Annotated in this window: 49 protein-coding genes; 21 read left to right on the plus strand and 28 right to left on the minus strand. The window is 70.2% G+C overall.

What is annotated here, in order from left to right:
* Window positions 1–575 precede the first annotated feature (575 nt).
* Window positions 576–1,637 carry a C40 family peptidase gene (locus AC061S_RS28960; protein ID WP_478688834.1) on the plus strand — a complete coding sequence of 354 codons (1,062 nt, stop codon included), beginning with the start codon at window positions 576–578 and terminating at the stop codon, window positions 1,635–1,637.
* 319 nt (window positions 1,638–1,956) lie between these two features.
* Here AC061S_RS28960 and AC061S_RS28965 read toward each other — a convergent pair whose 3' ends face one another.
* Genes AC061S_RS28965 through AC061S_RS28975 form a run of 3 tightly spaced genes read right to left on the minus strand, consistent with a single transcriptional unit; the run spans window position 1,957 to window position 5,216 of the window.
* Complete coding sequence (locus AC061S_RS28965) at window positions 1,957–3,096, minus strand: hypothetical protein (RefSeq protein WP_478688835.1); 1,140 nt, start codon at window positions 3,094–3,096, stop codon at window positions 1,957–1,959.
* A gap of 18 nt (window positions 3,097–3,114) precedes the next feature.
* Window positions 3,115–4,878, minus strand: coding sequence for a relaxase/mobilization nuclease domain-containing protein (locus AC061S_RS28970; RefSeq protein ID WP_478688836.1), 1,764 nt, complete (start codon window positions 4,876–4,878; stop codon window positions 3,115–3,117).
* Window positions 4,875–5,216: a hypothetical protein gene (locus AC061S_RS28975; RefSeq protein WP_478688837.1), complete on the minus strand. Its 342-nt coding sequence runs from the start codon at window positions 5,214–5,216 to the stop codon at window positions 4,875–4,877. The genes AC061S_RS28970 and AC061S_RS28975 overlap by 4 nt, the downstream gene beginning before the upstream one ends.
* A gap of 337 nt (window positions 5,217–5,553) precedes the next feature.
* Here AC061S_RS28975 and AC061S_RS28980 point away from each other — a divergent pair, with 337 nt between their 5' ends.
* A complete protein-coding gene (locus AC061S_RS28980; protein ID WP_478688838.1) occupies window positions 5,554–5,919 on the plus strand; it encodes a hypothetical protein in 366 nt (121 codons plus the stop codon).
* Window positions 5,920–5,992: 73 nt separating this feature from the next.
* Here the strand turns inward: AC061S_RS28980 and AC061S_RS28985 are convergent, their stop codons facing one another.
* The 18 genes from AC061S_RS28985 to AC061S_RS29070 form a co-directional block, all read right to left on the minus strand.
* Window positions 5,993–7,711, minus strand: coding sequence for a DNA cytosine methyltransferase (locus AC061S_RS28985; RefSeq protein ID WP_478688839.1), 1,719 nt, complete (start codon window positions 7,709–7,711; stop codon window positions 5,993–5,995).
* A gap of 491 nt (window positions 7,712–8,202) precedes the next feature.
* Window positions 8,203–9,933 (minus strand): DUF6248 family natural product biosynthesis protein, encoded by a 1,731-nt coding sequence (locus AC061S_RS28990; RefSeq protein ID WP_478688840.1) that lies wholly within the window; start codon window positions 9,931–9,933, stop codon window positions 8,203–8,205.
* 175 nt (window positions 9,934–10,108) lie between these two features.
* On the minus strand, window positions 10,109–10,723 hold the full coding sequence (locus AC061S_RS28995; protein WP_478688841.1) for a hypothetical protein: 615 nt from the start codon (window positions 10,721–10,723) through the stop codon (window positions 10,109–10,111).
* A gap of 155 nt (window positions 10,724–10,878) precedes the next feature.
* On the minus strand, window positions 10,879–11,751 hold the full coding sequence (locus tag AC061S_RS29000; RefSeq protein WP_478688842.1) for a phosphoadenosine phosphosulfate reductase domain-containing protein: 873 nt from the start codon (window positions 11,749–11,751) through the stop codon (window positions 10,879–10,881).
* A 95-nt stretch (window positions 11,752–11,846) separates the two neighbouring features.
* Window positions 11,847–12,080 (minus strand): hypothetical protein, encoded by a 234-nt coding sequence (locus AC061S_RS29005; protein WP_478688843.1) that lies wholly within the window; start codon window positions 12,078–12,080, stop codon window positions 11,847–11,849.
* 93 nt (window positions 12,081–12,173) lie between these two features.
* Window positions 12,174–12,578: a hypothetical protein gene (locus tag AC061S_RS29010; RefSeq protein WP_478688844.1), complete on the minus strand. Its 405-nt coding sequence runs from the start codon at window positions 12,576–12,578 to the stop codon at window positions 12,174–12,176.
* Between the two features lie 92 nt (window positions 12,579–12,670).
* Window positions 12,671–13,447: a hypothetical protein gene (locus AC061S_RS29015; RefSeq protein ID WP_478688845.1), complete on the minus strand. Its 777-nt coding sequence runs from the start codon at window positions 13,445–13,447 to the stop codon at window positions 12,671–12,673.
* 173 nt (window positions 13,448–13,620) lie between these two features.
* On the minus strand, window positions 13,621–14,124 hold the full coding sequence (locus AC061S_RS29020) for a hypothetical protein (RefSeq protein ID WP_478688846.1): 504 nt from the start codon (window positions 14,122–14,124) through the stop codon (window positions 13,621–13,623).
* 134 nt (window positions 14,125–14,258) lie between these two features.
* Window positions 14,259–15,215, minus strand: coding sequence for a hypothetical protein (locus tag AC061S_RS29025; RefSeq protein ID WP_478688847.1), 957 nt, complete (start codon window positions 15,213–15,215; stop codon window positions 14,259–14,261).
* Between the two features lie 78 nt (window positions 15,216–15,293).
* Complete coding sequence (locus tag AC061S_RS29030) at window positions 15,294–15,857, minus strand: hypothetical protein (protein ID WP_478688848.1); 564 nt, start codon at window positions 15,855–15,857, stop codon at window positions 15,294–15,296.
* A gap of 90 nt (window positions 15,858–15,947) precedes the next feature.
* Entirely contained in the window at window positions 15,948–16,268 is a 321-nt protein-coding gene (locus tag AC061S_RS29035) for a hypothetical protein (RefSeq protein ID WP_478688849.1), read from the minus strand.
* 939 nt (window positions 16,269–17,207) lie between these two features.
* A complete protein-coding gene (locus tag AC061S_RS29040) occupies window positions 17,208–17,810 on the minus strand; it encodes a hypothetical protein (RefSeq protein ID WP_478688850.1) in 603 nt (200 codons plus the stop codon).
* A gap of 205 nt (window positions 17,811–18,015) precedes the next feature.
* Window positions 18,016–18,312, minus strand: coding sequence for a hypothetical protein (locus tag AC061S_RS29045; protein ID WP_478688851.1), 297 nt, complete (start codon window positions 18,310–18,312; stop codon window positions 18,016–18,018).
* Complete coding sequence (locus AC061S_RS29050; protein ID WP_422525893.1) at window positions 18,305–18,598, minus strand: hypothetical protein; 294 nt, start codon at window positions 18,596–18,598, stop codon at window positions 18,305–18,307. The genes AC061S_RS29045 and AC061S_RS29050 overlap by 8 nt, the downstream gene beginning before the upstream one ends.
* Window positions 18,595–19,122, minus strand: coding sequence for a hypothetical protein (locus AC061S_RS29055; RefSeq protein ID WP_478688852.1), 528 nt, complete (start codon window positions 19,120–19,122; stop codon window positions 18,595–18,597). Before AC061S_RS29055 ends, AC061S_RS29050 begins: the two co-directional genes overlap by 4 nt.
* A gap of 20 nt (window positions 19,123–19,142) precedes the next feature.
* The gene (locus tag AC061S_RS29060) at window positions 19,143–20,591 is read right to left on the minus strand and encodes a replicative DNA helicase (RefSeq protein WP_478688853.1); all 1,449 of its coding nucleotides are present in this window, start codon (window positions 20,589–20,591) and stop codon (window positions 19,143–19,145) included.
* Window positions 20,592–20,676: 85 nt separating this feature from the next.
* Window positions 20,677–21,918 (minus strand): hypothetical protein, encoded by a 1,242-nt coding sequence (locus AC061S_RS29065; protein WP_478688854.1) that lies wholly within the window; start codon window positions 21,916–21,918, stop codon window positions 20,677–20,679.
* Between the two features lie 741 nt (window positions 21,919–22,659).
* The gene (locus AC061S_RS29070) at window positions 22,660–23,475 is read right to left on the minus strand and encodes a GntR family transcriptional regulator (protein ID WP_478688855.1); all 816 of its coding nucleotides are present in this window, start codon (window positions 23,473–23,475) and stop codon (window positions 22,660–22,662) included.
* A 530-nt stretch (window positions 23,476–24,005) separates the two neighbouring features.
* Here AC061S_RS29070 and AC061S_RS29075 point away from each other — a divergent pair.
* The 13 genes from AC061S_RS29075 to AC061S_RS29135 all read left to right on the plus strand — a co-directional run bounded on the left by AC061S_RS29075 (window position 24,006) and on the right by AC061S_RS29135 (window position 34,412).
* Window positions 24,006–24,392, plus strand: coding sequence for a hypothetical protein (locus tag AC061S_RS29075; protein ID WP_478688856.1), 387 nt, complete (start codon window positions 24,006–24,008; stop codon window positions 24,390–24,392).
* A 100-nt stretch (window positions 24,393–24,492) separates the two neighbouring features.
* Window positions 24,493–24,903, plus strand: a complete 411-nt coding sequence (locus tag AC061S_RS29080) for a hypothetical protein (protein ID WP_478688857.1) — start codon at window positions 24,493–24,495, stop codon at window positions 24,901–24,903.
* A 62-nt stretch (window positions 24,904–24,965) separates the two neighbouring features.
* Entirely contained in the window at window positions 24,966–26,840 is a 1,875-nt protein-coding gene (locus AC061S_RS29085; protein WP_478688858.1) for a hypothetical protein, read from the plus strand.
* 55 nt (window positions 26,841–26,895) lie between these two features.
* Window positions 26,896–27,354: a hypothetical protein gene (locus tag AC061S_RS29090; protein WP_478688859.1), complete on the plus strand. Its 459-nt coding sequence runs from the start codon at window positions 26,896–26,898 to the stop codon at window positions 27,352–27,354.
* 4 nt (window positions 27,355–27,358) lie between these two features.
* The gene (locus AC061S_RS29095) at window positions 27,359–27,580 is read left to right on the plus strand and encodes a hypothetical protein (RefSeq protein ID WP_478688860.1); all 222 of its coding nucleotides are present in this window, start codon (window positions 27,359–27,361) and stop codon (window positions 27,578–27,580) included.
* 480 nt (window positions 27,581–28,060) lie between these two features.
* Complete coding sequence (locus AC061S_RS29100) at window positions 28,061–30,166, plus strand: hypothetical protein (protein ID WP_478688861.1); 2,106 nt, start codon at window positions 28,061–28,063, stop codon at window positions 30,164–30,166.
* Between the two features lie 2 nt (window positions 30,167–30,168).
* Window positions 30,169–30,573, plus strand: a complete 405-nt coding sequence (locus AC061S_RS29105) for a hypothetical protein (protein WP_478688862.1) — start codon at window positions 30,169–30,171, stop codon at window positions 30,571–30,573.
* Window positions 30,574–30,639: 66 nt separating this feature from the next.
* Window positions 30,640–31,470, plus strand: coding sequence for a hypothetical protein (locus AC061S_RS29110; protein WP_478688863.1), 831 nt, complete (start codon window positions 30,640–30,642; stop codon window positions 31,468–31,470).
* Window positions 31,470–32,864 (plus strand): ATP-binding protein, encoded by a 1,395-nt coding sequence (locus AC061S_RS29115; protein WP_478688864.1) that lies wholly within the window; start codon window positions 31,470–31,472, stop codon window positions 32,862–32,864. The genes AC061S_RS29110 and AC061S_RS29115 overlap by 1 nt, the downstream gene beginning before the upstream one ends.
* An 80-nt stretch (window positions 32,865–32,944) precedes the next feature.
* A complete protein-coding gene (locus AC061S_RS29120) occupies window positions 32,945–33,445 on the plus strand; it encodes a hypothetical protein (RefSeq protein WP_478688865.1) in 501 nt (166 codons plus the stop codon).
* A 21-nt stretch (window positions 33,446–33,466) separates the two neighbouring features.
* Entirely contained in the window at window positions 33,467–33,610 is a 144-nt protein-coding gene (locus AC061S_RS29125; protein ID WP_478688866.1) for a hypothetical protein, read from the plus strand.
* A complete protein-coding gene (locus AC061S_RS29130; RefSeq protein WP_478688867.1) occupies window positions 33,607–33,957 on the plus strand; it encodes a hypothetical protein in 351 nt (116 codons plus the stop codon). Before AC061S_RS29125 ends, AC061S_RS29130 begins: the two co-directional genes overlap by 4 nt.
* Window positions 33,954–34,412, plus strand: coding sequence for a Pycsar system effector family protein (locus AC061S_RS29135; protein ID WP_478688868.1), 459 nt, complete (start codon window positions 33,954–33,956; stop codon window positions 34,410–34,412). The genes AC061S_RS29130 and AC061S_RS29135 overlap by 4 nt, the downstream gene beginning before the upstream one ends.
* A 69-nt stretch (window positions 34,413–34,481) precedes the next feature.
* Here the strand turns inward: AC061S_RS29135 and AC061S_RS29140 are convergent, their stop codons facing one another.
* The 3 genes from AC061S_RS29140 to AC061S_RS29150 all read right to left on the minus strand — a co-directional run bounded on the left by AC061S_RS29140 (window position 34,482) and on the right by AC061S_RS29150 (window position 37,003).
* On the minus strand, window positions 34,482–35,357 hold the full coding sequence (locus AC061S_RS29140; RefSeq protein ID WP_478688869.1) for a hypothetical protein: 876 nt from the start codon (window positions 35,355–35,357) through the stop codon (window positions 34,482–34,484).
* Complete coding sequence (locus tag AC061S_RS29145; RefSeq protein ID WP_478688870.1) at window positions 35,357–36,139, minus strand: ParA family protein; 783 nt, start codon at window positions 36,137–36,139, stop codon at window positions 35,357–35,359. Before AC061S_RS29145 ends, AC061S_RS29140 begins: the two co-directional genes overlap by 1 nt.
* A gap of 150 nt (window positions 36,140–36,289) precedes the next feature.
* Window positions 36,290–37,003, minus strand: a complete 714-nt coding sequence (locus tag AC061S_RS29150; protein WP_478688871.1) for a hypothetical protein — start codon at window positions 37,001–37,003, stop codon at window positions 36,290–36,292.
* 230 nt (window positions 37,004–37,233) lie between these two features.
* On the opposite strand from AC061S_RS29150, the gene AC061S_RS29155 reads away from it, so the two are divergent.
* The 3 genes from AC061S_RS29155 (at window position 37,234) to AC061S_RS29165 (ending at window position 52,315) form a co-directional block, all read left to right on the plus strand.
* Window positions 37,234–37,650, plus strand: coding sequence for a DUF6292 family protein (locus AC061S_RS29155; RefSeq protein ID WP_478688872.1), 417 nt, complete (start codon window positions 37,234–37,236; stop codon window positions 37,648–37,650).
* A gap of 78 nt (window positions 37,651–37,728) precedes the next feature.
* On the plus strand, window positions 37,729–51,903 hold the full coding sequence (locus tag AC061S_RS29160; protein ID WP_478688873.1) for a hypothetical protein: 14,175 nt from the start codon (window positions 37,729–37,731) through the stop codon (window positions 51,901–51,903).
* 163 nt (window positions 51,904–52,066) lie between these two features.
* Window positions 52,067–52,315, plus strand: a complete 249-nt coding sequence (locus AC061S_RS29165) for a hypothetical protein (protein ID WP_478688874.1) — start codon at window positions 52,067–52,069, stop codon at window positions 52,313–52,315.
* Window positions 52,316–52,412: 97 nt separating this feature from the next.
* On the opposite strand, the gene AC061S_RS29170 is transcribed toward AC061S_RS29165, so the two are convergent.
* On the minus strand, window positions 52,413–52,589 hold the full coding sequence (locus AC061S_RS29170) for a hypothetical protein (protein WP_478688875.1): 177 nt from the start codon (window positions 52,587–52,589) through the stop codon (window positions 52,413–52,415).
* Window positions 52,590–52,962: 373 nt separating this feature from the next.
* On the opposite strand from AC061S_RS29170, the gene AC061S_RS29175 reads away from it, so the two are divergent.
* Complete coding sequence (locus AC061S_RS29175) at window positions 52,963–53,868, plus strand: IclR family transcriptional regulator (RefSeq protein ID WP_478688876.1); 906 nt, start codon at window positions 52,963–52,965, stop codon at window positions 53,866–53,868.
* An 87-nt stretch (window positions 53,869–53,955) separates the two neighbouring features.
* Here the strand turns inward: AC061S_RS29175 and AC061S_RS29180 are convergent, their stop codons facing one another.
* Both AC061S_RS29180 and mihF read right to left on the minus strand, forming a co-directional pair.
* Window positions 53,956–54,795: a hypothetical protein gene (locus tag AC061S_RS29180; RefSeq protein WP_478688877.1), complete on the minus strand. Its 840-nt coding sequence runs from the start codon at window positions 54,793–54,795 to the stop codon at window positions 53,956–53,958.
* A 156-nt stretch (window positions 54,796–54,951) separates the two neighbouring features.
* Window positions 54,952–55,266, minus strand: a complete 315-nt coding sequence (mihF, locus tag AC061S_RS29185) for an integration host factor, actinobacterial type (protein ID WP_478688878.1) — start codon at window positions 55,264–55,266, stop codon at window positions 54,952–54,954.
* Between the two features lie 286 nt (window positions 55,267–55,552).
* Between mihF and AC061S_RS29190 the strand changes: the two genes are divergently transcribed.
* Window positions 55,553–56,440, plus strand: coding sequence for a plasmid pRiA4b ORF-3 family protein (locus tag AC061S_RS29190; RefSeq protein WP_478688879.1), 888 nt, complete (start codon window positions 55,553–55,555; stop codon window positions 56,438–56,440).
* An 85-nt stretch (window positions 56,441–56,525) separates the two neighbouring features.
* Entirely contained in the window at window positions 56,526–56,927 is a 402-nt protein-coding gene (locus tag AC061S_RS29195) for a hypothetical protein (protein ID WP_478688880.1), read from the plus strand.
* A gap of 161 nt (window positions 56,928–57,088) precedes the next feature.
* Here AC061S_RS29195 and AC061S_RS29200 read toward each other — a convergent pair whose 3' ends face one another.
* Window positions 57,089–57,613, minus strand: coding sequence for a hypothetical protein (locus AC061S_RS29200; RefSeq protein ID WP_478688881.1), 525 nt, complete (start codon window positions 57,611–57,613; stop codon window positions 57,089–57,091).
* Window positions 57,614–57,671 lie beyond the last annotated feature (58 nt).

Here is a 57,671-nt window from a genome sequence, read left to right on the forward strand (position 1 = left end):
TGCGCTCCTACCTCTCCACCGCCCGCAAACACGGCCTCAACCCCATGACCGTCCTCCGCGACCTCTTCGCCGGAAACGTCTGGCTGCCGCCTGCCGCTCACGCGTAATCAAGCACCTGAGTAGTCACGACAAAGGAACCAGCACCCGAATGCCAGTCGCGAAAAGGCGCCATCCGGATTGAGAAAACCGGCCAAGCAGGCATCAGCCCGGCCCGCACTCCCGGGCGGAGCCCGAAACCCTCAACCGCACCTTCGAGCCGCCATTTCCCGCGCTCGGACGTCATCCATTTCGCCACGCGAAATGAGTGGCGTGGCATTTCGCTGTGCGAACTCACCCGGTGTAAGCCGTTGCCCGAACCCGCATAGGGCCTGCCACGATCAAGCGCTCGCCCCCGGCTCCCGCGCCCACCAGCGCAACCCTGCCGGGAACACCACGGGCCACCGACTGAACCATCCGCCGGTATCGGGGACTGACGCCCATTCACCGGCGCCAACCGCGCACACGGGCGCGTGATCTAGTGCGGCAAGCCCGCAGCACAGGAACAACAGCGCGGCGACAAGCACGGGGGGAACGGCATGAAGTGGCTGATCGGAATCATCGTGGGGGCGTGCGCACTCCTGCTCGTGGTCGCCGGTCTCATCGTCGGCGTGCTCATCGACGGCGAAGCGAGCGCGGAAGAGATCACAGACGGCGGCGGCGGCCTCCAGGGCGTCCCCTCCGAGTTCAGACCGTGGCTGTTCAAAGCGGACGCCGCATGCGACCACCCCGAGCTGACCCCGGCGCTCATGGCCTCCCAGCTCTGGCACGAATCAAAGTTCAAGACCACCCCCGGCGAAGCGACCTCCGGCGCCGGCGCGAAGGGGCCCGCACAGTTCATCGACGGCACCTGGGCCACCTGGGGCCGCGACGCCGACGGCAACGGCAGAAACTCACCCTGGGACATAGGAGATGCCGTAGACGCCCAGGGCCGCTACATGTGCTCCCTGATCGGCTCCGCGAAGAGCTCCGGCTACGGCGAAGACCCCCGCGCACTCGCCCTCGCCGGCTACAACGCAGGCTGGGGGCGAGTCGAAGAATTCGGCGGCGTCCCCCCACGCAGCTTCGCCCAAGGCGAGACCTACAACTACGTGCAGAACATCCTCGCCGACATAGCCAAGTTCCAGGGCGGCGGCCACCTGGAGATCCCTGGCAACGGCGCGAACGCCGACGCCCTGCGCCGCGCAGCAGCCCGGATGGGCACCCCCTACTCCTGGGGCGGCGGTACACCAGCAGGCCCCTCCACCGGCTTCTGCGACGGCCTCAACGGCTATCTGAACGGGCAGTGCTCCGCGTCCAGCACCGTCGGCTTCGATTGCAGCTCGCTCGTCCAGTACGCCTACTGGCCCAGCAGCCACCTGCCGCGCACCGCGGCCCCCCAGTACGGCGCGACATCCCACCGCGCGGTCGCCCGCAACGAGCTCAAGCCCGGCGATCTCCTGTTCTGGAGCAAGAGCGGTGCCAGCGCGATCTACCACGTAGCGATCTACGCGGGCGACGGCAACGTCCTACACGCACCGCGCACAGGGAGGTTCGTCGAAGTCGCGCCCCTCACCTCCGCAATGCCGGAGTCGGACTACTTCGGCGCCACTCGCCCCTGACCCTTCTGTAGGTACTCGCCGCAGTCTGCGCTTTCTCACTGGCTTTGCGCCCGCTCTGCGCACCGCGCAACGTCAGCGAGAAAACCGCAGGTCGCGCGGTGATGCTCCGCTCAGTCAGGCCGTCCGCGTCACGGTCACCGAAGGAAGCGCAATGTCCGTGAGGCACAGCGCGCGCAACTCCGGTGAGACGGCAGGCGTTGCCGCTGGCCGGCAGCGCTTCAGACGCAAGATCGATCGAGTCCCTACACCTTCTCCGACCTCGGAAACGAGCGTGCCGCAGACCTTTCGGGTCTGGGGCACGCTCGTTTTCCAGCACCCTCTAGCGGGTCTTGCCCTGCTTCGCCGGACCGGTCTCCCGGTGTGCGGCCACCCCTCGCTCGGCAGGCGCCGCACTCTTGGAGGCGGCCGCCTTAGTAGGGCCCACCGTCGACGACTGCAAGCGAGCCGCGGCCGTGCTCACCCGATTCCGGGCATCCGTGCCGGCCGCACCCGCAGGACGCCGCAGACTCTCGCTCGTCGCGTGCAACAGCCGTGTGCCGAGCGTGCCCTGCCCCTTCTCCCAGGACGTGTTCTTCATCAGCCCCTCAAGGTGCTTCTCAACGGGCTGCTTCTCGCTCTCCATCTTGGCCATCCGCGCAGCCACCACCGGCCACTGCTTGGAGGCGACCATGAGGTCGACGTCGCGCCCACGGCCCGGCATCGCGTCGCGCACCTTCCGGATGAAGATCTCATTCTCCGCAGTCGAGATCGACAGCTGTCGAAGCGCATGCGCCCGGTCGGCCAGGTTGAGATCCGGCGGCAGGTCGAGCCCCTCCGTCAAGGGCCCCCACGACAGGATCGCGTCGCGGCTCGCGGTCGGCGTCTCCCCCGCGGCAAGCAGCTTCGCCATCGCCTGATCCACACCGAGGCCTTCGCCGTGAGCGGCGGCGAGAATGCCTCGCACGTCCACCTTCTTCGCGTCCAGCTCGCTGAGCGTCGCGGCCATGTCCGGCCATGCCGGAGAAGACAGGATCGCCTCCCGCACCATCCCCGCCGGAAGGGTTTCGCGCAGCATCTTCTCCCACCGCCCGGTGCCCTCCGCGGCGACCCGCGCCTCGTTCGCGGCGACCTGGTCCCGCACGCTCACCGCGATCTCACCGACACGGGGAAGGAACTTGTCGAGCTCCACCCCGGCCTTCTTGAGCGCCATCAGCTGCTGCGCCATCTGCGGCCAGTCCGCATCCTTCATCAGTGCCGCGGAGATGTCCGCGGGCAGCAGATCCTTCAGCTCCTCCTTCGCGTCGACGACCGCCTTCTCAGGAGGCAGGAGCTCGTCCTCCTCTCCCTTCTTTTTCTTCTGCTGATGCCGGCGGACCGCCTCCGCAATGGCCAGGACCAAGCGCACCGACATGACGGCGGTCTGCACCGCCTCGCCCGCAGCCTCCGGGAACGGATCCCCCTGTTGTGCTGGTGTCGACATCTGGCTGAACTCCCCTCGTTAACGGGCCCGCTTCGGACCCTTACGCTGCTCGTCCCCGGGCGGCCTGCGCCGGGGCGCCGGTGCTGCCTTACGCGCCGGCGGAGTCTTGCGCGGCGTACCTCCCGCGGCGGTCGACGACGGACTTCCCCCCGCCGCCTCCCCCATCCCACGCTGCTTCCGCCACCCGTACAGTCGCCATGTAAGCACCTCGGCCACCGACCCCGCTGAGGACAACTCCCTTCGAGCCGCAACCGACTTCAGTACGTCAACGGGATCTTCGCCTGCCTTCTCAACCTCCAGCAGCTGCGCGCGCAGCGCAGGCCACGCAACATCTGTCACGATCGCGCGCGCATGCTCGGGAACGGCCTCCTGCACGACACCGGCCATGGGCCGCTCACCGGGGGCGGCGGCCTTGCGCGGAGCCGATCCAGGCCGTGTGGCTGCCCGCTTGGTCCGGGGCTTGTACTCGCGTGCTGCGTTCGCGCCGGTAGTGACCTCCACCGCTTCGCGCAGCAGACGTCCGGCTCGCCCGGAAGCCTCTGCCTGGGCCCGGTGCTCCTGTGCCTGGTGCCACCGGCGCGAGGCCTCCACGGCCTGCACCAGCGCGAGCAGAAAGCCGAGGGCGGCCACCGTGCTGTTGCGGCCGACGGCGGCTGTCGACTGCGAGAGAACCTGCGCCGACTCCCGGTACAAGGTACGCGCCTGACCCTCCAGCGCACGGTCGCCGGGAGCCCGGGAAGCACGCTCGAATTCCGTGGCCGCCTTCCTCATCTGCGTGCGCACCAGCCGGGGTGAAATGATGGCGGCCACCACGATCAGGTCTCCAAGCGCAGCCACATCACCCGCCCCCTCCCGCAGCCCCTGCGCGCCGAGCTGGTCGGCCGCCTCACGCACCTTGATCTCCGCCACCCGCCACATCTCCGCCGGCGCAACCCGCTGGACCGGGACCGGTGCACTCCACCGCTCACGGACCCTCGGCAAGGACAGGTCCGGCGCGAGGCGCGCCCCGGAAAACCAGATCGGCTCCTGCTCGGGATTTCGGTCCCCCGGTAGCGCCACCGAGTAGCCGGTCAGCTTCCCGTCTGGCGCGATCCGCTGCTTCACGCGTAGCCCAGAAGAGGTCAGTCGTTCGAAGAAGTCAGCATCGCTGGTCGCTGCTGCTGCCACCTCGCGAACCGCACGCTGCAACGACACCCGCGGTGCCTCACTCAGCCCGCGCCGTTCAGCCTTCTCCAGCTCACCGCTATGCAGCCAGAGCGCCGCCGTCTTGTCTCCGCGCTTCACTCGGCGAAGCCCGAACTTCTCCTCGAAACCGCGGGCGGCCTCCTGCATCTTCACGATGTCCTGCGTCAGGTTCGGCTGCCTCCCGTCCTCTCGCACTATCGTCGCGAGCAGGTGGATGTGGTCGTCGGCGTGGCGGACGGCAACCCAACGGCATCCCTCGTCATCACCGTGCTCTGCGACTCCAGCAGCGTGCATCATCTCGATCGCCACCTCGGCCCATTCCTCGTCGGTGAGGATGCGGTCCTCTGGAGCGTTACGCACCGCCACGTGGTAGACGTGCAGCGGCGGCTTCTTCCCCTTCATCGCGAAGACCGGCGCGTCCAGAAGCAGCGCCAGATCCGAGAGCGTGATATCCGGGGAACGTGCCGGATCATGGATGTACGGGTCCCACGAAGCCACCATGTGCGGGTCGACGTGTTCGTCCCGCCGGCCCGGCCCGTACAGGTAGGCCAGCAGTCCGTACGTGTCGCTACCTTCGTCCAGCTTCCCCGGAATCACGCCCGTTCCGTCCGCTCACGCATCAGTTGGAGCGTCGCCTCGTCGACGTTGTGGATGGCTTTCATCAGCGCGGCGTAGACCGCCTCGAACTGAGCCTCGGGCACTTCTCCATCAGAGTTCTTGACCTTCGCGATCTGGTTGTGGTTGACGCCAACCCGCTTCAGTTGCTTTCGCGCTTCCATCAGCTCACGCACCACAGCCTTCGCATCGACCGATACAGGTACGACCTTCTCCTCGGCCACGGCCAGAGCGTTGCGCGCGACCCACGCCGCGATTGCCTCTCTGTCGCCTTCAGCAGCCGCCTTGACCAAGGTGAGCTCATGTTCGTTGTAAGACACCTTGATACGGGTCCCCCGCGCCCCACCGGCTTCTCTCTCCCTCCTCCGCACAGTCGATCCCTGACGACTCTCATCCGCTGCTGGCTCTGCCACGACAGCCCCCTTCCGGCCTCGCCCGGTCCGTGCTCGGACCCATGATCACCGACTACCCACACTAGCGGGGAGGTGATCGGCGAACCCGTTACTGGGCCCAGTAACAACTAACTTGCTACTGGTTTCTAGGGTGGTCCCGTCAGGTGCAGGTTTGTGGTTGATGGCGGCTCAAAAAGACGCGCGCGGCCGCAGGTTGCAGCCGGATTCTTCCCGCTCTGCGGGTCCGGGGCCGTACGATGCTCCCATGTCTGCACACGAGATTCTGCAACGTATGGAAAGGCTTCAGGCCGCGCGCGCTGAAGCCATCAAGCCCCTGGCCGCGATGCAGGACGAGCGCGCCGAGCTCCTGCGCCAGGTAGCCGCCATGGACGAGCCGTTCGGGAAGCTGTACGCCGCTGCCGAGGCTGCCAGCTGGTCGCCGGAGCAGCTCGCGGAGATCGGCATCGACGAGCCGGTCAAGCGTCCTCCGGTACGCTCCCGGCCGCGAAAGACGACCGCAAAGAAGGCGGACAGCAGCACCCCGGAGGTGTCGTCGCCGGCGGTGTCGGTCCCCGCTCAGGACAGCACCGGAGCTCCTGCTCCGGTAGACGCTGGCTCCCAGTCCAGCTGACATAGAAGAGCACGACGAAGGGCCCCGCCGAGCGGGGCCCTTCGTCGTGTGGGGGGTACCTCGTGACCGCCGGTCAGGCGACGCGGCCGGTGTGAGTGACTGCCCCGGGACTGCGGGGCGCGAACAGCTTGCGCAGGAGCTGCTTGTCGTCGGTCTCGGCGAACAAGGACATCTGCTCGGCCTGCCGGACCTGTGCCGCAGGGACTTCCGGGGCGGGCTTCCGCTCGTGCCTGTCCAGCCGGTAGAGCTTCGCCTGGTAGGCGGCCGTCGGCTCGTACCAGTCCTCGCCCTGGACGGCTGCGGAGAACGGAGCACCCGCGAACGGGGAGACCGCATCGGCGATCATCTGGGCGATGTTCCGGGTCCCCTTCGCACCCGCACGTGCCGGGATGTAGGTCCACGGGTAGTCGCGGCGGAAGCCCACGAGCGTCCCGAGATCCGGGAGAGAGATCGTGGCCGTCCCTTCGCCCTGGGGGACGCTCGCCGGGCGGAACTTGATCGCGTACCACGGTGCGGTGACGCACTGTCCGACTGTGTTGAGGCGGAAGGATCCGCCACCCATCGCCTTGCCGGTGGCGGGGTTCACCTTGCGCTTGCCGCGGGTGTCGGCCCACCAGTCCTCGGGGAGGTCCAGCGCGGTGGCGACGGTCACCTTCGGCAGGGCCGGGCGGCCCTGGTAGGGCTCGATCCGGCGGTCGAGTTCCGGCGTCCAGTCCGGCATCTTGCCCGTCTTCTTCAAGACGTGCGCCCACATCTCCCGGGCCGCGGAGTCGCCGTCCGCGTGCTCGGCGTAGCGGGGCTTGTCGTACCGGGTGGCCACCATCCAGGCACGCTCGCGGCGGGTGGCCGCACCGTAGTCGGCAGCGTCGGCGATCTGCCACGAGCACCACGCCCAGCCGAGTCCCTCGACGCTGACGAGCTCGGACTGGATCGCCTCGGCGAGGGCTGGAACCTGCTTGAGCAGGTTGGCGGACTGCTCCATGGTGATGGACACCAGGGGGGCCCCGATCTGCACCAGGCACATCGGCCAGATGAGCATCTCCGCCATGAGGGCGGTGCGCTCGTCGGAGACGGCCGAAGCGGCCCACGTCCGGAAGTCCGCGGGGGTCATGCAGGGGGGCAGGTGTCCACCGCCGCACTGCTCTCCCCATCCGTCGGCGTCGGGGTGGTCACCCATGTCGTCGTTGACGTCGCCGTAGTAGCCGTGCGGGCCGCCGTAAAGGGAGCACAGGTCGTCGACTTCAAGGAAGCCGAAGGCCTCGCTGGCCTGCCACATGATCGACTGGAGCTCGGAGATCTCGCTGGAGTTCCACCCGGCGTGCTTACCGGCGTCGCTCAGCGTCTGGCAGGGCGGGGAGCCGTGGAAGCGTCGGACGCAGCGCAGGGCGGGGTGGCGGGGGTCGAGTGTCCGGACGTCGGCCTCGACCACCCAGTGACCGGCCGCGCGGGCGGTCGCGGCAGCGTCCCGGTTCCACTCGACGAGGGCCCAGTCGCCGCCGTCGTCGACCAGTGCGCGACCGGCCGACATGCCTCCGGGGCCGCCGAAGATCTCGACGCCCGGCTCGGGCTGGCCCTCCTGCCAGTCCTTGGCCCAGTGCGGCGGCCAGGGCGCCGCGAAGGTGGTGCACTCCTGGCAGTCCGCGCACGCCGACCCTGCGGTGCAGACGGTGCAGTCGGCGCACGTCCAGCCGTCCCAGTCGAGCGTCGCGGGCCGGAAGCCGTTGGCGTACGGACGCCCTTCGGCGTCTGTCGCCGCGGCGGTGCTCCCGGTGCGCACGTGGGTGTCTGCCATGCCCTGCCCCTTGGTGGTTGAGGTTCTTCGGTGTGGCCCTGGGGCCGTGGTGTCGGGTTGGGATTCCCGCCCCGTTCCGACGTAACCAATTCTCTCAAATTCTAGGGTGGATATCAAGACTCTGCCCGTTGGTCAAGGGGGGTTTTGATGCACTGTCAGGCCGTCACGGACTGGCGGCTTGGACCACCGCGCGGCAGCGGCTGCCCCCCATCAGTCACGGCGCCAGGGTGCGCTCGCCTCACGCGCGGTCGGCGCGACGGCGGGGGTACGGTCCGCGCCCTACTCGGCGCCGACGGACGACCTCCGGCTGGCCACCCGGCACCCCTCCCCTCGCTGTTGGCCGCCTTTGGGATGCCCAGCGCGCCCGCAGCCGCCGTACCAGGTGGCCACGCGTGCCATGTGACGCTAGGCGCCCCACAGCGCGTCCGCAGGAAGGCATCCGGCCGCGGGCGGCGGGCCTGGAGACCCTCGCCGCCCGCCGCGCGTTCCGGTCAGAACAAGGCGTCCTGCTCCGGACGCACGTCGGCCGAACGCCGGGACGCCTTCGCCGGCGCGACGGGGGCCGGGGCGGCGGGGGCCGCGGCGGGCTTCGGTGTCGCCGCCGGTGCCGGAATCCTGTCGGGGGCAGGCCCGTCTTTCAAGCAGGGGCACCGGCACCACCAGACGCACGGCGCGCCATCAGGGCGCAGGATCAGCTGGGCAACGACTCGGCCCGTCGGGCCGTAGACCAGGTCGGTGTTGTCGTCGACATGGGGGCCGCCTTCCTGGCGGTGGACGCACAGGTCGCATCGGCTCGCGAGGCAGTTCCAGCAGACTCCGCGCTCGCACATCGACCACCGGTGAAAGCCGAACGGGTACTTGCTGTCGATGGTGTGGAAGTGACCGGGCCACGCGTGTTCTCGTACCCACTCGCCTTCGGCCTCCGGCATGGGCGACGGGTTGGGTACCGGGTCGACCAGCCCCATGATCAGGGCGCCCTGGAAGTTGAGCAGCGGGACGTCCTGAACGGTTTCACGCTCCTGCTGGGTGAGGGTGCGCCGGGGGCGGCGGATGACGGTTCGGTGCGGGTCCGGGCGCGGCTCGACGTCCGCGCGGGGGGCGAACAGGCGGCGCAGGAGTTCCTGCCCGGACGCACCCGCCGGCGCCTTGATGCTGGGGGTCCGGGCCGCGGTCGGCGCAGGCTCGGCGGCCGCCTCGACTACCGGTCGGGGTGCCTGTACTTCGGGGCAGTAGCCGCCCTCGTCTTCCCACTGGTCGGCCGCCTTGCGCTGTGCCTGGAGGTCCTGCTCGACGAGCGTGACGGGCCGCCGATAGTTGCGCCGTGCGCAGTACTCCAACTCGGGCAGGCGGCGCGCGGCGGCCTTCTTGTCGTCGCTGCGGTCGTACCGCTTGGCGACCTGGTCGTAGCGGACTTGGTAGGCGTCCTGCTCTGTTGCGTGCAGACCCTCGGGGTACATGCGCGCGAGTTCCAGGGCGATCCGGCCCATCGTGCTGACGGTGAGGACTCGGACGCCGTCGTCCTGGCGGGCGGCGAGGAGGAAGCGTGCCTCGTAGAGCGCGCGGGTGCGCTCGGCGCTGACCTTGCGGCCGCCGTCCCACTCGCCGTGGCGCGCGGCCTGGCGGGCCTGCTTGTTGCTCCAGTACAGGCGGCCGGTGTCGGCTGCTTCCAGGACGCGCACGTGACCCGCAGTCCAGCCGAGTTGGGGGATGGCACCTTCGGCGTAATAGCGGTTCATGGACACCTGGTTGCGGTTGTCCGCGTCCATGCCGGTCGCGGCGCGCTCCTCGGCCTCCCTCTGGGCTTCCTCGCGCAGGCGCTCGCTCTCGCGCCGGGCGCGCTGCTCGGCGGTCGTCGGCGGCTCCAGCTCGGTGCGCAGCGCGGCCGCGGTGATGTCGAGACCGGCGGCGCTCTGGGCTCGGACGGCGTGGTCGACGGTGCTCGTGGCGTAGTGGAGGAGGGTTTGTTCGGTGGAGGTGCTGGCGTCCCAGTCGGCGGCGTAGGTGGCGTGCCTTTCTGCGTCGACGGCGTGGTGGTGGGCGGCGAGCATGACCTCTTCGAGCCGGGCGGTGTTGCCGGAGCGGCTGCGGCATACGGCTTCGGTGGCGTGGTCCGCGGCGGCGACGGCGAGCTCGGCGGCGGCCTGGGCGATGCGCTGGTACTTCGCGGGCGGCGACGGGGGTTCGGGAGCGGTGGGGGTGGGCGCGCTCTGATTGTCGGTCATCGGTTTCCCTGCGGGTTTGAGGGGTTTCGGTGTGGCCTCCGGGCCTGGTTGCCGGGCCGGGATTCCCACCCATTCCGACGTAACCAATACTCTCAAGTTTTTAGTTGGCGGTCAAGGCGGACTGCGCAGATAGGTGCGCCTGCCGCCTCTCCCCGGCCGCCGCCGAGCGGTTGCCTCAGAGCGTCTTGCGGGCCTCGGTGACGATGCGCTTCCACGTGTGGACGGATGCGCCGTGCCGCGCGGCGAGGGCGGCGGCCACCTCTCCCGGCTTCGCGTCGGGCTCGGCCCGCAGCGCCAGGGCGGCCTGGCGCACGCGCGGGTCGGCCGCCTTGGCCGTGGGGCCGGACGGGCGGCCGCCGGCGGTCCCGAAGCCGGGGTTGCGGTCGGCGAACTCCCAGAGTTCGCGGCGGGTCCGCCACCGGCGGACCCGGGTCGGCAGCTGCTGCACGCGGCCGGGCGGCCAGCCGGGCGGGGGCTGCTTGTCGTACTGGGTAATCCGGCTGGGGTCGATGCCGAGGACGCGGGCCTGCTCGGCCGGCGTGAGTTCCTCGTCCGGGCTGCCGCTGCGGTCGACCTTCGACTCCGTGGTGGGCGCCTGCTGGCGCTGCTCCTCGAACCAGGCCGTCCACTCCTCCACGTCCCAGTGCATGACGCGGTCGATCGTGCGGGGCTGCGGGTGTCCGTTGGTCTCACGGTCGCGCCACAGGTCGGCGATGGTGGTCCGGCTGTAGCCGGAGACCTGGATCAGGTCCTCCCGGGTCGCCCACGGGCGGCCCTCGATGCTCTGCACGGCGGTGTTCTCCTGGTGGTGTCGGTACTGGATACGATGATGCCTGGTTCGGTTATGGGTTCGTTGAGGGCCTTCGGTGGCCGGACCGCACGGCCCGGCGGGATTCCCACGCTTATGCGCCCCGCCGGGCCGCTTCATGTCCGGCTCCGTACCGGTCAGCTGCGGGCGCGCTCGATGATCTCGCGCAGGCCGATGGACTTCTTGAACTGGTGGCCCATGGCGGCCTCGGCGTCGGCGTACTCGGCGAAGAGTTCCGGGTTGAGCTGAGCGGAGCGCACCAGGTCCTCGGTCGCGGCGAGCGGGCAGGCCCGGCAGCTCAGGCGGCGCATGCCCTGGTCGTAGGCCTCGTGGTGCGCGATGCCGTTCTCCTGGTGGAGCTCCCAGACCTGCTCGGTCGTGAGAGCGTGGACCGGCAGCCATGTGGTCACGATCCGCTTCGTGCCCTTGCCGCTCATGCGGTGGAGCTCGATCGCGGGCTTCTTGGCGCGGGCCGGGGATTCCTCGGCGCGCATGCCCATCGCGTACCCGGCCCGGACCGGGCGTCCCAGGTTCAGCTCGGCGCCGGTCTCGTCCACGAAGTCGCGGCCAGTCGCCGTCTTGGTGTCGGCCGTGCAGTAGCGAGCGAAGAAGCCGGGCCAGTTGCCGTGGGAGAGGATCCGGTCCCACAGGGAGGGCCACCGCTTGCTGCGGCGGACCGCGAACCGGACGCCGTACTGCTCGGCGTGCGCGCGGGCCACCGCCAGCGCTCCGGGCCACTCGACCAGGTGGCCTCGGGTGGTGCGCCCGAGGTCGACGTGGAGGACACGGACCTTGTCGAGCTGGCCCGCCCGGTCGGCCTGGGTGCACACCTCGTGGGCCAGGGCGCCGCTGTCCTTGCCGCCGCTGTCGCCGACGATGACCACGTCGTGGGCGTCGAAGTCGAATTCGGCGGGCATCGCGGCCGCGGCTGCGGCCGGCGCGGGGAAGAGCTCCATCTGGGCGGCGGCGCACCCGGTGCCGCACGGCGGGGTGAAGGGTTTCCTGTTCACGTTCTTCTCCTGGTTGAGGTGTTCGGTGTACTCGCCCGGGGCCCCGGTGGGGGAGCGGGATTCCCGCCCCGCTTCCCCCACCCGACTGGCGCCGATCACACGGGCCGGTGCCCGTCGGCGGCCCGCGCCGGCGGCGGGGCGTCCGTCAGGAACAGCCGAATCCGCAGGCCGTCGGCGTTGGTGTAGATCGCGCCCTTGCCGCTGGCGAACAGCTCACTGATCTCGCCGAGGGCGTACGCGTCCCGGAGCCTGCCGATCTCGGCCTGGCCCTCCTTCAGGGACAGCAGCGTGCTCTCGCCGTTCTCGGTGCGCTTGAAGACCTTGCCCATGGCGACTCCTTCTTGTTCGTTGAGGTGGTCTGGTGTGGCGGCGAGTGCGGGGCGGGATTCCCGCCCCGCAACTCGCCCCCGGTCTGACCGCGGTCACTCGGTCCGGTCGGCCAGCCGCTGGCGGAACACCACGACGCGGAACGCCAAGATCAAGCCCGCGATGTCGTCCTCGACGTTCAGTCCGCCGTCCTGGGTGTCGTAGACGATGCAGGGGCCACTCGCCTCCGGGCTGTCGACCCAGGCAATGAGCCCTCGGTGGTCGAGGTCGGTGGCCTCGTGGTCCACGCCGTCTCCTGCGACGCGGGCACCCATGACGTGAAGCGTGCCGCCCTCGAACTCGACGGCGACGGCCACGGCCGCACTGTCCCAGTCGATGTGGGCCTCGAAGCCCTGGGCGCCGAACGCGGCGAGCAGGCGGGCCGCGAGCGTAACGAGTACGGGCTCGGCAGCCTCACCACCATGACGAAGGGGTGCTGCACTCGGGCGGTTGTTCTGCATGGTCTCGTCTCCTGGTTGAGGTGTTCGGTGTGCTCGCGCGGCCCCGGCGGGGGCGGGATTCCCGCCCCGCTCCCCCACCGGTCTGGCGCCGGTCACTCGGTCCGGTCGGTCCGGGCGTAGTTGTGGAAGTCGTCACTGACGGGGAAGTCGGTCGGCTCGGTGACGGCCGCACCGACCCAGGTGGCCACGGGGCCGGGGGTTTCCTGGTGGCCGCTGAGCCACTGGTGGATGTCGGGGCGGACCTCGAAGAGGTCGCCGTACCACCCCTCGGCATAGAACTGCGCGGTGCCGCCGAAGCCGTTCTTGTCCGCGTACTCCCACACGCAGACCAGGTACGGGCCGCGCAACTCATGGATGCGGCCGAAGACGGCGCGGATGTCCTCGGCGCTGTAGCCGTTCGCGAACCGGCCGTGCAGCTCGGCGATGTAGGCCATCAGGTCCGGGAATCGCAGGTGCTCCTGCCCTTCGGCGCCGGACGTCTCCTCGGTCTCGGCGCCGGACGTCTCCTCGGTCTCGGCGCCGGACGTCTCCTCGGTCTCGGCGCTGGGGGTGGGCTCGGGCTCCTGGTTCTGGTGCTCGCCGCCGTGAGCGAGGATCAGGGCTCGGACGGCCTCGATCGGCACGTCCGAGTGGAGCATGCCGTCGCTGAAGTCGCCCCCGGTGAGCCATCCCTCCAGGTCGTCCCCTTCCCCCCAGGCCTCCGTGTCGGGGGCGGTCAGACCCGGGTAGAGGAACACTCCCTGCGCCACGTCGGCGCCGGGGTGGGTGTTGAGGGTGAGCACGTGGCCGTCGGCGAGGCGGATGCCGTCGAAGATGTCGTCGGTCCCGCCGGCGGTGAGGCTGTCGAGTCGCGGCGTACTGCTGGTCATCGTGGGTCCTTCGTTCGCTGAGGTGGTTCGGTGTGACCCGGGGGCCGGTGTCGGTCGGGATTCCCGCCCGATCGACGTAACCAATACTCTCAAATTATAGGGTGGGGGTCAACTCCTCAGACCCCCGGGCCCTCCCCCGGCCCACCCTCGAAAGGGTGGGCCGGGGGTGGTCGTCAGCTTTGGAAGATGGACGCGAGGGCGGCGCGCTTCTCGTGCAGGACGAACACAGCCTCGATCAGCGCCTGAGCGACTTCCTCGGTGGCGGCCGCGGTGAGGTGACTGTGCAGGGTGTCCAGTGCGGCCGCGAGCTGGGTGTCGCCGTCGGCCAGGGCGCAGCCGGTGGTGCCGAGGGTGGCCTTCCTCGTCAGGGGACGAGGGTCCAGGGCGTGCGTGACGTACTGGCCGAACCGCTGGGGGAATCCGGTGCCCGGGTTCTCGTCGGCGGTGGTCTCGGCGTCGGCGAGGGCGAGCCGTGCGTCGGCCGGGATGCCGTCGGCGTCGGTCGGCTCCTCCTCGCAGAACGACAGGGCGACGATGTCGAGCAGGTCGGCGAGGACGTGCAGCGCCCGGCCGTTCCAGGCGGAGGCGAACAGGGTACGGCGGCGGGCGATCTCCGCGAGCGCGTAGGCGCGAGCGGCAGCGGCGCAGGCCTGCGCGGTGGGCTCGAAGTCGGTCATGGCGTTCCTCCGTGGTTGAGGTGCTTCGGTGTGGCCCGGGCGGCGGGATTCCCGCCCCGCCGGCCGGACCGGTTGGGTGTGCGCCGGGTCGGCGCGCGGGCCCGGGGCGGCGTGCGGCCGCCCCGGGCGGGGCATCAGGTGTGGTCGGGTACCGAGAGGTTGAGTGCGGCGGCCTGCCAGGCGCGGATCTCGGTCAGGGCCGCGTCCCGGACGGTGTAGGGGTTGCGGCGCCATGCGGCGATGTAGGCGGCCAGGGCGGCGGTGTCCTCCCCCGGGAAGGACTGGCCCGAGATCTTGGCGCCCTCCGTCGCGGACAGGTCGCCGGTGCCGATGACCGTGATCCACTCGTCGGTTGCCCTCACCGGCCGGTCGACGCTCACTTCGTCGGCGTCGTCGGGGTCCTGCAAGAGGGCCAGGAGGTAGGGCTGCTGACCCATGTCGGGGAACTCGCCGTCGCTGAGGCCGATGACGAGCCAGCTGTTGCACTGTCCGCCGATGAAGGTGTCCTCGTCTCGGTGCGGGGTCACCCCGTGCCCGGCGAGCTCCGTGCGCAGGTTCCGTTCCGCCGTCGGCGGGCGGCCCGCGGCGAGGTCGGCCAGTTCGAGCAGGTGCCTTGCGGCCTGCTCCGAGTCGGCGAATCCGTCGGTCCAGTAGGTCGCGCCGAGGAGGATTGCCTGCCAGGTGGTGCCGCGGTGGACGATGCGGCCGATGCGGCGGGTGCCGTGGTGGACGGGGTAGTGCCCGGCCTTGTCGAGAGGCTTGATCCGGTAGCCCACGGGCGGGAAGTCGCGATCCTGTTGGGCGTGCTCGCCGCCGTGCTCCAGGATGAAGTCGTGGACGGCGCCTACGGGGACGTCGACGTAGACGGTGCCGCCGTCGGTCTCCCCGGACAGGAACAGTCCGATGGTGTCCTCGTTCTCCCACGCCTCGGTGTCGGGGGCGGTGAGCCCGGGCGCGAGGTAGACCTGGTCCGCCACGGTGGCGGCGGGCTCGGCCTTGACGTTGATCAGGAGGCCGTCGGCAAGGCTGATGGTGATGAAGCCGTGGTCGGTGCCGGCGGCGGCGATGCGGTTGAAGCGGTCGGTGGTCATGCGGAGCTCCGTTCGGGTCGGTGAGGGGGCCGGGCCCGGCGTGTGCCGGGCCCGGCGGTCCTGCTGAGCTGCTGGGGCCTACTTCTGGTAGGCGGGGATCAGCTCGCGGACCTTGTCCTCGCCGATGCATCCGGGGTGCCGGTGGGCCGTGGGCGGCTCGCCGTTGCGGCCGCGCAGGTGGCTCCAGTAGCGGGGTCCGGCCCAGTCGCAGAGGTCGCAGACGAGGTACCAGGGGTTGTCCGAGCCTGGGAAGCCCGCGAGCGGCGTCCACAGGTGCTCCGCGACCCCGGCCCACGCCTTACCGGCGCCCTCGACGTTGCGGTCGGTCTCCGGCATCCGCCAGTGCAGGAGCGGGGCGGGGCCGTAGAGGCGGGTCTCCTCGTCGGTGCCGCGCGCGAGGAGCTTGGTCGCCGCGATGAGACCGGCGGCGTACTGCTCGACGAGGTGGGCGGCGGCCATGTCCTCGCCCTTCTCGCCCTTCGGCGGGCGGCCGAGGTTGTGCTCGCCGGTGGAGTCCTGGACGAGCCAGTTGCGGTGCCAGCGGAAGGCCAGGCCGACGACCATGTCCGCGCCGATGACGACCGGGTAGCGGCATTCGACGTCGGGCTCGCCGAGTCGGTACGCCAGGGTGGTGGAGCTCATGAAGGTTCTCCTTGCTGAGGTGCTTCGGTGATGGGGTTCGCCGTGCGGACGGGGATTCCCGCCCCCGTCCGTACGGGAGGTGACAGCTGGTCAGGCGGTGTCGGCGGCGGCCCGGGCGGCCTCGCGGCAGAAGATCAGCCACTCCCCGCCGCCCTTGGCGTAGACGAGCCCGGCGTGCAGGAGGAAGGCCTCCAGCTCCGTGAGTTCGCGGACGCCGAGTCCGGCCAGCGCCTCGTCGATCGCATCCAGCGGCTCGTCGGCGTGGGTGAAGTTGCCGTTCAGCCCGAGCTGATGGATTACGTCGCCCTTGTAGATCTGGACGGTGAAGGTGCCCCATACCCGGTCATAGACAGGGCGGAGGGTGGTGTCCGTGCCGTCGATCGAGATGGAGGTCAGGATGGCAAAGTCCACGATGAGGACCTTTCGGTGAGGTTGCTCGGCGTGGGCCCGGGGGCCCGGTGCCGGGAGAGGATTCCCGCCCCCTTCCGACATGACCAATACTCTCAAGTTTTAGGGTGTGGGTCAAGCTAAACCCGCAGGTCAGGGCACATTTCTCGACGAGTTTGGGCACCACTTTGGGTCCTGGGCCCGCGGCTGAGCGAACAGCCGCATCGAGAGCGCCGCGAGCGGAGCGCGGTCGACAGCGTCAGCCCGCGCGCGGCAGCTGCCCGCCCCCCACCGGCCACATCGGGCGGTGCGTTCGCCTCACGCTCCCGCATCCGTGACGGCGGGGGTACGGCGCCCGGCCCAACTCCGCCCGCAACTCCGGCAAACCGGACAGACCGCGGGCACCCCTCCCCCGCCGCTGGCCGTCCTTTTCACGCCCCAGCGCGCCCGCGGCCGCCGTCCCCGCCGGCCACGCATGCCATGTGACGGTAGGCGCCCCACAAGAGCGCCGCACCCGCCGACCGGCGCGACCGCCCCGCCGCCCCGGAGCGCTTCACGTCACCGGGAGGCGTCACCGGGTGACGCCTGCTGAACGCGACGGCGCCAAGCCCTGGTCCTGCACCGGGGTGAGCAGACGCGGCTGTCGGACCTCTTGCGCACCCCGAAAGGGGTGTCGGCGGAGTACCAGGTCGAGCCGCACTCCGGGCACCGGAACTTCGGCCAGGGGTGGCGGCGGCCCTCCAGCAAAGCCCGGAGCGCCTCGCCGCCGGCGTCGAGAGCGGCCCGGCGGGCCCGGGCCTGCCGCCACGCCCTCGTACGGCAGGCCGTGGTGCAGTACCGGCGCGAAGTCCGGGACTCCGGCGGGAGCGGGCGGGCGCACTGCGAACAGCGCTGCTCAGGCTTCCTGGGCACGCCACCAGCATCCTCCTGGAGCGCGTCACGGGCCAGAGGGCCCGGGGAGGGTCAGCGGCAGCCGTAGGAGCGCAGGATCGCCTTCGAGGCATCGTCCGCAGCCTCCAGGGGGTGAATGCCGCCCCTGACGGCGTTGTCGAGCCGCAGGACGCCGGACCCGCGCACCTTCCCGAGGGCCTCGCCCGGCCAGATCTCCATCCGGCCCTCCCCGCGCCTGGGCATCGTGATGACCGCGGCCGTCTCCTTGCCGTACGGCGTGCCGGCCAGGCACCGGCCCGGCCCGCCGAGCTCATCGACGTACCGCGCCCAGGGCGATGGCAGAGCCTGCGCAGCGAGTGCCTGCACGCCCCAGACAGAGGCGGCCGCAACTACCAGGGTGATCACCGCGATCCGCGGGGTGAGCGGCTCGCGGAAGGCCCGTCGGCGGCGGAAGACAGCCCACGCGGCAGCGAAGCCGAGCAGACCCGCCGATGCCCAGATGAGTACGGCGAGTACGGGACCGTCGAAGAGCAGACTGGTGCGGGCGCTCACCACCATGGCCGCGGCGGCGACGGCCGTCCCGGCGGCCGAGGCGAGGAGGGGCACGGCGCCGCTGCCGTCTGCGTCCTGCGCACCGGATCGACCCGCGCCTGCTGCCGCCTGCACCACAGCCACCCCACCCCTTGCCCCTCGTTCTCCGACCCCGCAGGATCTCACGGCCCGGACCGCTCCCACCCACCCCGGAATTCACCTCTTAAGAGGTGAGTATGTGGCTGGTGGCGTCGCGTGCCCCGTCCGCCGTCCAGTCGGGGCGCCGTACGAGGAAGGGCCCGGCGAGAGGGGGGATTCTCGCCGGGCCCTTGCAGTCGGGAACGGTGGGTCAGTAGAGCTGGATGCGGGTCAGGACGATCTGCGGCGGGTCGGCGTCGGCGGCGATGACGTACTCGGCCAGGCCCAGGGAACCGTCCGCCCCGAGCGGGATACGCCGCTGCTGGGGCCAGGCCTCCGATGCGGTGCTGCCCGGCAACTCGCCGCGGGTCTCGTTGATCGCGACGGTGAGGGCGACGATCGCACCGAACACGGCGGCCGGGATCCCGGGGTCCATGAGGAGGCTGGTGACCTCCTCGGACAGCACGCACGGCCAGCCCTCGGGCTCCTCCCCGTACGGGTCACTCAACGGGAAGGCCCGCCGCGCGCCGGCGCGCGATCAGGTCGGCCACCGAGGTGGTCGCGAGCGTCCCGTCCAGCGCGGCCGCGGTGATCCGGTCACCCGACGGGTCGGTGTCGAGCATCGCCTCGCACCACCACCGGCGAAGAACGGCTTCGGCCTCTTCGGGGGCCGCCGCGAGGAGCTGGCGCAGGAACTCCACCCGTCGTGTGCCGGCCAGGGCCTCGGCGATCCCGTTCGCGTTGCGGGGCACCCGCGGCTCCGGGTCGTGGGAGTGGATAGGCTGTGCGGTCATCGCGTCAGGCCCCTCTCGGTCTGCTCCGAGTCTGCCCTGTCCGCCGGGTCCAGGTCGACCCGCTGCCCGGGAACCGGAACGCTCCGCCGCGCCCGGGCCTCAGCTCGCGCGGCCTCCTGCCAGGCAAGGTGGAGGTCGGCGAGCTCCCCGGCCAGGCGGTAGATCGAGCCCAGGGCAGGGTCGCCGGTCGAGGTGACGTTCAGGACCTGGAGCACTCGGTCGCGGGCCTCACCGATGCTGAAGCTGCCGGTGCTGCACGTGCAGTCCTTGAAGCACCCGCGGTCGAGCTGGCCGAGCTCGCGCCGTACAGCCTCCAGCCCGGCCAGGTCGGCCTTCGCCGGCCACAGCTCGCGGACGAGCTCCGACCGAGGGTCCCCCGACGGCTGCTCGGCGGAACGCTGCGCCTCGATGGCCGCAGTCAGGATCTCCCGCATCCGCGGGTAGACCGGGTTCCAGTGCTCAGCGATACGGCGGGCCTGGTCCTCGTTGATGAAGCGGGTGATGACGCTGTTGGTGGTGAGCATGTCGGTCTCCGTCCTTCGTCTCAGAAGCCCTGACCCATGGCCTCAATTTTGCTGAACTTGCCGCGGAATCCGGCGGTCACGATGCCGGTATTTCCCTCTCGGTTCTTCGCGACGATCATGTCGATCTCGCCGGCGCGGATGCTCGCGGGCTCGTAGTAGTCCTCGCGGTGCAGCAGGACGACCGCGTCGGCGGCCTGCTCGATCTCGCCGGACTCGCGCAGGTCCGAAATCTGCGGGATGTTGCTCTCCCGGCTGGTGGTCTGGCGAGAGAGCTGGGCGGCGGCGAAGACCGGGATGTCGAACTCCAACGCGATCTCCTTGAGCCCGCGGGCGATGGCGTCGACCTCGTTGGTGCGGTTCCCGCCACGTCCCTGGTCGGGCTTGACGATCTGGAGGTAGTCGATCGCCAGCGCGTGGGGCAGCCGCTCTTCGATCTGGCTGCGGCGCATGGCCGAACGGATCTGCGGGACGGTGATGCCACCGGGCGGTACGACCAGGCGCAGCGGAGAGGCAATGATCCGGGCGCGGACCTTGTCGTACTTCTTCCACTGCGCGTCGGTCAGCTGGCGCTTGCGAATGTCCTGCTGGGGAATCTCGGCCTCGGCGGAGATCAGCCGGTTCATGATCTGGCGGCGGGCCATCTCCAGCGAGACGAACGTGGCCGGACGGTCGTGGACGACGGCAAGGTGACGCATGAGGTCGAGCAGCGCCACCGACTTACCCATGCCGGGGCGGCCCGCGATGACCACGAGGTGGCCCGGGACGGTGCACAGCATGTCCTGGAGGTCCTGCCAGGGCATGGGCAGGCCCGGGTTCTCGCCCGCGGCCTGATCGTCCTCCCACGCCTCCACCAGCTCTTCCATGGGCGCGTCCCACCCGGCGGGGTCCTTGCCCATGTCGAAGCTGGCCTGGAGCGCCAGCAGCCGGGCCGCGGAGGCCTCGATCACCTCGGCCGGATCCGCGTCCTGGGCGTAGCCCATCGCGGTCACCTTCGTACCGGCCTCGATCGCCTGCCGCAGCTTCCACTTGTCGCGGACGATCTCCGCGTAGTGCGGCGCGTTCGCCGCCGTCGGCACGCACTGCACGAGGGTGTGCAGGTAGGAGGCGCCACCGATCTTCGCGATCTCGCCACGCCGGGTGAGCTCATCCCCCAACGTGATCGGGTCGACCGGATCGCCCTTGCCGTACATGTCGAGCATGGCGCGGTAGATCGTCTCGTGGGCGGGCTTGTAGAACTCGTGGCCCTTGAGGATCTCCACCACCTCGGTGATGGCGTCCTTCGACAGCTCCATCCCGCCGAGGACGGACTGCTCGGCGTCCAGGTCCTGCGGCGGAATCCGCTCGAAGCCGTCGGCCAGAGTCCGGCCGGTGCCGGTGCCCTGCCCGCGGCCCTGGGGGGGCAGCATCGCGGGGTCGCCCTCGAACAGGCTGCCTTCGTCGCCGGGGGGCTGGGGTGTCATGCTGGTCATCGATCTCTTCCTTCACTGGGTGGGATCAGCACGGCGGCCGGTTTCTTCGCGGGAGCACGGCCGCCGTTGCGTTTGTCGGGGTGGGTCAGACGGCGACGGGGTGCCGCACACCGCCGGGGTGGCACTCGGGGCACTTCACCAGGCGGCCTTCGTGCCGGCGGAACCGCTCGGCAACGAGTTCAGGCAGCGTGCCGTCGTTGCACTCCCCGCACCAGTCCAGGACCGAAGGCCGCTGGCCGGGCACCTTCGTGCCGCGCGGCGCCGGGCACTGCGGGTGCGTCTTGGCCCGGGCCAGATCCATGTAGTTCCGGCTGACCATGAACGGCACCACCGTCTGGGTCAGCCACTCCGGGGAGTCCTCGGCCTCGATGGCCTCGGCAGCGTCCAGGGCAATGCCGTCGAGCTGACGGCGGCTCGGCCGGGTACCGTGCTCCGCCTTCCACAGCTTCCCGAACTCAGCAGCAACAGCGGCGGCGGCCGTAGTGGCCTTCTCGCCGCTCCCGGCGCTCGGCGCCGGGGTGGTCCTGGTCGGCGCAGCCGAAGTCTCTCTCTCCTCGACCGTCTCCTCAGCCACATCACCGGGTACCGCTGAGGCTGCGGTGACAGGAGAGAGAGAAGACCTAATAAGAGACTGAATACCCCCCCCGTTTCCGCTGGTCACAGGCTTGCGGCTGCTCGATTTCTGCGGTCGAGCGCTCGATTTCTGCGGAGCGCTGCTCGAAATCGAGCGGTCGAAACGACCTGCGGTTTTGTCCTGGGGGGCTTCGGCGGGTGCCTGTTCTTGCAGGTCAGTACGACCGCTCGTTTTTGAGCGGACGATGCCCTCGGGGGTCTTCGTGTGGGTCGGCGGAGCGATCGGGTTCTCGCGCCAGTCGGGCCGGTAGGCGTCCAGCTTCTGCCAGGTGTTCGACCAGCCGACGTGTACGTCCGGAGGGAGGTCGTGCACCTTGTAGCGCCGCGAGATGGTCTGGATGCCGCCCTTGCCGGTGGAGGTCACGATGCGCTCCTCGTCCGGGTTCGTGACGAGGTTGGCCTTCTCCAGGCGCTTGAGCGCGGCCCTCACGGTCGACTCGCCGACCGGCTTCTCGCCCTCCTCGGTCAGCAGCCAGCACAGCTCGTCGTTCGACATCCGGCGCAGTCCGTGAGGGCTCGACGTCAGCATCGCGCGCAGCACCATGTAGAGGCGGAAGTCGGTGGGCTTCATGTCCGGGATGTGCAGCACCCAATGCCGGATCACGGCGGGCGACCAGTAGTCCGTGATGTCGCCCTCGAAGAGGAACTCACCGTCATCGGATGCCGGACGGCGGGGAAGTCGCCGACGACTCACAGGGTCACCGCCGGCGGGATCGCGACCGGTCCTGTGACGATGACGGTGAGCGGCGGTGCCGCGACGGTACGTGTCGCGGCCAGGATGTGGATCATGGTGCAGGGCCTCCCCGAAGGTTTGGGGAGCCGCAGACCGGCAAGTTGACGGAAACGAGACGTGCTAACTGGGACACGCTGCTGCGTATCCCCCGTCGCACGCTCTATCCTGGGGTTGGTGACCTCGGGCCTGGCAGGGCTCGGGCCCCGGCGTCATCGCCGACCTACGACTCGGGCAGTGAGTCGAAAGATGGATTAGATGGCCACCCTGGCAGGGGTGGCCATCGCCATTTCAGGGGGCCCGCGCGGGCCGGGGAGACCGGTCCAAGTTGCGGGCGCCATCGGGCTTGCCGCTGGAGAGACGCCATCCCTCGATCTTGCATCGGCACTGATGCCTGGCCGAACGCATTTTCGGGATGTGGGCCTGGTGGGCCGCGTCAGAGGGGCGGAGACGAGCGGTACTACTGGTCACGGCGTGGTGCCTTCCTGGTTCCGTTGGTTTCACCGCTCTTGCGGCTACTCGGATCAGTGCGGCGCCAACCACCACAATCGGCGTCCGCATCGCGACGCTACCGGATGATCTAGCCGGAGGCGTCTGCGTCCTGCGCATTCTCCCCCCTCGGCGCGCACTTGGGCGTCACGCCTCCGGGTTCGGAGTGTCGATGCCCCGGAGGCATGCTGTGCCGAAGCTGTGGTCGGCGTGGCTCTAGCGAGCCGACTCCGGAGTCTCAACGGGCGCGACGGGCCACTCAGCCGACTCGCCCCTCTGGAGTTTTCCCGACAACTCCACTCGGTCGCCCGGGATAACACGGATCGTCACCTCGATCGGATTCCCGGTGCGGGCCGACGTGCCGACGATCGTGGACTCCAGCACGGGGATGGACTGCGCGATTTCCAGGAGCTTCGCCTCTTCGCGGTCTGGCATGCGAACCCGAGTCGTCTCGTCCCAGTCGAGCGGACCGTGACCTGCCTCTTCCAGGCGATCCAGATATCCACCAGGGCCGGGCGACGGGTCGCCCACGCGCGGAGCGTCGTCAACGGCGTCGGGGCTGATCCAGGTGTCGACGAGCTGGAACGGCGGTTCGCCGACAGGACTTGTGACGCGCCGCCGGCGCAGAACCTCGGTACCCGCTTCCAGGCTGAACCTGGTCGTGACCTCTGCGGGGGCGGCGAGCACCTTGCGGAAGGGGCGCCCGTGGGCCTCCCAAGGTTCATCTGGGCGCGATGCGGCGGGGAACACGTAGCCGCGCGCAGGGTCCCGTGTCACCGTCACCCCCCGCGTGATGCGGCGGCGTACCGGGGGCTGGAGCACGATCGAGCCACGCCGCTGGAACGTACGGATGAGGCCCTCCTTCTCCAGCTGCTTGTAGGCGGCCCGGACGGTCTCGTGGTGCACGCCTACCTCAAGTGCATAGACCTTGACCTGCGGCAATTGATCGCCGGGCTGCAACACGCGGCCCAGAATCTTTGCCCGCAGGCCGTCTGCGATCTGTCGCCACTTCGCGGTGCGGGGTTCGGTCATTGGGATGCATCTCTCCTTGGCTACTTGGCGTCACCACCAACCCTAGATCAGACCTAGGTTTTAACGCCTATCGAGCCTCGATGTCCAGGGCGCACCCAAAAAAACCTAGGTTATTGACACGTCGAGTTGATCGTGGTGTCATCTTCTCCAGGGCCAGCAAAAACCTAGGTTTTAGTGGGTCCTTGATGGCGGTCCCGGTGAACTCGTCTTCTGTGGCGGGGTGATGGATGACCGCTCGTTGCTTCAGAACTCAACAGTGGACGAATTTCGGGCGCGGCGCCCCTGCCGTCAGTACGACGAGATGACCCTCTCGCCAGCGGTTTCTTGGCTGGTGAGGTCTTAAGCGGGGGGTTGGCCGCATGGCACCCGAGAGAGCGGATCTGTAGATGCCCCAGGGGTGGGGCCGAGGGTGCGATTCCCCATCCGCTCGCCGCGCCGCACAGACGGCGCGACCCCCGGCACGGCGCTAGAGACGCCATGTGTGCCGGGGGTCTGTACGGACCAAGCCCCCATCACAGGAGTTGATCCGCATGACCATCATGCCCTCCAACCTGCCGCTGAACTTCACCGGCATCGTCGAGGACGTCAATGACGCCGTTGCCGACGCCTTCCCGCTGTTCGAGTCGGTCCAGAAGCTCGCCCGCCTCGGCATCGAGCTCGCCTTCGAGGTTGCCCCCTCCAAGATCATCGTCACCTTCACCGTGACGCCGACCGCGACGAGCGTGCTGCCGGCGCTGCTCGCCGAGATCGACAACGCCCAGCCGCTGCGGCTGGCCAGCGGCCGACTCGCCGTCACCGGCTCGATGTGCCAGGGCACCGTCATCCTCCGCGTGCTCATCCCGGAGAACTGGGTGACCGCCGACGAGCTCGCGGTGCTGACCGGCGCCGCCACCGCCGACCCCTCCGACCTGCTGTGACCACCGAGGAAGCGGTCAAGAAGGCCGAAGAAGCCCGACAGGAAGCGGAAGCGGCTCTGCGCCGCCACGCCCAGAGCGTGATCAACCTCGGAGGCAAGCCGTGAAGCTCATCCTGCTCAACAGGCCGAAGCGTGTCGTCCGGAAGTTCCGCACGGAGCACGGGCCCATGGACGACTGGAGCGCTGCCGAGTTCGACCAGTTCCTGGACCAGCTGACCATCGCGCACCTCCAGCGTGGGGCGCTGGACCGCCTGCGGCTCCGGATGGACCTGCTGACGTGGACCGCGTTTGCGGTGCCCCTCTACATGGCGGGCTCGCTGCTCTGGTCGTCGAAGCGCGTGGTCCTGCCCTGGCTGGAGGCGGCCTTCGACCATGTCGACGCCCGCTGCACCGCGGCCGAGACCGTGGGCCTCACCTCCGGCGACCGGGTGTTCGTCGAGCGGGTCGCTGTGGTCGCCCTGCGGGTGACCGACTGGTTCGACCGGGTTACCGACCGCTTCGACCGGAGCTGAGGGACCGACCGCACACAGGGTGGCCGCCACACGGGCGGCCACCCGCACGAGAGGAGGACGGCGTGGCGGCCCGTACAGCCACCCGCAAAACCCCCCGGAAGACGGCGACCCGCAAGCCGCCGCCGGCCACGACCCCGCAGCCGCGGCGCTCAACCGGCGCGGCTGCCGGTCCGCCCAGCCCGGACGTTCAGGAAACGACGGACGCCCGGACCGCAGATCTGCGTGACCGCTCCGCCGACATCCTCGACACGGCCCGATGGGCCGGTGCGCAGGAAGCGGCGGGCCTGATCCACGATGCCGAGCAGCACGTGCACCGGATCCGCCAGGCGGCGGCCGCCGATGCGCGCCGAGTGTTGGCCGAGGTGGCCGACGGGGCCTTGGAGCGACTGCTCCGGGCCGAGACGGAAGCTGCCGACATCCGTGCTGGTGCTCGCGACGACGCGACGACGCTCCTGGGCGCGGCCCGGGCGGAAGCCGACCGCGCGACCGAGGAGGCCATCGTGGCCGCCGAGGCGCAGGTCGAGCAGCTGCTCGCCGATGCCGAGAAGCAGGTGCAAGAGGTCCTCGCCGAGGCGGAGGAACGCGCGTCCGCCCTGGTGGCCATGCGGCGGGCCTCGTCGGAAGCCGCCTATAGCAAGGCGCTCACCGACGCGGCCGGGATCCTGGCCGACGCGCAGCAGACGGCCGGGGAGATTACCGCGGCCCGGACCGCGCTCGACTTCGAGCTCGACCTGACCCGGCGCCGTGCCCAGCTCGTCCTCGACGAGGAGCTGGCCGGGCGGCGCAAGCAGATCGCAGCCGACCTCGACGTGGTTCGGGCCGAGTACGACCGGGCCCGACGCGACCTCGAAGCGCACTTCGCGGAGCTTGGCGAGCAGCATGGGCTGGAGCGCGATGCGCAGAAGGCGCGGCTGACCGAAGAGTTGTCGGAGCTCCGGGCGAACGCCGAAGCCGCGGCCCGCGGCCGGGCGAGGGAGATCGTCGCCGATGCCGAGATGGAGAGGTCGGCTCTGGTCCGTCAGGCCACCGCGGCGCTGGCTGCGGCCCGGCAGCGCGAGGCCGATGCGGAGAAGTACCTCGCCGACCTTCAGGCTGCGGCCCGCAGGACAGCGAAGCGGGCGGGGATCAGCACCAGGGCCTGGCGCGGCGCCCCGTGGGTCGCGCTCGCCGCCGGCGTCGGTCTCGCCGCGAGCGGGGAGTACGAACTGGCGAGGCTGGTCGGGTTCCACCAGTTCGTGGCGCCCTTGTTCCCGCTCTCCGTCGACATCTACGCCGTCGTGGCTTTCAAGAAGAAGGCCGATGTGCGGCAGGCGCTCGCGATCATGGCGGCGTCGAACCTCGCCTACCACCTCGCCGAGCGGGGAGGGGTCCACGACCCCGCCAACCCGCACGGCGGGGCGATCGTCCTGGGTCTCACGACCATTGTGGTCCTCACGTTCGTCTTCATCATCTACCGGGTGCACCACCTGCTGGACGGTGACCACATCGAGAGCGAGTCGGCCCCGCAGACCGGTAGTCCCGCCGTCCCGGCGGCGGTAGCGGCTACCAGTAAGCCGGGCGCCGATACCGGTAGCCCGGGCGGTACGGCTACCTCTACCGGTAGCGGTAATCCCACCGGTAGGCGCGCCCCTACCGGTAGCGGTAACGAGACCGGTAAGCCCCCCGCTACCGCCACCGGTAACCCGGGCGGTACCGGGGGCGGCAGGAGCACCGGTAAGGCGGGGGGCAAGGGCGCCGGTAAGCCCGGCGGTAACCCGTCCACTCCCGAGCAGCGCGAGGCGGTCCGGACCCGGGTCGCCGAGCTCCTCGACCGCGGTGAGAACCCGAGTCCTACCGCTCTCGCCGAGGAGTTCAAGAGCCTCGGCATCGAGGGCACCGAGTGGTTCCGCAATCAAATCCGCACCGTCCGCACCGAGACCGCTGCCGCGCAGCGGTAGAGCGGCGCCATCTACCGCTTCCCCCTTCCCTGCATGACGAGTTGAGAGGTACCTCATGACCGCCCACAAGTGGACCCCGGACGCCCTCCAGACGCCCGCCAACCGTGCGATCCACCTGGAGCAGCGGCGGGCCCAGCTCCACCCGATCGTCGACGACCTGCGCCGGCTGGCGCGGGAGATGGAAGCCGAGGTCGGCGAGATCGAGCGGCTCCCCGGCGATCTGCCCGGACAGGCGAGCCTGCGGGCCCGGCACACGCTGCGCCCGCTGTTCAAGGCGGCCGACGACGTCGAAAGCGCGCTGACGGACCTGATCGCCTTCAACGCCCGCTACCAGCGCTCCTACGAGGAGTTGCCGGAGAAGCGGGAGGCGAAGCGGGAGGCGAAGCGCGAGCGCAAGGCGCTGGCCAACGGCAACCAGCAGCAGATCGAGGCCACCACGGCCGCGGAGACCGGCTCGGGCGGCGACAAGGGCCGCTTCGACGAGGTCCTCGACCGCCTGCGCAAGGGTGCCTGACCCGGTGGAAGCCCAGACCAAGGCCGAGAGGTCGGCCATCAACCGCCACAAGCACTACGTGAACCGCGAGGAGGAGCGGGCCGTACGCGGCCCGCGCGGCCTGACGGAGTCCTGGATGGAGCGGGCCCGGGCTATCGCCTCGGCCCGTGAGGCGAGCGGCGATCCGGAAGCGTGGAACGACTTGTCGCGCACGATCGCCGCCTGGGTCAGCCGCTACGAAGCGTGACCAGCGAGTCAATCAATCAGTGATTCAACCCCGACTGTGGCCGCCTCGCGCGCGCATAATGCGGACGCGCGGACACGCGGGCGCGCGGACACGCGCGCGCGTACGCGAGGCGGTCACAGTCTGTCAACCCCCTTTGGAGGGAAAGTGACCGACGACGAAGGCCGGGTGATCCCGTTCCGGCCCACCGGGGGTGCACCTCCGCCCCCTCCACCGCCCCCACCGCCACCCCTGCCGACGGCACCTCCGCCGCCCCCTGCCGCTCCTCCTGCTCCCCCGGCCCCCAGTACGACGGCGCCCGCCGGCGCTGCGGCTCCTGTGCTGCCGACGCTCGCGGTGCCCGCCCCGGCCGTTCCCCCGCCCCCGGTCCCGGTTCTTCCGGGATTGCGGGTGGTGGGCGGCTCGGCGGGACCGCGGTCCGAAGGCACCGCCGTCGCAACGACCGGTGTCGGCGCGGCGGGTCGGGATGGCGCGCAGGGCGCGATGGTGCTCGCCGTGGGCATCGCCGTCGCCGCCCTGCGCGGCATGAACCAGTGGATGGGTGATCGGCGCCAGCGGTTCGAAGACCTCGCACCTGTCCGTCAGGCCGCGATGAAGGCCAAGGCCGAGCGGATCAAGTCGCAGGCGGAGAACGCGGCGGCGTTACAGAAGATCAACGACGATGCCGCGCAGGCTCGGGCCAAGGGGCGTATCCAGTCCCCCACCGAGTTCGGCCGCAGCGCGACCAAGAGCGGCGGGAAGCCCGGCGCAGGGTCCTCCGGTGGCGGGGGCGCCGCCTCCCCCAAGGGAAAGGCAACGTCCAACGGGTCGGCGGGGACGCCTCCCAAGAAGGCCCCGGATCCGCACAAGCAGGGCAAGGCGCCGGGCAAGACCCCAGGGGCTCTGTCCTCCGGGGTGGGTCCGGGGGCCCGCAAGGGCCCCTCGAAGGGGCCCGGCGGTAAGGACTCCTTGTCGTCGGGGACCGGTAGCAGCAGGGGGAAGGACCTGAAGGGGACAGGCAAGGCCTCCGACGGGGTCAAGGCCCCCAAGGGCGCGAAGTCGTCGCAGGCCAGTGCCTCTCCGGCTGTCGAACGGGCCCGGGGCCGCCAGGAGCGGGCCGCGGCCCGGCAGACGGCTCGGCTGGAGGGCCGGGCCAAGGACCGGAAGGCTGCCCGCAAACGCACGAACCGGGTAAAGGAGGCCCGGCAGGCGGCTCGGGGCAAGGTTCGCAACGACCGCATCGAAGCACGGGGTGCCCGCAAAGCGCAGGAGCGCGCAGACCGGGCGGAGGCGCGGCAGGCTGCGCGTAAGGCCAGGAAGGAGGCTCGGCAGAAGGAGAGGGAGGCCGCGGCCGCCGATCCGACTCGCACCACGCTGGCGCAGGCGACCGCCAAGGAAGCGCAACGCCGGTTCGCCGAGCGCCGCAAGAACCCCGGCACCCCGGTCATCAGCAGGGACAAGAGGCCGAAGAAGCCGAAGGCGACGGCCGCCGGCTCCGCCGGGACTCCGGGCTCCGGCCCGAAGGTCAGCCTGGTGAAGCCGCCCAAGGCCACCAGCGGGACCGGCACCGCGTCGTCGACCGGGCCGAAGGTGAACCTCCAAAAGCCGCCCAAGCCCGCCTCCGTGGCTGGCCCCACCGCGGGCCCGAAGGTGAACCTGAGGAAGGCGCCCAAGCCGACGTCCGGGGCACCCACCGCGCCGAAGGTGAACCTGCGTAAGCCGCCCAGGCCGCCTCGACCCACTTCCGCAGCAGGCCGTACCACGGGCCCGAAGGTGAACCTGAAGAAGACGCCCAAGCCGCCCGCGGGTAAGCCGGGCCGGTCGTGGGCCTTCTGGAGGAAGTCGAAGGCTGCTCCCAGCTCCGGCCCCCAGGGTCGGAGCAGCACCCCGACGTCGGCCAGCGCGGCTCCTGGTGGGGGCTCGCGGCCCGGGTCGCGGTCTCGGAGCACGCGTCAGCAGCAGACACCCCCGCCCCAGACGCCCGACGCGGACGGCGCGTGGCTCAAGCCGCCGCCCGGAATGACGGCGACTTACTCCGACACCACCCTCACCCGCCTTGACCAGGCCAAGCCCAAGGGGAAGGAGCCCATGGCGGTCACCAGCAGCAAACGGCTTGGGCTGCCCCCCGGCTCCTCGGGCTCTGCACCCCGGCAGGGCCCCGCGATCATCTGCAAGTTCCCCAACCCCAGAGAGGGGGCCCGGCCGATGGGCGGTGCTCCGGTGGACACCCAGTTCAAGGACTCGGATCTCACGGTCTACGACGTCATCGAATCCGACGAGGACATGGCGGACGAGATCCTCCTGGGCGCCTCACACGCCAACCTTGTCGCCGAGCGTTGCGAAGGACTGGTGGGCGCCCTCGAAGCCCTCCGGGCCGAACTGATCGAAAAGAGCGTGCCCGGGGTCTTCGTCGGCTGGTGCACGAAGTTGATCGAGCGGGCCGGGGTCGTGCAGGACAAGGCCGAAGCGGTCGCACAGGGCCTGCCCCGCGCGGCCGAGGCCATCGCTCACGCCGGACAGGTCGCCGCCGAGCACGACAAGCCCGCCGCCGATCTGGTCCGCGACCTCGGCCACACCGCACCCGCCGACGCCTCGTACCACAAGGAGTAGCAGTGGACCTCGCCACGATGGGCAGCAAGGTTGTGGATCTCTTCCACGACGGCATCACGTACACGGTCGTCACCGCCAAGCTCGGCATGGCCTCGATCGGCATGCTCCGCCTGAGCGAGGCCGTGCGCGGCGCGTACAACTACGTCGAAGGCTGCGCGGCCTCGGTCGACAGCCTGGCCGACACGGCCAGCACCCTGTGGGTCGAAGGCGTCGTCGTCAACGCCCACCGGGACGCGGCGGCGATCATGCGCGGCGTCCTCGCCGATGCCGAGTCGCTCGCCAACGAAGCCGCCGAGATGGCCTCCGACTTCACCTCGGCCAAAGAGGACCACGAGACCGACTACGGACCCATCGCCCACGAGTTGGCGGGCAAGGACACCGACCGCACGTATTACAGCAACCGCTAGCCCCCGGGGCGGCCGGCCCCCAGCGCCCCGCCCGCCCCGTCCTTCCCCGAACGGAGGTCCCTCACCATGCTCTCCACCGTGCGCGACAAGGCCGGGCGAACCGCCACCCTGGCCGGGTCCACGCTCCTTACCTGGGGCCTGCTGGCCCCCGACGTCATCCCCGGCCCCGGCCTCCTCGCCACCGCGGCGGCCGCCGGAATCGGGCTGGCCACGAACATCAAGGTCTGGCGGGCACCCGCCGGAGTGAAGGGCACGGCCATCGCGCTCTACGCCGCCCCACATGCCGGGGTGGCGGGCCTGCTGGTCGGCGAACTCCTTGCGCCCGCCGGCGCGATGTCCCACCTCATTCAGGCGGGCCTGATCGCCCTGTGGAGCGGCGCCACCTGGTGGATCCGTCCCGGCCTGCTGGCCCGAGAGGTCGCCGAGGAAGCGGTCACGCAGGAGATCGCCGAAGTGTCCGGGCCCGAGGAAGAAGCCGTAGCCGACGAGCCCGACCCGGTGTATGCCTCCCCCGAAGCCCAATGGTGGGCCGAGGAGATCGCCACCGAAGGTGGCATCGCCCCGCACACCGTGCTGCTGGACTTCCGAAAGCTGACCCCGGATTGCCTGGCTCTCATCATCGGTGCCGCCCAGCGCGGAATGCCCGTACCGGAAATGTCCAAGGCCGGGCTGTCGGCCAAATTCGACGTGCCCGAGGAACTGATCGAGACCGGGCCCGTGCCCGACCGTGGCGCCAACGTGGCGCTCGTCATCGTCGGCCACCGGCCACAGCTCGCCGAACCTGAGGCGGACGTCGACCGCGACGAGGAGACCTGGGCCGAAATCGCCAAGGTCGCGATTCCCGGGGTCACGTTGATGGAGGCCAACACTTACGAACTGCGAGGGGAACTGACCTGATGGTCGACGTGCTCAAGGAGTTCGTCCTGCGGACTCCCGCCGGCGGGGTAAAGCGATACGACCACGACGCGTTGTGCGATCTCCTCGAAGTCGACGACCGATCGCGGGTCATCTTCGAGCAGGGCGCAGGACGTGAGGCGGTCGTGCGGATCTACCCGTCGAATCCGCTGATGCACATGGCGGAGATCAGCGTGGATGACCTGTTGATGGACGACCGCGGCCGCATCACCCTCGGCATGTACTACGACGGATCGCCGCTCCGATTCAGGCTCTTCGACCCCAAGACGGGCAACGCGCAGAGGGGGGCGATCTTCGGGACCACCGGCGCGGGGAAATCCAGACTGGTTCAGGCGATTCTCGTCGCCTGCAAGCGCTCCGGCATCGTCGTCCACCTGGCCGACCTCAAGTCGGGCCAATCGGTCCCCGAGGCCAAGGGGCAAGTAGCTACCCGGGTCACCACGCAGTACGAGACGATCCTCATGCTGCGTGGCCTGGTCGCCGAGGCACAGCGCCGCATGGTCGCCTACGCCGAGATGGGCCGCAGCGGGTTCGTCATCAACAATCCCGACCCGCTGACCTACGGCATCGTCGACGAAGCTAACAGGCTCCTGGAGAAGAACGCGCCTTTCCGGGCCGAGGCGGCCTACCTCATCAAGGAACTTGGCAGGACGGGTAGGTCGGTTGGCGTCGGCATCATCATCGCCGCGCAGGCAGGCCACCTCGACGAACTCGGTGGATCGGACACCCTCCGGGCCATGCTCAAGGAAGGCGAAGTGATCCTGCTGCGCTGGAGCAGCAGCATGATGCAGCAGCTCGTCGGAGACGGCCTCATCCCCCGCGGCGAAGCCCTCCAGCCAATCCCCAAGGTCGTCGGCGAAGTACGGCGCGTGCGCCGGTTCCACGAGGCAGGCGACGACGAGAACGACGACGTCAACTCCCAGGGCATGCTGTACCACCTGACCGGGATCCGCCCCACCAGCATGGCCCGGACCTACGTAGTCGGCTCCGTCGCCCCTTGTCCGGGCTACGACCCTCTGATCCTCGCGCTGTACGGCGATAGGCCGCCGCCCGGCGAGCCGATCGACCTGATGACGTTCGTGACCGAGCAGGAACTCGCGGCGGCCAACGGCGACGACAGTGCGAGCAGCACCCCCGCACATACGGCCCCCCCGCCCGACGTGACGTCGATGACGACCGCCCAGCGGATCATCGCCGTGCTCGCCCGCACGCCGGACGGCCTGAGTGAGCCCGACCTCCTGGAAGCCCTTAACCAGGACGGCGGCCGCGAGGTCCGACGCGGGACCCTGCGCACCAACGTCAGCACCCTGCGAAAAGAAGGCCACTTGGCCCGACCCGACGGCACGGGACGCATCATCCCGGCCCCGGCCGGCTGATACCACCGCAGCACCAGGGCCCCGGAGACCGCTCCGGGGCCCTCGTCATCCCCTCCCCCCGGCACGAAAGGAGCACCCGCATGGTGCCCGAGCGCAACAACGTCCCGATCAGCGAGTCCGAGGCGGCCGCCGAAGCCCGGCGCCTCATCGAGGACGCCTACCGCCCCGCCCCCGCTATCCCGACCTCCTACCGGGATGACACACCCCTCCCGCTCGTCGGCACCGCCCCGCCCCACCCTCAGCCCGGACGGCCGCCCATGAGTCAGCGCGCCACCGATGCCAGCGGCATGATGCTCGCCGCCGGCTACACCTCCGTGCTGCTCGGCAGCTCCACATCCCTCGTCCTCTGGGTCGCCGGCCATATCGACCCCCTGGTCGTCGCCCTCATCGTCGGCACGCCCGTCGCCTTCCTCGGCGTACTCTCCCGCGTCTTCAAGAGCGCCAGGGCCGTTGTCGCGGCCGCCCCGACCGAGCACAACCACCTCTACACCGGCACGGTCTTCCAGGACCACCGCCAGATCACCGCGACGAGCACCACCCGAGGCCTGGTCGCCCGCACCCACAACGACCTCCACAACTGACACCCACGCGGAAGGATCGGCATGTTCGTCATCCTCAGCACCTGCAAGAGTCGTGAACTCGGCACCACCGGCCAGCCTCTCTGCGGCCGAGCCGCATCCAACCGCAGTTGGCACCTGGAGGCTCAGCAGCTCCGCGCCGTGCTCAAGGGGGACGAGCAGCGGTGACTGTCAACGAGAGCACCGGGACGGAGACGGCCTTATCCCTCGTCCTCAAGGCGTACGGCGGCACCTGCGCCTGTGAGGGCATCTGCGGGGAGCACGCAGGTCGGCGCTGCGGCTCCAGCAAGCTGAACCGCCACGGCAGGACGGGGCTGGCGGCAGCCCCGTACCCGCCGAACACCACCGATGCGGCCAACGCCGCCGCCCCTCTCTCCGAACTCCGGCCCTGGTGCCCCACGTGCTTGAAGGGCGCCCTGAAGATCCAGCGGGAACGCGTTGCCGAGCAGCGTCACCGTGAACTCGAAGAGAGCCAGCTCGACCTCTTCGACGTCGACAAGGGAGCCGCAGCATGAACGACCCGAAGGACATCACCCCACGCCTGGAAGCAGCAAGTGCGACCGTCCTCGCCGAGATCTCCCGCACCGACGCCAAGAGCGCGGTCCTCCTCACCGCATTCAGCCTCCCCCTGGCCGTGCTCGTGGCGAGCATCCCCGGACGCTCTCTATCGGGACTCGCTGCCACCCTCACCGCCGCCGGCGCGGTCGGCCTGATCCTCGCGATGCTCATCGTCCTCATCGTCGTGCGACCCCGCCTCGGCCGGGCCCTGCCCGGCAGCTACCTCTACTGGGCCAGCGCAACCCCCGAGGAAGTCATCCAGGACCTCCAGAAGTCGACCCACCGAGTCGAGCACGTCATGCAGCTCTCCTCGATCGCGAGGCGGAAGTATCGCGGCCTCCAGGTCGCCATCGATGTCACCGGCGCATCTTTGGTCCTCCTAGCCTCCGCGCTCGTCGCGACGCTGTACTGACGTCTCTCCAACGCACACAAAAGGCGGGCCCCCATCCATGGATGGGGGCCCGCCTTTTGTGTTTCGCGCCTACGTGGCTGCCGTCTGCGCCTCCTCAGCGGCCGGGGGCCCGGCTGCCGCCTCAACCGCAGTCAGGCTTTCGGTAAAGGAAACTGCCACGCCGCCCGCCGCAGCCAGCGACTCGATCAAAGACCGCAGGGCGGGCCGAGTGCGTTCCGGATCGTGCGCCAACGCTGCCTGGATCGTGGTGGCGTCGAAGGTCTTGGCGGCTCGGGCAAGTGCCTTCACCGCTTTTGCGGCATCCGTGGCGACCGCGGGGGGGTTTCCGCCCTCTTCCAGTGAGCCGAGGTACGCCAGCACGGCATCCTCGGTCTTGGTCTTGTGGCCAGCCGCTTCCCGAGGGAGGGCTTCCACGGCGCCCTCCACGTGTGCCGCCGTCAACGCGGCACCCCTGACCTTGATCAGCGCCAGATATAGGTAGACCGCGGCTTGCACGCCGTGCTCTTCGACCAGGGGTACCAGCTCCCAGGCCTGCCCATACCTCAGCTTCCTGGAAACAATTGTTTCCAATCCTCCGCCGGGCTTCGCCGTGTGGAGCGCCTCTCCCACCCGCCAGGTGCGGATCAGCTTGCCTGCGTACTGCGGTGTGATGTCCCACCGCTCTTGCGTGTACTCCTCGAAGGTGCCGAACTGTCCGCGGTAAAGCCTGGCGTCCCGTACCACCTGAAGGGCCTTGCCAGCCGCGAAGAATGCCAGGTTCAGGTTCTCGATCGCGCTCTCGCACTTGAGGAGCATGTCCTGCTCCGGGGCGATGAGCGTCGGTGTGTCGGTGAGCTGTTTGGTCGGCAGCTTGTCGGAGGGTCCGAGTACGCGCGCCAGCTGAACCGCGTTATCGGGCCGACCGGGTGCTGCCGGCGCCCCGTCGATGTTGATTGGCTTGCCCATCAGAGCATCTGCTCCATCGTCAGGGCCAAGCGCATGAAGTCCTCCCGGCCGTTCAGAGCAGTGCCGCTCATCCTGTACTCCGTAACCAGCGTGCCGTTCTCGTAGGCGTGCTCATGGAGGGTGTATCGCCGAATCGGGTCGGCGACCCGAGGATAGTTCCGCTCGTCGATCCAGGCCTTGACCTTGTTCAGCTGCTTCTCGCCCTTGTCCTTGCCCGGGTCGTGCATGTTGATGACGACCAGGAACGGGATGCCGCGCGGCTTGAGGATGCGCTCGATGGTGAACTCGCACTCATCCCAGGTGATCTTCGACGGGGTGATCGGGACGATGGCCAGGTCGGCTACGTCCAGCACCTCGCGAAGGGCGTCAGCCGTGCGACTCTCGCCGAGCGGGTCCGCGCCCCATTCTGCGTCGGGGTCGATGTCCAGGAAGCCCGGGGTGTCGATGATGATGCGACGGCGGTCTGGGTCGGCGATGATCCCCGGCAGGATGCCGAGCTTGCTCTTGGTGACGACGTAGTCGAAGGGGAGGGCCTCCTCGCGCACGCCCGCACACCACTTCTCCAGGGTCCCCTGGACGTCGATGCCGGCCGCCACGATGGGTGCACCCGTCGCTTCGTCGGCGTTCGACATCACCGCTGAGCGACCCGCGCACGCGGCCACGTTTACGGCAATGGTGGACTTGCCGGCCCCGCCCTTCTGCTGGATGACGACGACTACCTTCGCCGTTCTCATTCCAGTGCGGGCGGCCGTGTCGACGGTCGATTGGAGGGTTGTGGTCATTCTCTGGCGCCTTCCGTGATTTCACCGCCGGATGCGGCTACTCGGATCGCGCACAGCTTGCCAGACGATGACGGTGCGAGCGCGCACCGCTCCCGAACGAGGCTCACGGTCTCGTTCGGTCCGAGTCGAACAGCCTGGAAACAATTGTTTCTAGCGACTGGAGGTGTCAGGGAGTTTTGGTTGGCGATCCAGGATCAGCCGGTCTACGGCGGCCCGGATCAAGTCGCCTGTCGTGAGGACTTGTTGGCGGATGCTCTCTCTGATCTCTAGTACGGACTGGGGTGCCGACGGTTGCCCGGCGGCTGCCAGGAGGGCGAGTGCGGCGGGGATGCTGTCGCGTGTGGCCTCGCGGAGTCTGACTTCCGGGCCGTCGCCCCATCGGTCGGCCCATTCTTGGAGGGCTTCGACTGCGGGCTTGCTGGTCCAGTAGGCGGCCCTGCGGACGGTCTCGCCGAGGTCGGTGGGGAGGTTCAGTGACAGCCTCGCGTTGTAGCCGCCGGCGCCGATGGGCTGGCTCGGTGGGGTGCCCCACCGTCGGCCGGGGGCGTCGACCTCACCCTCCGGGGGGTCGGGCCATTCCCGGTCCAGCCCGCGGGCGCGTAGCTCTTCCCGGACGGCGCGCGTCAGGAGGTCGTCGCGACTGCCGCCGAACTCTCCGGTGCGTCGCTTCGCGGCGACCTCGACGCGGATGCCGCGTCGGATGTCGGCGGCAGCCCGCCGGGACGCGCTGGGTGGCATCAACTCCCGGCGGCGCTCGGCGATCCACTTCCGCTCGTGCTCCTGCTCTGCTTCGGCCAGCTCGACGAGTCGCGTCATCGAGTGTTCGGGCAGGGCAACGTGGAACGACATCTTTGCTACAGCCATGGAGGAAATGTAGCCAGATAACTTCTGAGCTCGTGGGTGTGGTGAGTGCGGAGGGTGGTGGTGAGGGTGCGGGAACTAAATTCGGTTGCTTCTGAGTCGTTATGGTCGTCGAGTAAGGATCATGTGTGTATGCCGCCGGCCCGGGGGCTCGGGCCCTGCCCGGCCTCGGCACCAGTGGCGTAGGGGCGGGCCGTTGGGTTCGGCTCCTGACTGCAATGGGGGAGTAGCGCATGACGGTCCGAAGTGATCACCACCCGTACGTCCAGGGTGTCGTGGAGGAGATCGAAGAGATCGGTCTCGCTGTGCTGGGGCATGCCGTCCCGGGCCGCCCTCCAGCGGTCCGTACGGCTGTCGTCACGTTGGCGGTGCCGGACAGCGGCCCGTACGCGGACGAGGACGAGGACATCGAGCTGGCGTGGGACGAGGCCTTCGGCTGGGTGCTACGGCTGCCCGCCGAGGCGGGCGTCAGCGACTGGTTCATGGGGGAGGACCTGGTGCCGTCCCCCGGGCGGGTGGCGCGCTGGGTCGACATGGTGCTCGCCCACCCCGGGATGACGCCCAGCCGGGAGGACGGGCCGCAGCGGCTGCCGGAGAGCGACGACGCGGCGTTCGAAGCGCGCCTGTCTGCCTACGTCGCGTCGGCCTGACGCGCTCGCTGCCGTACCGACCGCCCCTGGGGCCGTCGGCGCTGAGGCTGCGCCGGGCCCCGCTGCTTGGAGACCCACATGTCCATCACGCCGGTTGCCCCTGCCCCTGAGCCGCCCGAGTCGCAGTCGCGGCTGGGGCCGATCGGTCGCGCCCGCGCGAGCGTCGAGGCCATCGAGATCCTGCTGCGGCTGCGCGAGGACCAGGTCGAGCCCACAGAGGGCGAGCTCCGCGCGCTGCGCGAGTGGCCCGGCTGGGGGCCGCTGGCCCCCGCCCTCGCGCCGAGTCGCGAGGGGACGTGGGCGGAGATCGGCGAGCAGCTGCAACGGCTGCTGTCCCCGCGGGAGTACCGGCACGCCGAACAGGGCACGCCCACCGCCTACTACACCCCCGACCGGATCACCGAAGCATGCTGGTCGGCCCTCCAGGGTCTCGGGTTCAACGGCGGCCGGATCCTGGAGCCCGGATGCGGCGCGGGCACCTTCATCAGGCACACCCCGGACGGGCTGCCCGTCGACTGGTTCGGCGTCGAGCGGGACCCGACGACCGCGGGCATCGCCGCCCTGCTCCACCCGGGTGCCGAGATCATCAACGCTCGGCTCCAGGACGCCTCCCTCCAGTCCAACTCGGTGGACGCGGTCCTCGGCAACGTGCCGTACGGGAACTATGCGGTGTCGGACGAGACCGCCCCGAAGGCGGTCAAGGCCTCGATCCACAACTACTTCATCTGGCGTTCGGTACAGGCATTGAGGCCGGGCGGTGTGGCGATCCTGCTGACCTCCCGCTACACCATGGACGCCTCCGATGACACCGCTCGGCGGGCCATCGGCAAGCACGCGGACCTGCTGGGCGCGATCCGCCTGCCCAACGGCGCGCTCGCCGAGGGCGGTACCGGCGTCCTGGCCGACATCCTCGTCGTCCGCCGGCGCGACACCGACGAGCCTGTCGACGAGAGCTGGATGGGCACCAGCGCCGTGCCCGGCGTCGGCGATCAACAGTGCAACGACTACTTCCTCGCGAACCCCTCCCACGTGCTCGGCGAGTGGGAGCAGGGCCGGGCCGCCCAGTACGGTCACACCCTGGCGGTGAAGGCCCCCGAGGACCAGGACCTCTCCGCCGTGCTTGGCGAGGCCTTTGCCGACATCACCACCAAGGCCCGCGCTGCCGGCCGGGAGTGGAAGGTCGCGGCTGGCGCCCAGCCCTGGACGGCGGACAACCTGCCTTTCCCGGTCCGTGAGGACGGGCGTAAGGAAGGCTCCTTCCACCTGGTGGAGGGCAAGCCGCACGAGGTCATCGAGGGCGAGCTCGTCGTCGTTCCGCGCGCGGGCAAGGAGTTGCCCAAGCTCATCAGGTTGCGCGACGCGACCGTGGCGCTGATCGAGGCGGAGACCAACCACGACACCCCCGACGAGCAGCTGGAGCCGCTGCGCGCCGAGGTGAACCGCCTCTACGACCTGTACGTCCGGGTGCATGGCCCGATCAACCGGTTCACCATCGCGCAGGGCGAGGTCGACGAGGAGACCGGCGAAGCTGCCGTCAGCCGCCGCTACCCGCGCCTGGGCGGCTTCCGCCGCGACCCCGACTTCGTGGCAGTCCTCGCGCTGGAGGACTTCGACGACGAGACACAGACGGCGGCAAAGGCCGCCTTGCAGACCCGCCGGGTCAACAAGCGCATCGAGCGACCCACCTCGGCGGAGACCCCCGAGGAAGCGCTCTCCCTCTGCCTCAACTTCCGTAACCAGGTCGACGTCCCCTACATCGCGCAGCTGCTGAGCATCGAGCCCGGGCAGGTCGCCGAGGCGCTCGGGGACCTGGTCTTCATCGAACCGGACACCGAAGACCTCCTCACGGTGGGCGAGTACCTGTCCGGGCCCGTCGTGGACAAGCTGGAGCGCGTTGAGTTCCTCCTTTCCCAGGGCCGCGAAGACCTCCAGCGTCATGCGGATGCCCTGCGGGAGGTGCAGCCCGAGCCGCTCCAGCCCGAGGACATCAAGGCCCGGCTCGGCGCCCCGTGGATTCCGGTCGAGGACGTCACCGCCTTCGCCGAGGAGCTCCTCGGCGTGGACGTCGACATCACCCACGTCGCGAAGACCGCGACGTGGAGCGTCGACACCCCGATGACGATCCCCGAGGCTGCCATCAGCGAGTGGGGCACCAATCGGGTCAACGCCTTCGAGCTCCTGGACCTGGCTCTCAACGGGCAGAGCCCGAAGGTCTACGACATCGTGCGCACGGCGGAGGGTGGTACGAAGCGGGTCCGCAACGACAGGGCCACCCTGCTGGCCGAGACCAAGCTCACCGACCTGCAACGCAACTTCGCGAGCTGGGTGTGGGAGGACCCCGAACGGTCCGATCGGCTGGCGGCGGACTACAACCGCCGCTTCAACAGCACGGTGCTGCGCAAGAACGACGGCAGCCATCTGACCGTCGACGGCCTCGACACCGGGTTCATCACCCCGTACGCGCACCAGTGGGACTTCGTCCAGCGTGTCCTGTCCGCGAACGAGGGTTCCCTGTGCCCGTTCCCCGTCGGTGCGGGGAAGACGGCCACGATGTTCATGACGGCGCTCAAGCTCAAGCAGTTGGGCCTGGTCAGCAAGCCGATGGTGGTCGTCCCGAACCACTTGTTGGAGCAGATCGCGCGCGACGGCAAGAAGCTTTTTCCTCAGGCCAACATCCTCATGGCGGGCAAGAGGGACCTTGCGGACGCTCGCTCCCGCATGCTCTTCGCGGCCCGCTGCGCCACCGGCGACTGGGACACCATCGTCATGACGCACCAGTCCTTCGGACGTCTGGGCGTGCACCCGGTCACCGAGGCGACGTACCTGGAGGAGCTGGCCAACGACTACCGCGAAGCGCTCGGTGCGATCGACGGCGACGACGGCAACCAGCGGCGCATCAAGGAGATCGCCAAGCAGGTTGATCGTTTCGACGCCCGCGCCTCCGACCTGCGGTCCAAGGCCGTCGACGCCGGAGTCACCTACGAGAACCTCGGCGTCGACTTCCTCCAGGTCGACGAAGCCCACCTGTTCAAGAACCTCGCGCTGCCGGCCACGACCGAGGGCATGTCGCTCGGCAAGCCCTCCAAGCGGGCCACCGACCTCGACCTGAAGATCCTCGTCACCCGCGAGCGCACCGGCCGTGACAACGTGGTCGCCCTCTACAGCGGCACCTTCATCTCGAACTCCGTGCGCGAGATGTACGTCTTCAAGCACTACACGATGCCCAAGCGCCTGGAGCAACTCGGGCTCGGCAACGCGGACGCCTGGGCGGCCAACCACATCAACTTCGAGACCCGCCCCGAGGTCGGCGTCGACGGAGTGTCCTTCCGTCTCAAGCGGCGGCCGGTGGACTACGTCAACGCGGACGAGGCCGTCGCCCTGCTCAACGAGGTCGCCGAACTGCGGCCCCGCGAGGACTTCAAGATCGAACGGCCGGAGCGCGAGGAGCGCTTCGTCGAGATCGAAGCCACCCCGAACCTGATCCAGTACGTCGAAGGGATCTCCGCCCGGATCGACGACATCCAGGACGGGAAGGTCAAGCCGTGGCAGGACAACATGCTCAACGTCATCACGGACGGCCGCAAAGCCGCCCTGGACCTAGAGCTGGTCGGCCTGGCCCCGGACGGCCCCGGCAAGGTCGGCGCAGTCGTCAGGAACGTCCTGGAGATCCACAACCAGACCAAGAACCTCAAGTTCCCCGGCGACGCGGAGGACGTCGAGGGCGCCTTGCAGCTGCTGTTCTGCGACCTGGGCACCCCGGGCAAGGAGCGGGGCAGCCAGGTCTACGGGAAGATCCGCCGGGGCCTGATTGCCGGACTGCCGGACGAGGGTCTGCCAGGCATTCCGCGCGAGCGCATCAAGTTCATCCACGACTACAACTCCGACCTCGCCAAGGAGCAGCTGTTCACCGACAGCCGCTCAGGCAAGGTGAACGTCCTGTTCATGTCCTCCCAAAAGGGCGGGACGGGCGTGAACGTCCAGTCGCGCGGTGTCGCCCTGCACCACGTCGATCCGCCGCACCGGCCCGACGAGTGGGAGCAGAGAGAGGGCCGACTCGACCGCCCGGGCAACAAGATGATCAAGCTTGGGAAGCCGGTCACGTTCCTGCGTTACCTGGCGCTGCACTCCTTCGACTCGTACATGTTCCAGCAGCTGGAGCGCAAGCAGCGGCCGATCGTGCAGATCCTGTCTGGGCGCAAGGTCGGCCGCGTCATCGAGGAGATCGACGCCGTCGGCGCTGGCTTCGGCGCGGCCAAGGCCATGGTTTCGGGCAACCCGCTGCTGATGGAGCTCACCACCGTCAACGGCCAGCTCCAGACCCTGCTGAACGAAGCCGACGGCCACCGCCAGTCGCAGGGCCGCATGCAGCGGAAGGTGGAGCTCCTCGACCAGGAGATCGCCCAGGGGGAACGCTCCCTCGCGCCCATGCAGGCCATGGCCGACGCGGTGACGGCGGCCGCCGATGACGACACGTGGCGTACTGCCGACGGCCGCCTGGTTCAGCCCGATGACGTGGCGGCCGCTCTCGCCGAGTCCGCACAGGGCGCCCGGTCCACTCTGGACCTGGACGCCGGGTACACCTGGCGCGGTCTGTCGGTCGGCTTCACCTGGCACCGCAAGCAGCAGTTCGGCAACCTCGCCTACGAGTCGTACGCGCACCTGGTGGTCCCCGGAGAGCACCAGGTCGACGTCCGGCTGAACCTGCCGTGGTTCGGCAAGGGGCAGACCTGGCGCATCACCAAGGCCCTGGGGGAGGCCGCCGACGCTGCGGTGAGCGCCCCGGACGAGCTCCGCGTCAAGGTCGCCAAGATGCGTGCCTCGCTGGAGGACACCCGGCCCCACCTGGGCCGTCCCTTCGGCAAGCATGCCGAGCTGGAGGACGTCCGCGCACGCAGGGCGTCCCTCGAAGCGCAGATCGCGGACGTTGCCGTGTCCTCGGGCCGTGAAAGTGGGTCGGGCCCGCAGTTCGACCCGGGGGCCGCCGGCGCGGAGATGACCGAGACGGACATGGCGATGCACGACGCCGCCGTCATGGTCGGCATGATGGGCGGATCCGCCGTCGTCCGCAGCGAAGGTCAGATCGTCGGCACCGTGCGCACCCTGCGCGGTCCCGCGCCCGCCGACGAGCCGCCCCGGCCTCACCTGGAGAACGCGGACCGCTGGGACGAAGCCCTGAAGGCCGTCGTCGACGCGGGCCTCGCCGATGCCGACGTGATCGCGTGGGCCCAGAGCAACGCCGCCGACAGCGCGTTTGTCGGGGCCTTCGGCGAGTGGACTCGGGCGTGGGTGGAGCAGTTCGCGAACGCCGCCCAGGACCGGCCGGAGTGGGTTCACGCCTACCTTGACGACCGTGCCTACGCCGTGCGGGACGAGCTTCACAGTCAGGCCGCGTTCGCCGTCCGACAGCAGGCCCGTGCCGCCGGCGCGGAGCCCGCCCCGGCTCGGTCTGCGTCGGTGACCACCGCCGATGGCCCGCAGCAGGCGGAGCCCGCGCCCGAGATGGTGAAGGTCGCGGCCATCCTGCGGTACTACGAACCGCTCTTCGAGCGACACGGCCTGACCGGCGCGTCCGCCGCGGCCAACTACGTCACCCGCCCCGGCTACGGACACGACTACGACCCGGACAGCCCCCTGCCCGACCTCGCCGACCGGATCAGCGGGGCGGCAGACCGCGCCCGGGGGCAGTTCCGCACCGGCCCCAACAGCAGCGTGACCTACGAGGTCGGCCAGGCCCGACAGGAAGCCGGGGAGCTGCTCGGCGACATCTCGATCAGCCTCGTCAACCTCATGACCGACACCGGTGAAGGGTACGGAGCGGTCGACCTTGACGCGATCCTCGCGGCCGCGCCCGGGACCGTCGTCACCCTGCCACCCCTGTCCTCCACAACGCCCACCCCTCGGACTGCCGGGGAAGCTGGAACGGGTGCGGCGCCCGCCGCCCCCGCCCCGACGCCGCCGGCCGCCCCGGCCCCAAGGCCCGAGCCCGCACCGCAGCCGGAACCTGCACCGCAACCCGCGGCCGCGATCAGCAGACTGACCGACCCACACCTGTGGGAGGAAGGCCTGCGTACGCTCCTCGCCGGCGCTGAAGGCGTCGAGCAGCTGGAGCGGGCCGCTCGCGCCAACGACTCCACCAACTTCGCCATCGTTTTCGCCGACTGGGCCGAGGACTGGCTGTTGGACCAGTACACCGATCCCACCGCCGACTGGCCGGAGTGGGCACGCCGCTACTTCGGTGCCGGTGAGGAGGCGTACCAGGATCGCGAGCGCCTGCACGCCGCAGCCTCAACCGCCGTCTACGAGCAGCTGCGGACCACGCCCGCTCCGGCCCCGGCACCCGCTCCGGCCCCGGCGCCGACTCAGCTGCAAGATCTGATCGACGGCTTCGGGGATCGGGTGGTGCTCGGGCACATCGGCGGCCCGCAGGCGGCCCGCACCCACCAGTCCGCCGGGTGGGCCATCCGGGCCGTGCTCAGCGAAGAGCAGATGCTCGGGCTGGTGAGCGCGGTCGCCGTGGATGGGCAGCCCGTGAGCACGGAGTCCGGGGTGTCGCCCACCGAGCGGATCCGCGAGTGGATTGTCGAGCAGCAGCAGGCACCGACGGCGGCGTACTACGCGGACACCTCCAGCTCGCTGCCGCCCGCCCTGACTGGCAACGGTGAGGTGCAGCTGTCGACCAACGCCGAAGGGCTGACCATCGCCCAGCGGGACGTGCGCACCACGATCCTGTGGGAGGAGCTCCCGGCCTGGATCGACGCCGCCGTCGCCCACGACACCGCCAACCGCTCCGCGTCCCTGCCCGCGTGGCGCTACGGCCGCCTGGACCACGAGCTGCACTTCCGGCGCGACGAGGAGAACCAGGCCCGGGCCCTGGCACTCAACGCCCTCTACCTCGCCCTGCGCGAGACCGCCCCGCCCAGCGACGAACAACTCGCCGCATCCCGCGACCGCCACGCCCCGCCGGCCGCGACGGTCACGACGGAGAAGGCCGAGCAGCAGAACGGGCCGGAGCCGGAACAGACGGCCGAGCCGCTTCCCACCGTGCCGGTACCCGGCGCCGAGGGGTACACGTACCTGGAGACCGGCCGCACGGTGGCGCTCTACGACGGCACCGGCGAACAGGTCGGCCACGCGAAGTGGAGCTACACCAAGTACCAGTACCTGGGCGACGTCCGAGGGGACGAGGTCCGAGGGACCGACGAAGCCGCGGTCGTCGCGAAGCGCATGGCCAACCATCACGCCGTCGTCTACGGCGCCGCCGTGCACCGTCCCGTCCTCGACGACCAGGGCCGTGATCCGGTCTGGATTCTCCACAACGGCGCCGACACCCTCGTCTACGGCATCAGCCCGGAGGACAAGACGGCCGTGGCTGCGCTGTGGACCGGCGGCGGCTTCAAGAACTCCCGCAAGGTCGGCGGCTACTACCTGCCCCGGACCTGGAAGGAACCGACCCGCAAGGGCCGCGTCGACACCGCCGTGCGCGTCCTGACGGCCGCAGGCCGCACCGTGATCGTGTACGCGGACCGGGAGGAGCGGCGGCGCCTCGACGCGCCCGTCGGGCTGCCGGTCCTGGAGGTCACCGCGCCGAACCTGGACGAGGTGCCGAACCTCTTCGCCGCACCCCCGTACGCCGACGAGGCCGAAGTGCAGGCGGACGTCGCGACCCTCGCGGACGCCTACGCCCGATGGGCCGAGCTGCCCACCGTGCAGGCCTACAACAACGAGGACCGTGCCGCCCGGCCCGACGGGTGGGGCACCCCGGCGAACCCGTTCGCCGAACTGCGCGTTGCCTACGCGCGGGCGGAGGGCGCACTGCGCGGCGACGCGCTGGGCGGCCCGCCCGAACTCCTGCGCCGCATCTACGGCGTCGCTGCCTGGAGCCAGGCACTGGAGCCTGTGGTGGAGCAAGACCTCCTTGATCCCCTGCAAGAGCTCTACGAGGCCGCCCACCTGCTGGCCGCCCGCTCGCAGGCAACGATCGAGTCCGTGGCCCCGGCGGCGGCCGCGCCCCAAGAGGCCACGGAGCAACAAGTCGACGCTCCACAGCCGCCGCTCGAACCCGCTCCCGCAGGCGCTGAGCGGGAGACGACCGTCGAAACCGCAGCCGGGCAGGGACAGGAGCGACAGCAGCCCCCGGGCGAGGGCGACGCAGCAGCCCCCGCCGAGGAGCAGGGCGCGGCGGCCGAGCCCGCCGACTGGTGGGCGGGGGCCAGCAGCGAGGAGCTGCCCCAGGGCTACCAGCCCTACGCGGACGACTCGGTGGAACTGCTGGAGGGCGACACGGTCCGTATCGGCTCCCGCCGCTACATGGAGGACACGACCCTCCTGTTCCACACCCTCACGATCACCGAGGGCCCCGACCGGGACGGCTACTACATCGGCATCGCCGAATCCGGCGCCAGTCGCCGCTTCGCCCCCCGCGCCATCGTCGCCGTCCCCGACAACTCCCGCCTGCTCGGCACCACACCGCCGCCGGCGGATCCCGATCCCCAGGAGCAGGCGCCTGACCGTGCCACGGACACCACCACGCAGCTTCCTCCCGCGGCCAGTACTCGGCCGGTGGCCTCGTCGGCCGGTGGCGACGTTGACGGGCAGCTCGGCCTGTTCGGTGCGGAACCCGGCCCGCCGTCGGCGGCAGAACCCGACGAACAGACGCTCGCCCAGATGCGCATGATCACGGTGGTCGGCGCAGCCGGAATCCGCTACTCCCTGTTCGGAAGCTGGACGGCGGGTGCGCCGGAACCTCTCCGATTCAGCATCCACCGCCTGTCCCGCGGGGTCACGGGCACCATGGACCACTCCGGCACGCGCGAGGAGTGCCTGGCGTACATCGAGTCGGAGGCTGCCGTACGGTCGGCGGCCGAAGCGGTGGACGAGAACGCCGAGCAGCAGGCGGCCGCACTGGCATGGCTCAGCGAAGCGACAGCCACGGACAAGCCGCCGTCCGCACCCCTGGCGCCGACTTCGGCTGATGGGGTGACGCCCCCTTCGACACCGCAACCGGCAGCGGGCGGACCGGCCGCGCCACAGGATGCCGCGGGCGAGCCCGTTGCGCCCGCCGCTGCCAAACCTGCCCTGGACGAGAACGCAGTGGAGCGGCCAAGCCCGGCTCCGGTGTTCGGCCCGCTGGTCACGCTCGGGATGAGGGAGGTTTCCGGGGGCCAACTCGTCTTCCGCGTCGACTCGCCGGCCGCTTCCCAGACCCTTGTACTGCCGGGCCTTTCGACCGCAGACCTGCCGGGGCTGACGCTGCCCATCGCGGCAGAGGTGCCCATGCTGATGCGCGCGGCACAGCTGGCCGAGCAGCTGGTGGGCAGCGAGGAGACGGCGGCGTGGCTCGATGAGCATCTGTCGGACGGCCCGTTTGCCCCGGCCTGGAGCACCGGCCAGGTGCAGGCGGTCCTCGTCGTCGTGGTGCGTGACACCCTGCGGGACGGCATGGCGCCGAGCGTGGATGACGTCGCCACGTGGCTGGTGAACACCGCGGTGGAGCACGACGGCTTGCTCCAGGCCGCACATGCCGCTGCCAGTCTGGACGAGTTCGGTCCGGAGTTCGCCCGGGCCGCCGACGCCCTCGTTGCGGACGGTGCCTCGGAGCACCTGCTGTGGACCTTCCTCGGAGAGGAGGGTGCCCGCCGGGCCCAGGTGCTGGCTCTGGCCACGCCGGACGCCTATGAGCAGCTCCTTGCCGTACCCGCTCCCACCCCGCTCCCTGAGCGGGCCGCTGTCCCGACACCCACGGAGGCGGCCGCGCTGCCCGCCTTGGAGGTGGAGCCGCCGATGCTCGACGTTCCGGCCCTCGGTCCCGCCGAACCGTTCGCCGACGACGCTGAGCTCCAGGCGGAAATCACACGGTTGCACGAGGTCTACGAGCGGTGGCTCCAGCTTCCCGCCGTCCAGGGCTACCTCCAGGACGACCGCGAGCGCCGGGGCGAGGGCCTGGCACCCACGACCAATCCGGTCGGCGCCCTGCACGATGCCTACGCGAGCGCCCGGGGCGCGCTGGAGGCGAGCGCCGACATCAGCAGCCCCGACCTGGTCCTGGGGCGCATCTATGCCGTTGCCGCGTGGAGCCGTGCCCTGGAGCCCGCCGTGGACGAGGAGCTGGCCGCCCCGCTCGGCGAGTTGAGTGCGGCGGCGCACGAACTTGCTGCCCGCTCGCAGGCGACGATCGAGGCCTTCGCCGCCGAACAGACGCCGACCCAACCGCCACCGGCTCTGCGAGCCGTGGCGCAGGAAGCCGCACCGGCGCCGGCGCCAACGGACTCGCAGGGCGCCGAACCTCGCCCAGAGCAGACCGCGGACGACGCGGCGCCGGCCGAGGGGCAGCGCCAAGGTGGGCCGTTCCTCCCGCAGGGCTTCGCACGTTTCGCGCGGGTCTACTACGACGGCGAGGAGTACGGGGTCGAGTCCCTGTCAGAAGACGGCCAGACCGTCCACACCAGGGGTGGATCGTCCTTCCCGCGGGCCGAGGCCACCCCCACCGCGGAGATGCCTCCGCTCGTTGACCGGCGCCTCGCTCCGGGCTGGAGCGAGTACGAGTACCAGGGCCGCACCTACCGTGCGGCGATCCTTCCGGCTGAACTGTCCCGGGGACGGCTGGCCACACTGGCCGCCATCATCGTGGACGAGGACAACGAACTCGTCGGACGAAGCTTCGGGATGCCCTTCTCCAAGCAGATCTACTGGGTGCACGCCCATCCGGGGGTCCCCAGTCAGGACGTGCGCGGGTGGCTGGGGCTCGGCGGCGAGTCGATGTGGCCCCCGTACAGCGATGCGGAGAAGGCCTTCATGCTCGCGGGACCGCCCCCCGAGCAGACTGCCTTCGACTTCGGCGGCGACGCGTACACCGAACAGGACACCGAAGACCCGCAGGACGACGAGCTGAACGAAGAGGGCCTGGCGCACGACGTCGACGACGTCGATGACCCGGAGTCCGAGGTCGCCGTGCCGGGCGAGGAGACGGAGATGCCCCCGGACACCCCGAAACAGACGGAAGCGACGAACCCGGCCGCCCAGGACGCGACCCCCGAACGTGCCGAGCCAGGACAACCCCAGAACGACGCGGCACCCGGGGCCGCCGTGCCGGCCGCGCCTGAAGCCGAAGAGCAGACCCCGGCGGAGCTCCCGGCCTCAGACCCGTTGCCCGAGGAGGTACCGACGGCCCAGGAAGGCGCCGTCGGTGACGGAGTCGAGTTCGAGGACCCGCCCGAGCCGCAGCGCTTCAGCACTTCGGTCCTCCTGGACTACGAGGAGCACGTACTGGTCCTGGAAGGCGTCGACGGGGGCGGCTACGACCGGGGCGAGCTGCTTCGTGAGGGCGTGAGTATCGCCACCGTCCATCGCACGTTCAGCGGGCAGTGGTACGCCCGGATGCAGCTGGACACGCCAGACATCACGCGCGCGGTTGACGCTCCGCAGACCGCGGCCGAGAACGCGGCCGTCATGTTCTCCGTCTTCACCAACACCCCGCTCAGGCCTCCCGTGGTCGCCGCCTCGGGAGGCGACGTCCAAGAACGGCTCGACCAGGTCCGCGGCGAGCTGAGCGACTTCGCCGCCGTCCACGGCCGCAGCATTGCGACTGCGGCGAGGCTGATCTCACCGGGCTACGCGCAGAGCCCGCTCTATGTGGAGCTCGCCGCCCGGCTCGCCGACGTGGCCAACTCGCAGGGGAGCGGGGTCCGGATGATGGCCGCCGACCTCGGCGGCGTAGAGCGGGCAGTGAATGCGTGGGGCCAGGCCCTGCCCCCGTCCGCGAGCAGCGAGATCCGGTCGGCCATGGTCTTTCCTCTCGCGCACGTGCTGTTCGATGTCCGCCAGCTCCAGACCCGCCTCCAGGTGACCGTGGAGGCGGCACAGCAGGAACCCGCCGATGCAGCAGCCGAGCAGCACGCCGTGCCCGCACCCGACCTGGAGCGTGCTGCAACCCCGACCCCGAGCCAACCGGCTGCCCCGAGCCTCGACCTACCGGAGGACCACCAGATGGCCACACCCGCCCCTCCCCAGACACCCGAGACCGGGGAGCCCCTCACGCCCGCCGCGCCGGAGACAGCTACCCCCATCGAGCAGCCGACCGCGTCAGCAGTAGCTGCGCCGGCGGACGGAGCCACCGAGCCTGTGGTGGGGGCGCCGCCCGTGCCCCAGTTCACAACCTCTGCCTCGCTTGCCACCGACTCCTCCTACCTGCTCTCCGTGAGCGGTACGGTCGGCCAGCTCCCCGACCGCGGTGAGCTCCTAACACAGGGCGGCGCCCGCATCGCCGTGCTGAACCTGGCCGATGGCGGGCAGTGGGTCGCACGGCTGGCCGTGGAGGGTCTGCCCGACGACGAGACCCTCCCCGCCGGCAACCCGCAGGAGGCGGCGGACAACGCGGCCTTGATGTACTCCCTCTACACGGGAGCGGCCTACGGTCCGATGCCGAGCGCGGTCACCGAAACTGACCCGCAGGCGGCCGGGGACGTGCTGCGCGAGGAGATGGAGACCCTGGCGTTCCTGCATCGCTCACGGCTGGCCAGTGCCTCCGCCCACATTCCCTTCGCGGATCTGGCGCCCTTCAACGCACTGGATGAGCGGCTCGCTCAGCTGGGGCTCGCCGGTGCCGAAACACACGACTCCCGACGGATGGCCGCCAACCTCGACGCGGTCCGGGAGGCGGCCGGAGCATGGCGGCGGGCTCTGCCCGAGGCCGGTCGCCCCGCTCTGGCCTACCCACTCGCGCACCTGGCGTACGACGTCCGCTCTTCCCAGCTGCGTCTGGCCACCACGGTGGATGCCCTGCGGGCAGAAAGCTCCGCCGCCCAAGCGGCCCCCGCCGCCGTGATCCCTGCGGCCGCTTCGCCGCAGCCCGCGCCCGCGCCGGCCGAGGAAACACCCTCCGCCGAGGCGCCCCAGTCGCCCGTGCCGGCCGCAGACGTGGAGGAACTGACCGCCGAGGCGCCCGAGGCACCTGCCGAGGAAGCAGAGCCCGCTCCGCCGGTGCCCGCGGTGGTGGCGGACGACGTACCTGTCGTGCAGGAGCCTGTGCCCGCAGGGCCTGAGGCGCTGGTCGGCGAAGCCGTGGAGCCCCCGGCGGCTGATGGCGGCGAAGCGGCCACGGAGAAGACGGAAACGTCAGTAGCAGCCGACGCGCCCGCGCCGCCTACCGCCGACGCCAAGCAGCCGGACGCACTTCCCGCCGAGGAGCCCGCCGCCTCGGCTGACGAGGAGCACGACCTCGCCGACGTTGGCACGGGCACCCAGGGCGAACCGGTCCCTCCGGTTTCCGAGGTGACGGAGGCCGCCGAGGTGGCGGCACCACGTGCAGAGCCCCCGCTCGCAGCGCCCGCGGTCCCGGACCCGCCGCAGGAGCCGCCCGCACCGCTGTGGGGGACCAAGGAATTGCCGGTGTCCGCGTACGCGGGCGGGCCGGAAGGGAACGAAGAACGCTCTGAAGCCGCGGCCGCGGTCGACCTCGTCGCCAACTTCCAGCAGTTCCGAGCGGCCTGGGACGCGGTAGTGACGGACGGCGGCACGTCCGATGAGCTCCTCGACGAGGTGCGGCCCGCCCTGGCCACCCTCCAGAGCTTCATCAACGAGCCAGTCGACAGCGCACCGGCGCCGGGCCCTGCCGTCCCGCCGGCGCGGCAGGAGTCGCAGGGGGAGCGTGACGGGCAGCAGGAAGCGGCAGCGGTCACCGAGGCCCTGCGGCAGGCGGATACCCACGAGGCATCGCTCAGGGACCTGCCCGAGTGGCAGAGAATCCAGACGGTCCGCGGGGCGATGGGGCACCTGTTCACCGTCATTGCGAAGCGGGCCGGGGAGCACATCGACCAGCTCCTCGGCGACGAGCGGGCGACCACCTTCCTGCGGGAGGTGTCGGCCCGTGTCTGCGACAAGGTCGCAGACTTGGCCCAGACGGCCGCCCGCAAGCTTCGCGGGGATGATGCCCGGCGCGGCGAGCTCCCCAGCGCCGAGGCGCTGCTGCGACTCGGAGACGCCGCGACCGCCTACAGCACCCCGCGCCGCGGTCGCGGTGGTACGCCGCCTGCGGACGCTGAGACGGTCCTGCCGGCCATGCAGAAGTTGCAGAAGATGGGCGAGGCACTGGCCAAGCCGATGCCGGGACGGGGGAAGGTCTCGGCATCGGCCGCCAGGTCCCGGTCGGCAACAGCGAAGCGTCCCACCAAGAAACCCGCCCCGGGCAGCACCGAACAGGCGCCGCACCTGAGGCGCGGCGGCCCCGACCAGCCCCCGCCCAGGAAGCCCACGCGGTAGCCGCACTCGGTGACGGCAACCCCCATTTCGGGGGGTTGCCGTCACCGAAGCACCGCTCAATGGTTAGTCTGGCCAGATAACCCGCGCGCTGCTGCGCTGTCACCGACCAGACGGAACCAGCAGCACGACGGAACCTTCCAACCAGCGGCAGAAGGAGAAGTGCATGGCGCTCACCGGTCGTACATGGCGGCACCTGGCGGCTGGTCTGGCTCTCGTGGTGTTCGGCGCGGTACTCATCCGCCTGGACGTCATGTCGCCCAACCAGTTCTCCGACGAGTTGAACGCGAGCAACCCGTGGCCGCGGATCTTCACCACGATCGGTATGGCGGCCTGCATCGGCTGGATCGTCGGGGGTGGTCTGATCCTGAGTACGACCGTGGTGCGGATCATCGCGGGACAGCAGCGCTACTAGCAGGTCGGGAGCGCCCAACGGCGCCGGACGGGTCACTGACTCGTCCGGCGCTTTGCTGTTCCCCGCCGGCTACTGGCCTCGGGCGGCGCGAAGAGGTTCAGGCCGTCTGCTGGACGAGCCGGTAGGCCTCGGCCCGGCTGAGCCCGCAGTGCTGCTCGGCGAAGTCGCCGAACGTCGTATGCCCGCTGTTCCGGTAGAGCCGGGCGGCGTGGATCTTCGCGAGTCCCGCGGCGAGTTCTGCGGGCTCGGGGAAGGTGTCCGGGGCGACGCTCATGCGGCTTGGGCCTCTCGTGCGCGGTTCCGCTGGTGGTGCTCGATATCGTGACACGGCAGGCTCCGGCAGATCGGGAGGCTGGGCGGAACGCACTGAATGCCGATCCGGAAATCCGCTCCCCTTTCCCCTTTAGCGGCCCGATGCTTGGCAATTCCCGCACGCCCAGGCCCGCCTGGAATATCCAGCGCGGGAATTACTGCTGACCACGTAGGGTTGTGACTGCTTGTCAGGCTGTGACCCAGGGGGTGTGACGCGGGACAGGCCGTTGGGGGGCCTACGCGAACCGGTCGTGCTGCCGTGTTGGCGTGGTCTTGGGGAGGATCGCTCACCCGCTGGTGCGGGGCAAGAGCGGCATGCGCGACAAAGGGAATTCATGCACAGCCGCATCACGCCGGATAAGGCCTCGGCCGCATCCGCGCAGGGAGATATAGAGACCTCCGGACGGCCGTCCGGAACCGCGCACGCGCGCCGGGTCATGCTCGTCGAACAGGCCTTCACCAAACTGCCCGGATCCGCTCACGGGCCCAGCGAGATCGCGGCGGCCGCAGGCCTCGACACCACCGTCGTGTTCCGCATCTTGCAGTCCGGGCTGTCCAGCTCGACCTTCGTGAAGGTGCCGCCCGGCCGCTACCGGCTGGGGCCCGGCGCCGCACGCGTCGGCATTCACGCCATGGCCGCCACCCCCGGCCCGCAGGTTGCCCAGCCGGTCCTCGACCGCCTCAGCCGCGTACTGGACAGCTTCGTCATTCTCTGGGTGCTCTCCCCATATGGCGGGCCCCGCAAGGCCCACGCTGCCAGCGCGCCGGGCCGATATGGGTTCGACGCCCTGGGCCTGACGGTCACGCAGCTCGTCGAACTCGGTCAGTCCCTGCGCATCGGCGCCTCCGGGCGGGTGATCGCCGCCCACTTGCCGCCCGCGATGGCCGCCGCCGTCTTCGCCGAGCCCCTTCCCGCCGGCGCCGGTCCCGGCGCGGTCCGATCCGCCGCCGACTTCGCCGACTCCCTGCAACGGGTCCGCGAGTCGGGCTACGCGGTTGCCCGCGGGGAGATCCTCGGCTGGGACTCGATAGCCGCCCCCGTCCTGTGGGGAGAGGCCGTCTACGGCGCCGTCACGGTCCTGCGGCCCTCCTCCCTGATGCCTCGCGACCTCTCGCTCCCCCTGGCCGCGACGGTGGCCGCGGCAGAGCGCCTGTCCCGGCTCGTCTCCGGCACCGAACCCACCGCGTCGTTAGAGGGCCGCCCGGTGCAGCGCGCCGGTAGCGGCCGCACCGCCGCGTAGGCCTCCGCCTCGATGTCGGCGTGAACCCCCGGGGATGTGCCACGTGACGGCTCCGGGCGGTGGACGGCGCCTTCTGACCCTTGGGGGTCAACTCGTCCAGGACCACATGGTGTGCTCGTAGGTATGGCTCACGTATGGGGCAGTGAAGTCTGTTCCGGAGCGGTCGGGGTGTCCCGGCCGACCCAGCGAGCTGTGCGGCCCCTCTGGTTCATGGCCCAGGATCGCGGTCACCTGCTGGGCGATCTCATCGGGTACGACGCCCTTGACGGTGATGAGCGTCGGCTCGACCTGGATGCCGATGGGGCCGTCGTCGTGCAGGACCATCTCCAGGTCGCAGTCGAGAACGACGTCCAGGCCGTTCTCCCTCAAAAGCGTGTACGCGCGCCGGATGACGGGCCATTCGCAGTGATCCGCCCACGGGGTGGCGAAGGTGAGGCCGTCGCCGGCGTGCTCGCGCTCGATACGGTCCCAGTCCAGGGAGTCCCAGATCCGGCCCAGGGAGAGGCTGGGGGACTCCGACTCGACCATGTGCCCGTCGAACTCGGTGCGCATCCATTCTCGGACCGGGCTGGTGGAGCCGAACTGGTAGCGGGCGCGGTCCGAGGGGCAGGAGCTGGGTTCCGATCCGGCGGTGAGCTCTAGGTCTTCGAGGATGAAGGCGTGGGTGTTGCGCTCGTCCTCGCTCCAGCGGTTCCAGTACGCCGTCTCGCGGTGCTGGTCCTCCCCCAGTCGGCGGGCGTGGTCGCTCTGGCAGGGCGGGCAGGCGTTGCTGTGGCGGATCGCGTCCCGCTCGCGGATGAGGCCGGGGCTGTACCACCCGAGGGCTTTGATGCCGATGCCCTCGTCCTCGATGTAGGCGACGGTGGCTGGCTGGTTGTCGCACAGTACGACGTCGTGCCGACCCGGAAGTGGCTGCGCTGTGCCCACACGGGGCCCGAGTCTGCGACGGCCTGGGTGGTTCGCCGGCGGAACGGGAGCCGGATCTTCACTGCTGGTTCTCCTCGTGAACGTCGGTGATCACGGTGCGGTGGATGCGGCCGCGGAACGCCAGTCGGAATATGGCGGCGGCTTCCGCGCAGGCGGTCAGGCCTTGGGCGGGAAGAGAGCCAGGAGCCGGGCGCGCTGTGCGGAGCCGAGGCCTTGGACGCGGCGGCTCTCGGAGATGCCGAGGTCCGCGAGCAGCTGGCCGGCGCGGACGGTACCGATGCCGGGGAGTGATTCGAGGAGGCGACGCACCCGAATCTTGCCGACCACGGCGTCCTCACGGGCGAGCAGGTCCGTCAGCGGCAGAGTTCCCGCCTTGAGCTGGGCCATCAGGTCGCCGCGCTCCTTACGGACCGCTTTCGCCTTCTCCAGCGCCTCGGCCCTCTGGGACGGGGTCAGTGCGGGCAGAGCCATGGATATCACTCTCTTGGTTCTCGTTCGGGTTGAAGCTGCCATCATCTCCCCGCTGCTGATCTGTTGACCAGCGGGTTTGGGTAACCCCCAGGGCTCGCTCGGCTACTGACGCATTGGAGTAGCTGGCGGCACTCGGCGTCGGAGTTGATCCCGATGCCGTCGACCGGCCGATGGTGGCGACCGGGCACTCTACGATCCCCGGGGTCGATTCGGGCTCCGTCCCGGTGAGCTCCAGGATCGAACGGTACCGACGCTTCCGAGCTGGGCACCCGCTACGGTGACGCCCGTGGAGACCGTGCACCAGCTGAGAGTGTCGATGCCGGATATCAAACCGGTGGTGTGGCGGCGCATCCACGTCTACTCCAATATCCCGCTGTCTGGCCTGCACGCAGTCATCCAGGCCGCCATGGGCTGGGACGACTCCCACCTGTACGAGTTCGGGTGCCAGGGGGAGCGGTACGGCAGTCAGCACACCCCCGCGCGCACGGTCACGGTCGCCCAGGTGCTGCCGGAGGTGGGTTCCGGAGCGGGGTACGTGTATGACTTCGGCGACCTGTGGGTGCACCACATCACCGTGGAGAAGATCCACCGGCCTGCCCCGAACACCCACTACCCGCGGTGCAGCGCAGGTCGCCGGGCCTGTCCGCCCGAGGACTGCGGTGGTGCCAGCGGGTACTACCGCACCCTGCACGCGATCAAGGCCCGTAAGGGCCCGCGCTACCGCGAGCTGCGCGAATGGGGCCTGCACAAGTACGACCCGGCGTCCTTCGACCGCGACGAGGTGAACCGAGGCCTGGCCGATCCGCAGTCCATCGGCTACGCGAGCCCAGCCCCGTGGGAGCGAGACGTTCTGGACCTCTCCCGCCCGTACCCAGGCGCACCCCCGGACGCCGCCGGTCAAGCTGTTGACCACCCGCAGGGCGGACCGGGAGAGCAGGCCGAAGTCCAGCAACCCGTCACCGAAGTAGTCAACCCGTTGACCACCGCCACCGACGCGGCCGCCCAGGCGGTCCTGGACGCACTCGCCCGGGTAGAGGAGAACCGGTCCGCTCTTGGCGCCGCCCTGCGCGCCGAGCAAAAGGCGACCGGCGCCAGTGCCAACGAGCTCGCCGAGCGGGTCCACGGTGCAATGTCCCGCCCCCTCGTCCTCAAGGCCCTTCGGCAGATCGACTGATAGCGCCCGGGGTACGCCTCGCTCGACCAGGTGGAATCCGGCGGTGAGCCGTGTCGGGACCGCCACCTCGTGCGGTTGGGGAGGCATGCGGAAGATCCTTCACCTGAACGCCGCGGTGGGCCTGGCGGCCGCCGTCGTCCTGTCGACGGCGGTGCCGGCGGCCGCGGACTCCAGCTCCTGCACCCATCATTTCTCCGGGCCGCAGGTGTGCGTCCGGTTAGAGGGTTCCGATGTCTGGGCGACCCCCGTCGCGATCTGGGTCAACCCGCCGAAGTATGTGAAGACGCGGCAGGTGTGGCTGTCCGTTAACGGTGAGCGCCCCCGCTTCTCCAACAATCCCGGGCTGGCCACACGTGTCGGGAAGACGCTCAGCTTCAGCTGGGGTCGCGGGCAGTGGGACCCGGAGTCCAGGATTTGCGTGCACTTTCAGGACATCGACCGGGTGGCCTGCGAGAGGATCAAGTCCATCAACCGGGCCCAGTTCTAGAACCTGCCGGTCCGTGCAGGGTGCGGCACCACGGGGGAAGTGCCGCACCCTGCGGTCAGGCTAACGGCCTTGGGCCCCGCAGTACCGGACCATTCCGCGTGGAGAAACGGGCCTCCCCCCAACTGCCTCATTCTCACCTCTTAAGAGGTGAGAATGAGGTCTTATGCAGCCCGCTGCCACCATCGCCGTGCCTTCGGCGCGCCCGCCGGGACTGCGGGCGACTCATCGCCGCGCATGCAGGTGACTTCCAGGTTCGCGGATGAAGCCAGGACGTCCATTGCCTCACGGCGGGGGCCCGGGGCGTCGATGAGGGCGGCGGCCAGGGCGGGGAGGGCCGCGAGCATCGCGGCGCCATCCGGGCGGCTCATCGTCTGGAGCGCCAGCGTGGCGTGCGTGAGGATGATCCACGCGTGCCTCTCTCCGGTCCCGATCCCTCCCTCCAGGTCGGGCAGGGTCTCCCGGAGCGCCTCCCCGAAAAGCCCTTCGGGGTCGGCGTCCTGGAGGCGTTGCAGGATGTCCGCACGCCCGGGCATCCGGTACATCGCGGGATCAGCCTCAACCTCCCTGAGCTCGGCGGGAGTCAGGGGACGGCGCTCGCCCACAAGGCGGACGCCCGTCCACCTGGCTCCGGTCTCCGCCCTGCCGTCCCGCTGGCCGTCATCGTCGAAGTCCCACTCTGTGTCCATGCCCACCCCTGTCTCGCCGGCCGTGCGCCGTGCGGACAAGAAGGCTACGGGGCCTGGT

The organism is Streptomyces sp. CA189 (assembly GCF_056428985.1).

Coding starts and splice junctions, on each gene's coding strand:
- AC061S_RS28960 (WP_478688834.1), top strand. CDS start 576: ATGAAGTGGCTGATCGGAATCATCGTGGGGGCGTGCGCACTCCTGCTC.
- AC061S_RS28965 (WP_478688835.1), bottom strand. CDS start 3,096: ATGTCGACACCAGCACAACAGGGGGATCCGTTCCCGGAGGCTGCGGGC.
- AC061S_RS28980 (WP_478688838.1), top strand. CDS start 5,554: ATGTCTGCACACGAGATTCTGCAACGTATGGAAAGGCTTCAGGCCGCG.
- AC061S_RS28985 (WP_478688839.1), bottom strand. CDS start 7,711: ATGGCAGACACCCACGTGCGCACCGGGAGCACCGCCGCGGCGACAGAC.
- AC061S_RS28990 (WP_478688840.1), bottom strand. CDS start 9,933: ATGACCGACAATCAGAGCGCGCCCACCCCCACCGCTCCCGAACCCCCG.
- AC061S_RS29005 (WP_478688843.1), bottom strand. CDS start 12,080: ATGGGCAAGGTCTTCAAGCGCACCGAGAACGGCGAGAGCACGCTGCTG.
- AC061S_RS29010 (WP_478688844.1), bottom strand. CDS start 12,578: ATGCAGAACAACCGCCCGAGTGCAGCACCCCTTCGTCATGGTGGTGAG.
- AC061S_RS29015 (WP_478688845.1), bottom strand. CDS start 13,447: ATGACCAGCAGTACGCCGCGACTCGACAGCCTCACCGCCGGCGGGACC.
- AC061S_RS29020 (WP_478688846.1), bottom strand. CDS start 14,124: ATGACCGACTTCGAGCCCACCGCGCAGGCCTGCGCCGCTGCCGCTCGC.
- AC061S_RS29025 (WP_478688847.1), bottom strand. CDS start 15,215: ATGACCACCGACCGCTTCAACCGCATCGCCGCCGCCGGCACCGACCAC.
- AC061S_RS29030 (WP_478688848.1), bottom strand. CDS start 15,857: ATGAGCTCCACCACCCTGGCGTACCGACTCGGCGAGCCCGACGTCGAA.
- AC061S_RS29050 (WP_422525893.1), bottom strand. CDS start 18,598: ATGACCGCACAGCCTATCCACTCCCACGACCCGGAGCCGCGGGTGCCC.
- AC061S_RS29055 (WP_478688852.1), bottom strand. CDS start 19,122: ATGCTCACCACCAACAGCGTCATCACCCGCTTCATCAACGAGGACCAG.
- AC061S_RS29060 (WP_478688853.1), bottom strand. CDS start 20,591: ATGACCAGCATGACACCCCAGCCCCCCGGCGACGAAGGCAGCCTGTTC.
- AC061S_RS29070 (WP_478688855.1), bottom strand. CDS start 23,475: ATGACCGAACCCCGCACCGCGAAGTGGCGACAGATCGCAGACGGCCTG.
- AC061S_RS29075 (WP_478688856.1), top strand. CDS start 24,006: ATGACCATCATGCCCTCCAACCTGCCGCTGAACTTCACCGGCATCGTC.
- AC061S_RS29090 (WP_478688859.1), top strand. CDS start 26,896: ATGACCGCCCACAAGTGGACCCCGGACGCCCTCCAGACGCCCGCCAAC.
- AC061S_RS29100 (WP_478688861.1), top strand. CDS start 28,061: ATGGTGCTCGCCGTGGGCATCGCCGTCGCCGCCCTGCGCGGCATGAAC.
- AC061S_RS29110 (WP_478688863.1), top strand. CDS start 30,640: ATGCTCTCCACCGTGCGCGACAAGGCCGGGCGAACCGCCACCCTGGCC.
- AC061S_RS29115 (WP_478688864.1), top strand. CDS start 31,470: ATGGTCGACGTGCTCAAGGAGTTCGTCCTGCGGACTCCCGCCGGCGGG.
- AC061S_RS29120 (WP_478688865.1), top strand. CDS start 32,945: ATGGTGCCCGAGCGCAACAACGTCCCGATCAGCGAGTCCGAGGCGGCC.
- AC061S_RS29125 (WP_478688866.1), top strand. CDS start 33,467: ATGTTCGTCATCCTCAGCACCTGCAAGAGTCGTGAACTCGGCACCACC.
- AC061S_RS29135 (WP_478688868.1), top strand. CDS start 33,954: ATGAACGACCCGAAGGACATCACCCCACGCCTGGAAGCAGCAAGTGCG.
- AC061S_RS29140 (WP_478688869.1), bottom strand. CDS start 35,357: ATGGGCAAGCCAATCAACATCGACGGGGCGCCGGCAGCACCCGGTCGG.
- AC061S_RS29145 (WP_478688870.1), bottom strand. CDS start 36,139: ATGACCACAACCCTCCAATCGACCGTCGACACGGCCGCCCGCACTGGA.
- AC061S_RS29150 (WP_478688871.1), bottom strand. CDS start 37,003: ATGGCTGTAGCAAAGATGTCGTTCCACGTTGCCCTGCCCGAACACTCG.
- AC061S_RS29155 (WP_478688872.1), top strand. CDS start 37,234: ATGACGGTCCGAAGTGATCACCACCCGTACGTCCAGGGTGTCGTGGAG.
- AC061S_RS29160 (WP_478688873.1), top strand. CDS start 37,729: ATGTCCATCACGCCGGTTGCCCCTGCCCCTGAGCCGCCCGAGTCGCAG.
- AC061S_RS29165 (WP_478688874.1), top strand. CDS start 52,067: ATGGCGCTCACCGGTCGTACATGGCGGCACCTGGCGGCTGGTCTGGCT.
- AC061S_RS29170 (WP_478688875.1), bottom strand. CDS start 52,589: ATGAGCGTCGCCCCGGACACCTTCCCCGAGCCCGCAGAACTCGCCGCG.
- AC061S_RS29175 (WP_478688876.1), top strand. CDS start 52,963: ATGCACAGCCGCATCACGCCGGATAAGGCCTCGGCCGCATCCGCGCAG.
- mihF (WP_478688878.1), bottom strand. CDS start 55,266: ATGGCTCTGCCCGCACTGACCCCGTCCCAGAGGGCCGAGGCGCTGGAG.
- AC061S_RS29195 (WP_478688880.1), top strand. CDS start 56,526: ATGCGGAAGATCCTTCACCTGAACGCCGCGGTGGGCCTGGCGGCCGCC.
- AC061S_RS29200 (WP_478688881.1), bottom strand. CDS start 57,613: ATGGACACAGAGTGGGACTTCGACGATGACGGCCAGCGGGACGGCAGG.